At 61.8% G+C, this 56398-nt stretch carries 55 protein-coding genes and 1 pseudogene (1 of these 56 running past the window's edge); 15 read left to right on the top strand and 41 right to left on the bottom strand.

Going from position 1 to position 56398, the window contains the following annotated elements:
* Positions 1-254: 254 nt before the first annotated feature.
* From B5P46_RS23605 to B5P46_RS23595, 3 genes are all read right to left on the bottom strand, one after another.
* The gene (locus tag B5P46_RS23605) at positions 255-2117 is read right to left on the bottom strand and encodes a glycoside hydrolase family 15 protein (protein WP_206735393.1); all 1863 of its coding nucleotides are present in this window, start codon (positions 2115-2117) and stop codon (positions 255-257) included.
* A gap of 175 nt (positions 2118-2292) precedes the next feature.
* On the bottom strand, positions 2293-3321 hold the full coding sequence (locus tag B5P46_RS23600) for an extracellular catalytic domain type 1 short-chain-length polyhydroxyalkanoate depolymerase (protein WP_129420825.1): 1029 nt from the start codon (positions 3319-3321) through the stop codon (positions 2293-2295).
* Positions 3318-3773: an NUDIX hydrolase gene (locus B5P46_RS23595; protein ID WP_129420824.1), complete on the bottom strand. Its 456-nt coding sequence runs from the start codon at positions 3771-3773 to the stop codon at positions 3318-3320. Before B5P46_RS23595 ends, B5P46_RS23600 begins: the two co-directional genes overlap by 4 nt.
* Positions 3774-3913: 140 nt before the next feature.
* Between B5P46_RS23595 and B5P46_RS23590 the strand changes: the two genes are divergently transcribed.
* The 6 genes and pseudogenes from B5P46_RS23590 to B5P46_RS23565 all read left to right on the top strand — a co-directional run bounded on the left by B5P46_RS23590 (position 3914) and on the right by B5P46_RS23565 (position 8959).
* Entirely contained in the window at positions 3914-5365 is a 1452-nt protein-coding gene (locus tag B5P46_RS23590) for a CHAD domain-containing protein (protein WP_245456239.1), read from the top strand.
* Positions 5366-5448: 83 nt separating this feature from the next.
* Positions 5449-5904 carry an NUDIX hydrolase gene (locus tag B5P46_RS23585; protein ID WP_129420823.1) on the top strand — a complete coding sequence of 152 codons (456 nt, stop codon included), beginning with the start codon at positions 5449-5451 and terminating at the stop codon, positions 5902-5904.
* Positions 5867-6229 carry a YqaA family protein gene (locus B5P46_RS23580; protein WP_129420822.1) on the top strand — a complete coding sequence of 121 codons (363 nt, stop codon included), beginning with the start codon at positions 5867-5869 and terminating at the stop codon, positions 6227-6229. Before B5P46_RS23585 ends, B5P46_RS23580 begins: the two co-directional genes overlap by 38 nt.
* Positions 6229-7034: pseudogene (locus B5P46_RS35405) on the top strand (sulfite exporter TauE/SafE family protein). The gene B5P46_RS23580 and the pseudogene B5P46_RS35405 overlap by 1 nt, the downstream one beginning before the upstream one ends.
* A 248-nt stretch (positions 7035-7282) precedes the next feature.
* Entirely contained in the window at positions 7283-8053 is a 771-nt protein-coding gene (locus tag B5P46_RS23570) for an SDR family NAD(P)-dependent oxidoreductase (protein ID WP_129420962.1), read from the top strand.
* Between the two features lie 111 nt (positions 8054-8164).
* Positions 8165-8959 (top strand): potassium channel family protein, encoded by a 795-nt coding sequence (locus B5P46_RS23565; RefSeq protein ID WP_129420821.1) that lies wholly within the window; start codon positions 8165-8167, stop codon positions 8957-8959.
* 220 nt (positions 8960-9179) lie between these two features.
* On the opposite strand, the gene B5P46_RS23560 is transcribed toward B5P46_RS23565, so the two are convergent.
* Entirely contained in the window at positions 9180-9380 is a 201-nt protein-coding gene (locus B5P46_RS23560) for a hypothetical protein (protein ID WP_129420820.1), read from the bottom strand.
* Positions 9381-9401: 21 nt separating this feature from the next.
* On the opposite strand from B5P46_RS23560, the gene B5P46_RS23555 reads away from it, so the two are divergent.
* From B5P46_RS23555 to B5P46_RS23545, 3 genes are all read left to right on the top strand, one after another.
* A complete protein-coding gene (locus tag B5P46_RS23555) occupies positions 9402-10193 on the top strand; it encodes an SDR family NAD(P)-dependent oxidoreductase (protein ID WP_129420819.1) in 792 nt (263 codons plus the stop codon).
* 416 nt (positions 10194-10609) lie between these two features.
* Positions 10610-11545, top strand: a complete 936-nt coding sequence (locus B5P46_RS23550; RefSeq protein WP_129420818.1) for an MBL fold metallo-hydrolase — start codon at positions 10610-10612, stop codon at positions 11543-11545.
* A gap of 221 nt (positions 11546-11766) precedes the next feature.
* Entirely contained in the window at positions 11767-12729 is a 963-nt protein-coding gene (locus B5P46_RS23545) for an AEC family transporter (protein WP_129420817.1), read from the top strand.
* Here B5P46_RS23545 and B5P46_RS23540 read toward each other — a convergent pair.
* From B5P46_RS23540 to cysG, 5 genes are read right to left on the bottom strand one after another with little or no spacing between them, the layout of a single operon-like run.
* Complete coding sequence (locus B5P46_RS23540) at positions 12697-13908, bottom strand: UbiH/UbiF family hydroxylase (protein WP_129420816.1); 1212 nt, start codon at positions 13906-13908, stop codon at positions 12697-12699. The genes B5P46_RS23545 and B5P46_RS23540 overlap by 33 nt on opposite strands.
* Before the next feature lie 38 nt (positions 13909-13946).
* The gene (locus B5P46_RS23535) at positions 13947-14459 is read right to left on the bottom strand and encodes a DUF934 domain-containing protein (protein WP_129420961.1); all 513 of its coding nucleotides are present in this window, start codon (positions 14457-14459) and stop codon (positions 13947-13949) included.
* A gap of 10 nt (positions 14460-14469) precedes the next feature.
* Positions 14470-16140 (bottom strand): nitrite/sulfite reductase, encoded by a 1671-nt coding sequence (locus tag B5P46_RS23530; protein ID WP_129420815.1) that lies wholly within the window; start codon positions 16138-16140, stop codon positions 14470-14472.
* Between the two features lie 8 nt (positions 16141-16148).
* Entirely contained in the window at positions 16149-16463 is a 315-nt protein-coding gene (locus B5P46_RS23525; RefSeq protein WP_011651871.1) for a DUF2849 domain-containing protein, read from the bottom strand.
* 2 nt (positions 16464-16465) lie between these two features.
* The gene (gene cysG / locus B5P46_RS23520) at positions 16466-17902 is read right to left on the bottom strand and encodes a siroheme synthase CysG (RefSeq protein WP_129420960.1); all 1437 of its coding nucleotides are present in this window, start codon (positions 17900-17902) and stop codon (positions 16466-16468) included.
* 268 nt (positions 17903-18170) lie between these two features.
* Between cysG and B5P46_RS23515 the strand changes: the two genes are divergently transcribed.
* Together B5P46_RS23515 and mazG are read left to right on the top strand one after the other, a co-directional pair.
* The gene (locus B5P46_RS23515; protein ID WP_129420814.1) at positions 18171-18758 is read left to right on the top strand and encodes a deaminase; all 588 of its coding nucleotides are present in this window, start codon (positions 18171-18173) and stop codon (positions 18756-18758) included.
* A gap of 21 nt (positions 18759-18779) precedes the next feature.
* The gene (mazG, locus tag B5P46_RS23510) at positions 18780-19625 is read left to right on the top strand and encodes a nucleoside triphosphate pyrophosphohydrolase (protein ID WP_129420813.1); all 846 of its coding nucleotides are present in this window, start codon (positions 18780-18782) and stop codon (positions 19623-19625) included.
* A gap of 219 nt (positions 19626-19844) precedes the next feature.
* Here the strand turns inward: mazG and hflX are convergent, their stop codons facing one another.
* From hflX to dusB, 9 genes are all read right to left on the bottom strand, one after another.
* Positions 19845-21170, bottom strand: a complete 1326-nt coding sequence (gene hflX / locus B5P46_RS23505) for a GTPase HflX (protein WP_129420812.1) — start codon at positions 21168-21170, stop codon at positions 19845-19847.
* Between the two features lie 77 nt (positions 21171-21247).
* Entirely contained in the window at positions 21248-21490 is a 243-nt protein-coding gene (hfq, locus tag B5P46_RS23500; protein ID WP_003539403.1) for an RNA chaperone Hfq, read from the bottom strand.
* Between the two features lie 111 nt (positions 21491-21601).
* Positions 21602-22465 carry a D-amino-acid transaminase gene (locus tag B5P46_RS23495; RefSeq protein WP_129420811.1) on the bottom strand — a complete coding sequence of 288 codons (864 nt, stop codon included), beginning with the start codon at positions 22463-22465 and terminating at the stop codon, positions 21602-21604.
* Positions 22466-22529: 64 nt separating this feature from the next.
* Complete coding sequence (locus B5P46_RS23490; protein WP_129420810.1) at positions 22530-23894, bottom strand: sigma-54-dependent transcriptional regulator; 1365 nt, start codon at positions 23892-23894, stop codon at positions 22530-22532.
* Entirely contained in the window at positions 23884-26151 is a 2268-nt protein-coding gene (locus tag B5P46_RS23485; RefSeq protein ID WP_129420809.1) for a sensor histidine kinase NtrY-like, read from the bottom strand. The genes B5P46_RS23490 and B5P46_RS23485 overlap by 11 nt, the downstream gene beginning before the upstream one ends.
* 232 nt (positions 26152-26383) lie before the next feature.
* Entirely contained in the window at positions 26384-27373 is a 990-nt protein-coding gene (locus tag B5P46_RS23480) for a potassium channel beta subunit family protein (protein ID WP_129420959.1), read from the bottom strand.
* A 605-nt stretch (positions 27374-27978) separates the two neighbouring features.
* Positions 27979-29430 (bottom strand): nitrogen regulation protein NR(I), encoded by a 1452-nt coding sequence (gene ntrC, locus B5P46_RS23470; protein ID WP_003539347.1) that lies wholly within the window; start codon positions 29428-29430, stop codon positions 27979-27981.
* Positions 29427-30581: a two-component system sensor histidine kinase NtrB gene (locus tag B5P46_RS23465; RefSeq protein ID WP_012757341.1), complete on the bottom strand. Its 1155-nt coding sequence runs from the start codon at positions 30579-30581 to the stop codon at positions 29427-29429. Before B5P46_RS23465 ends, ntrC begins: the two co-directional genes overlap by 4 nt.
* A complete protein-coding gene (gene dusB, locus B5P46_RS23460; RefSeq protein ID WP_206735392.1) occupies positions 30578-31594 on the bottom strand; it encodes a tRNA dihydrouridine synthase DusB in 1017 nt (338 codons plus the stop codon). The genes B5P46_RS23465 and dusB overlap by 4 nt, the downstream gene beginning before the upstream one ends.
* A gap of 145 nt (positions 31595-31739) precedes the next feature.
* On the opposite strand from dusB, the gene B5P46_RS23455 reads away from it, so the two are divergent.
* Together B5P46_RS23455 and B5P46_RS23450 are read left to right on the top strand one after the other, a co-directional pair.
* The gene (locus B5P46_RS23455; RefSeq protein WP_129420806.1) at positions 31740-32957 is read left to right on the top strand and encodes a bifunctional 2-C-methyl-D-erythritol 4-phosphate cytidylyltransferase/2-C-methyl-D-erythritol 2,4-cyclodiphosphate synthase; all 1218 of its coding nucleotides are present in this window, start codon (positions 31740-31742) and stop codon (positions 32955-32957) included.
* On the top strand, positions 32954-33457 hold the full coding sequence (locus B5P46_RS23450) for a CinA family protein (protein WP_206735391.1): 504 nt from the start codon (positions 32954-32956) through the stop codon (positions 33455-33457). Before B5P46_RS23455 ends, B5P46_RS23450 begins: the two co-directional genes overlap by 4 nt.
* A 14-nt stretch (positions 33458-33471) precedes the next feature.
* On the opposite strand, the gene B5P46_RS23445 is transcribed toward B5P46_RS23450, so the two are convergent.
* The 17 genes from B5P46_RS23445 to B5P46_RS23365 form a co-directional block, all read right to left on the bottom strand.
* Entirely contained in the window at positions 33472-33924 is a 453-nt protein-coding gene (locus B5P46_RS23445) for a type II toxin-antitoxin system RatA family toxin (RefSeq protein ID WP_129420805.1), read from the bottom strand.
* A gap of 9 nt (positions 33925-33933) precedes the next feature.
* Entirely contained in the window at positions 33934-34530 is a 597-nt protein-coding gene (locus B5P46_RS23440; protein WP_129420804.1) for an AAA family ATPase, read from the bottom strand.
* A 41-nt stretch (positions 34531-34571) separates the two neighbouring features.
* Positions 34572-35120 carry an AAA family ATPase gene (locus B5P46_RS23435; protein ID WP_129420957.1) on the bottom strand — a complete coding sequence of 183 codons (549 nt, stop codon included), beginning with the start codon at positions 35118-35120 and terminating at the stop codon, positions 34572-34574.
* 280 nt (positions 35121-35400) lie between these two features.
* Positions 35401-36372, bottom strand: coding sequence for a lipoyl synthase (lipA, locus tag B5P46_RS23430; protein WP_003559117.1), 972 nt, complete (start codon positions 36370-36372; stop codon positions 35401-35403).
* A gap of 140 nt (positions 36373-36512) precedes the next feature.
* Positions 36513-36761, bottom strand: coding sequence for a GlsB/YeaQ/YmgE family stress response membrane protein (locus tag B5P46_RS23425; protein ID WP_129420803.1), 249 nt, complete (start codon positions 36759-36761; stop codon positions 36513-36515).
* 20 nt (positions 36762-36781) lie between these two features.
* Complete coding sequence (locus tag B5P46_RS23420) at positions 36782-37036, bottom strand: GlsB/YeaQ/YmgE family stress response membrane protein (protein WP_003539329.1); 255 nt, start codon at positions 37034-37036, stop codon at positions 36782-36784.
* 76 nt (positions 37037-37112) lie between these two features.
* Positions 37113-38579, bottom strand: coding sequence for a dihydrolipoyl dehydrogenase (lpdA, locus tag B5P46_RS23415; protein ID WP_129420802.1), 1467 nt, complete (start codon positions 38577-38579; stop codon positions 37113-37115).
* Between the two features lie 16 nt (positions 38580-38595).
* Positions 38596-39177, bottom strand: a complete 582-nt coding sequence (locus B5P46_RS23410; protein WP_129420801.1) for a GNAT family N-acetyltransferase — start codon at positions 39175-39177, stop codon at positions 38596-38598.
* A gap of 2 nt (positions 39178-39179) precedes the next feature.
* Entirely contained in the window at positions 39180-39821 is a 642-nt protein-coding gene (locus B5P46_RS23405) for an SGNH/GDSL hydrolase family protein (protein WP_129420800.1), read from the bottom strand.
* Positions 39822-39840: 19 nt separating this feature from the next.
* Positions 39841-41199, bottom strand: coding sequence for a pyruvate dehydrogenase complex dihydrolipoamide acetyltransferase (locus B5P46_RS23400; RefSeq protein ID WP_129420799.1), 1359 nt, complete (start codon positions 41197-41199; stop codon positions 39841-39843).
* Positions 41199-41501, bottom strand: coding sequence for a hypothetical protein (locus B5P46_RS23395; RefSeq protein ID WP_129420798.1), 303 nt, complete (start codon positions 41499-41501; stop codon positions 41199-41201). The genes B5P46_RS23400 and B5P46_RS23395 overlap by 1 nt, the downstream gene beginning before the upstream one ends.
* 10 nt (positions 41502-41511) lie before the next feature.
* Complete coding sequence (locus tag B5P46_RS23390; RefSeq protein ID WP_129420797.1) at positions 41512-42897, bottom strand: pyruvate dehydrogenase complex E1 component subunit beta; 1386 nt, start codon at positions 42895-42897, stop codon at positions 41512-41514.
* A 15-nt stretch (positions 42898-42912) separates the two neighbouring features.
* The gene (gene pdhA, locus B5P46_RS23385) at positions 42913-43959 is read right to left on the bottom strand and encodes a pyruvate dehydrogenase (acetyl-transferring) E1 component subunit alpha (protein ID WP_129420796.1); all 1047 of its coding nucleotides are present in this window, start codon (positions 43957-43959) and stop codon (positions 42913-42915) included.
* A 145-nt stretch (positions 43960-44104) separates the two neighbouring features.
* The gene (locus B5P46_RS23380) at positions 44105-44425 is read right to left on the bottom strand and encodes an FtsB family cell division protein (RefSeq protein WP_017964158.1); all 321 of its coding nucleotides are present in this window, start codon (positions 44423-44425) and stop codon (positions 44105-44107) included.
* 136 nt (positions 44426-44561) lie between these two features.
* A complete protein-coding gene (gene eno / locus B5P46_RS23375) occupies positions 44562-45836 on the bottom strand; it encodes a phosphopyruvate hydratase (protein ID WP_129420795.1) in 1275 nt (424 codons plus the stop codon).
* A 138-nt stretch (positions 45837-45974) separates the two neighbouring features.
* Positions 45975-46820, bottom strand: coding sequence for a 3-deoxy-8-phosphooctulonate synthase (gene kdsA / locus B5P46_RS23370; protein ID WP_129420794.1), 846 nt, complete (start codon positions 46818-46820; stop codon positions 45975-45977).
* Complete coding sequence (locus B5P46_RS23365) at positions 46817-47713, bottom strand: VOC family protein (RefSeq protein WP_129420793.1); 897 nt, start codon at positions 47711-47713, stop codon at positions 46817-46819. The genes kdsA and B5P46_RS23365 overlap by 4 nt, the downstream gene beginning before the upstream one ends.
* A gap of 197 nt (positions 47714-47910) precedes the next feature.
* Between B5P46_RS23365 and lexA the strand changes: the two genes are divergently transcribed.
* Positions 47911-48630 (top strand): transcriptional repressor LexA, encoded by a 720-nt coding sequence (lexA, locus tag B5P46_RS23360; protein ID WP_129420792.1) that lies wholly within the window; start codon positions 47911-47913, stop codon positions 48628-48630.
* Here the strand turns inward: lexA and B5P46_RS23355 are convergent.
* Positions 48611-51043: a ComEC/Rec2 family competence protein gene (locus tag B5P46_RS23355; protein WP_129420791.1), complete on the bottom strand. Its 2433-nt coding sequence runs from the start codon at positions 51041-51043 to the stop codon at positions 48611-48613. The two genes, lexA and B5P46_RS23355, sit on opposite strands and share 20 nt — an antisense overlap.
* Positions 51044-51335: 292 nt before the next feature.
* On the opposite strand from B5P46_RS23355, the gene gltA reads away from it, so the two are divergent.
* The gene (gltA, locus tag B5P46_RS23350; protein ID WP_003539304.1) at positions 51336-52625 is read left to right on the top strand and encodes a citrate synthase; all 1290 of its coding nucleotides are present in this window, start codon (positions 51336-51338) and stop codon (positions 52623-52625) included.
* A gap of 32 nt (positions 52626-52657) precedes the next feature.
* Here gltA and lpxB read toward each other — a convergent pair whose 3' ends face one another.
* The 5 genes in view from lpxB to lpxD are tightly spaced (at most 3 nt apart) and all read right to left on the bottom strand, a layout consistent with a single transcriptional unit that may run on beyond the window.
* Positions 52658-53827: a lipid-A-disaccharide synthase gene (gene lpxB, locus B5P46_RS23345; RefSeq protein ID WP_129420790.1), complete on the bottom strand. Its 1170-nt coding sequence runs from the start codon at positions 53825-53827 to the stop codon at positions 52658-52660.
* Positions 53824-54705, bottom strand: coding sequence for an LpxI family protein (locus B5P46_RS23340; RefSeq protein WP_129420789.1), 882 nt, complete (start codon positions 54703-54705; stop codon positions 53824-53826). Before B5P46_RS23340 ends, lpxB begins: the two co-directional genes overlap by 4 nt.
* Before the next feature lie 3 nt (positions 54706-54708).
* Positions 54709-55527: an acyl-ACP--UDP-N-acetylglucosamine O-acyltransferase gene (gene lpxA, locus B5P46_RS23335; RefSeq protein ID WP_129420788.1), complete on the bottom strand. Its 819-nt coding sequence runs from the start codon at positions 55525-55527 to the stop codon at positions 54709-54711.
* A complete protein-coding gene (fabZ, locus tag B5P46_RS23330; protein ID WP_038688684.1) occupies positions 55524-55991 on the bottom strand; it encodes a 3-hydroxyacyl-ACP dehydratase FabZ in 468 nt (155 codons plus the stop codon). Before fabZ ends, lpxA begins: the two co-directional genes overlap by 4 nt.
* Positions 55984-56398: the end of a UDP-3-O-(3-hydroxymyristoyl)glucosamine N-acyltransferase gene (gene lpxD / locus B5P46_RS23325; protein WP_129420787.1), read on the bottom strand. Its footprint extends 650 nt past the window's final position; the window shows 415 of its 1065 coding nt (coding positions 651-1065); the start codon falls outside the window, past its right edge — the gene reads right to left on this strand; it ends in the stop codon at positions 55984-55986. Before lpxD ends, fabZ begins: the two co-directional genes overlap by 8 nt.

Genomic DNA, 56398 nt, shown 5'->3' with positions numbered 1-56398 from the left:
CTGCTCTTTAGGATTGCCCCTTTTTGATGGGGCATTATTCTTTTTGGACATGGCCGGTTCCTCCACAACAGTACGAACTGACTGGGGACATTGAAAGTTCCGAGGCAGCCAAACTGCCAACGCCAGCGCATAAAACTTAAGCTGAAATACATTCGGTGGCGCTGGCCGGGCGCGATCCTACTGTCCTCCGAGGAAGTGCTTTGCTACCATCTGAAGGCGGCCCCCACTCGGACGCGGAGCGGTATTCGTCGGCTCTACGGCCGCCATTCCTGGCTATTGCGATCGTCGAGCTCGCGATCTAGGTAGAACGCTGCGCTGATGAGAGCGAGATGAGTAAAGGCTTGCGGGAAATTGCCAGCGAGCTGCGCCTTGGTATCAAACTCCTCGGCATATAACCCGAGATGGTTGGCATAATTCAGAACCGACTCGAAGACCCTGCGAGCCTTCTTGGTGTCCCCCGCTCGTGCGAGACACTCTGCATACCAGAATGAGCAGGCTGAGAAGGCGCCCTCCTCCCCGTCAAGGCCGTCATTACTTCGATATCGGTGCACGACACCGTCGTCCGCTAGTTGGTCGCCGATCGCCGTCAAGGTCGACAGCCACCTCGGGTCCGTGGCACTGACAAACCTCACCAGCGGCATGAGTAGCAGCGAGGCGTCAAGCGTGTCGCCGCCCTTTGTCTGCACAAAGTGCCCCTTCTCCTCGTTCCAGAAGTTTTTCCAAATGTCTTCGTAAATGTCGTTCCTGACGTCATGCCACTTGGAAAAAGGCGCCGCGAGGGATCGCTTGGTCGCGAGACGTATTCCCCGATCTACCGCCACCCAACACATGAGCCTGGAATGGAGGAACTCCTGTGGCTCGCGGCGCATCTCCCAAATCCCGGCGTCAGGATCCTCCCAGTGGTCGCAGACAAACTCCACAACCTTTCGAACCCCCTCCCAGTGATCGTGAGAGATTGCGTGGCCGTATTTGTTGCTCAGATAGATCGAGTCGAGAAGCTCACCGTAGATGTCGAGCTGGAACTGTTCTGCAGCGTTGTTTCCCACCCGGACGGGCGTCGCACCGCCATAGCCGTGCAGGTGCTCGAGGCTGGCCTCATTAGGCACCTCGCCGCCGTCGATCGCATACATGACCTTCAGTCGGCCGCCGGCGTCACATCCCGACGCCCGCTGGCCGATCCAGTCGTTGAATGCCATCGCCTCGTCGCGATAGCCAAGCCTCATCAATGCATACACTGTGAAGGAGGCGTCGCGTATCCAGGTGGCGCGATAGTCCCAGTTGCGGCTGCCACCGGGGGTTTCCGGCAAGCCAAAGGTTGCGGCGGCGACGATCGACCCGTGCTTGCGCGAGGTCATGAGCTTCAACGCCAGTGCAGAGCGATTGACCATTTCGCGCCAGCGTCCGCGATAGGTCGACTGTCTCGCCCAGTTCTGCCAGAAGGCGACCGTCTGATCTTCCATCTCCTCCGTGGTCGCTTCTTCCGCATTGTCGTCACCGTCGTCGAGAATGAAATCGACGCCCTCTCCAGCTTGAAGGGTGATCTCGGCGATAACGCCGCCATCGATCTCGACGAGTGGCACACCAGCCAAGAGTCGTAGAACTTCGCCGTTCGCCTGCCGCCAGATTACAGCGCCCTCTTCCATCTTCGCCGGGAGCTGTCTTCTCGCATATTCGAACCGAGGAGTGCACGACATACGCAACTTCAAACTCCCGCGCGTCACACGAAAGCGCCGTACAACCATGCTCGAGCCGTCGCTACGGCTGTTTTTCACGTACATGAAATCAGTAAGTTCGCCGCTTGCCTTGTCGCCCATCCAACGTGTGAGGAGGACGTTCGTATCCGGAAGATACTGTTGCGTCACGCGGGCGTCGGCAAGCTCCGGAGCGATCCGAAACATGCCACCACGTTCCGGGTCGAGCAGCGCAGCAAAAATTGTCGGACTGTCGAAATCGGGCCAACATAGAAAATCGATCGTGCCGTCGGTAGCGACAAGCGCGATCGTCGCCAAATCGCCGATGACGCCGTGGTTCTCTATCGCGCGCGGAACGACGGCTGCGTCCTCCTGGCTACGTTTTGCGGCAACCTTATCCCCGATGAGCCCGCTGTTTGCATCCATGCTGCGTTCCTCTTGGCTGAGCTTCGGATGAAAAGTCGGGAGCTCGCCACTTCACCGATTTGGCGCTTTGGTTTGAAACGGCAATAGCGAATGAGGTCGCCGGGAGAGGGCCGCAGGTCAATGACCTTGCTTTAACGGGAATAGACAAAATTTGGCCTAGCCACAGCGTTTTCGACTATAGCATAGGTCTCTTCAAGCCCCATAGTCGCAGCAATTCTGCTGGAGCCGAAATCTCTGCCGCAATGACGTAAGGGTCTCCAGATCGTCTCGACTTCGCAGCGTCCCGCATTTTGATTGGAAGCCCGTGCCCCATGTTCCTAACCGAATAAAAGGCCAGCTTCAGACCGTCTGCGGCCCGCCACGACTGCAATCTGCCCCACGGTTTTTCCGCCGCACGTCCGCTGCCTTCGTCGATGCCCTGGACTTCGAGCCACTGTGCTATGCATGCGCTCGCGTTGACCGGGTTCACAGTCCTATCGTCCATGCCCTGCCAGATCGTTACCGCGGGCCACGCCTTGACCTCGGAAGAGATCTTCGTAACAGCTCGGCCCCAGCCGCCGGGCGGCGGCGTCGCGCCCGACTTCATCGCTCGTAGTGCGGACATCGCATCTCGGGCCGATCCGACGGGCATGCCTGCGATGATCGCGGCGCCTGCGAACATTGGGGGATAGTTGGCAACGAGCGCGGCCGTCATCGCTCCGCCAGCAGACAATCCTGCGATAAAGATCCTCGAGCGGTCGATGCGATGTCTTTCGCAAGCATGTTCGATCATCTGCTTGATGGAGAGCATTTCTCCGCGGTCTCTGGCGACGGCGCTTGGGCGGAACCAGTTGAAGCATCGTTGCGAATTATTGGCGCTTCTCTGCTCAGGATAAAGGAGAACGAAGCCGCGTTCTTTTGCGAGTTTGGAGAAGCCAGCGGCACTATCCAGGCTTTCGGGTGTTTGTCGGCAACCATGAAGCGCGACCACAAGTGCCGGGTTTTTCGGCAGCCGCGCTGTCGGCACGAAGGTTTTCATGATCAGGCGGCCGGGATTGCTTCCAAATGCGGTCGTCTCGACCAGAGTCGGTTTCGCGGCACGGGGTGTCGGCGTCGCGCGTTTCGCCTTGTTTCGCGGCGCCTTGAGGGCCTTCTCGATCAGCCTGCTGAATTTCTTCTGGGATTTGAGGACCCGGGCTAGCGATTTGCCGAAACCGACTTTCATACGCCCACGGACTCGAGCTGCGACAACAGCATCCGCAAGCCCGGCTGCGCCGCTTCCCGCAGCGCGGTCTCCAAGGGGAACCACCGTGTCTTTCGGACATCCTTCTCCGGAAACTTGTCCGCGATCCTCGAGACCTTAAGAAGATGGACGGCCACGTGGTATTGGTTGGGACTCGTGTCCTTCCGATAAGAAAACGTACCGAACACGGTCTTGTCGACGACGCCTGCGACCCCGGCCTCCTCGAACGCCTCTCTCAGCGCCGCGGCGCTGCTGACCTCACCACCTTCGACGTGCCCCTTCGGAATGCCCCATCGACCGTTCCGTCGGCTGCCTACAAAAAGGACTTCAACTCCACCGTTTTCGTTCCGACGGTAGCAGAGAGCACCAGCCTGCGCGACATCGCGACCAGACACGGTTTTCGTAAGTTCCGTCTGGGCGTTTTCGTTGAGCATCGTCCGCCTCCGGTTTCGAAGCCCGCGCAAGCTAGCTGGGCAACGTTGAAGAGTCCAGTTTGCTTCATCACGTCGTGACGCGACCGAACTATGACGGGACCTCCAGCGTTGATGAGCGTCCAATCAGAATGGAGCCTGCCTTGCCATCGGAAATCGAAATCAAGCTCGACCTCTCTGACGAACCCCTTGAGCGCCTCCTGGGTTCCGATCTTTTCGGAGATCCTCAGGAGATACTGCAACAATCATCGACCTATTTCGAGACGGATGATCGCCGCCTGTCGCAGGAAGGGTTCTCTCTGCGTATCCGCTCTACCGGCGCTTCCCACGTCCAGACTGTGAAGGCATCCGGACCGGCGAAATCACTGTTTGTCCGTTCAGAATGGGAGACTCCCATTGAAGGCAATGAACCGGTCCTCGACCATACGAGCCCCCTCATAAGCGAGTTCGGACCGGAACTTGAGGTGGAAGCCGCTTTCACCGTGTTCATTGAGCGCCGCGTCTGGAACATCGAGTTGAACGGCTCTCGGCTGGAGGTGGTCGTCGATCGGGGAGACGTAGTGTCTGGCAACAGGCGCTCGCCTGTTCAGGAAATCGAAGTCGAACTGAAGGACGGCGATCCGAAAGACCTGTTCATCTTCATTCGTAAGATCGACGCGATCGCGCCTTTCCGGTTCGGCATTCAGTCCAAGTCAGAACGGGGCCTCGCGCTTCTGGACAGGCAGCAATTCATGTTCAAGGCAGAGCGCCTGAATCTCGAACGAAGCATCAAGGCGTCTGCCGCCTTTCGAGAGATCGCCGCGTCCTGCTTTCGGCAGTTCCGTCTCAACGAAGAGATCCTTCTCCAGCGACGAAATTCGGAAGCCCTTCATCAGGCGCGGGTAGCTCTGCGGCGTCTCCGCTCTGCGTTCTCGCTGTTCAAACCGCTCTTGACGGGCGACGAGCCGAGTAGGCTGCAGGGGGAGCTTCGCTGGCTCGCTGGCATCCTAGGTGAAGCGCGTAATCTCGACGTCCTGCTGATGAAAGCGAAGGACTCCGACCTTCGGGCCAAGCTCAAGGATGCCCGCAACACGGCCTACGGCGACGCTGTCGAGGCGCTGGAATCCGCGAGAGCGCGCGCCCTGATGCTCGATTTCAACGAGTGGCTTCAATGTGACACCGATCGCGCTGGCGGCGGTGGCGCAACTTCCGAGGACGCGTCGGCTTCGCAGTTTGCCGCGAAGGCCCTCGACAAGATGCGTAAGAAGCTGAAAAAGCATGGCAGTGCGCTGGCTGAGACCGACGACGAGCATCGTCACCAGGTTCGCAAGGACGCTAAGAAGCTTCGCTACGCGGCCGAGTTCTTCGGATCGCTGTTCGACGACAAGCGCGGCGCCCGTCGGCACCGGAAATTTATCGCAGCGATGGAGGAGCTGCAGGACCATCTTGGAGCGTTGAACGATCTGGCAACGGGACCGGACGTGCTTGAGCAGCATGGACTGGCCGACCACCCTGCTCGAGATTCTGTCGTTTCCCACGATGACAAGAATGCGTTGATCGGCATGGCGCAGTCCTCAGTCGATGAGGTCATCGACACGAAGCGCTTCTGGCGCTGACATGAGGACGCCACGAACCTTGAGCGAAGGAACCCCGGTCTATCCGCCACGGTCGAGAACGTCGATGAACATGAGCAGACACGATGAATGAGATTGACGTCTATCCGAAGCCGATCCAGCAGTATGGTGCATTGTGTTTCCGAAACACAGCCAAGGGGCCACAGGTGCTTCTCATCACGACGCGGGAGACGAGACGTTGGATGATCCCGAAGGGCTGGCCGATATCAGGTCTGAAGCCGCGCAAGGTGGCAGAACGTGAGGCCTGGGAGGAAGCTGGCGTGATCGGGAGGGCGAAGAAGAAGCCCTTCGGCGAGTTCCTCTATGACAAGCTGATGCAGGACGGAAGTGGAGCGCGACCAGTCGTTGCTGTCTTCCTACTGGAGGTCCGCCGTAGCCGAAAGCGCTTTCCCGAAATGGCGGAGCGAGACTCCGTGTGGCTGACGCCGATTGAGGCCGCGCGCCGCGTAGACGAGCCGGACCTTGAGCGCCTGCTGCTGAAGTTTGGACGGATGTTCGAGCGCGGGGGGCGGCTTCCCTAGCTCGACGGTCGCGGATTATCGATCTCGGGGCGCCGGAAACGTCCTCGGATCCACCGTCAACTGGTTTCTCGGCAGATGGATCGAACGCTTTCGAAGCCGCCGCCGGTTCCCTGTCAAACCCGGCGCGCTGGAACGCGGCCAGCGATGGTACCGCCGATATGGCAAGTGGTCGCTGCTGGCGAGCTGGCTGCCGATCGTCGGCGATCCGATCACCGTCGTCGCCGGCGTGTTGCGCGAGCCGCTCCCGAACTTCGTCCTCCTGGTGGCGATCGCCAAGGCCGGACGCTATATCGTGCTGGCAGCGGCAACCACGGGACTGGCCTGATGCCCCGGCAGCAGATCGTCGAATTCCAGCGCGACATCTATTTGGCCTTCGCCGACCACATCAAGCGTTCGCGCAGGGCGGCGGCTGGCTCGCCTTTCTGGCATTCCTGCCGATGGGAATTGCCTTCGGTGCAGTCCACGCCCTGACGCCCGGTCACAGCAAGTCGGTCCTCGCCACCTATCTCACGGGCTCTTCGATGAAGGCGCACAAGGCGCTGCTGGTGTCGATGGCGCTGTCGTTCACGCATGTGTCCATGGCGGTCCTGATCGCGCTGCTCGCCCTGCCGCTGGTCTCGCATTCCTTCGTCGACGCGGGCTCGGCTCCCGCCCTCCAGGCGCTCAGCCGTGGACTGCTCGGCGTGATCGGCCTGTGGATGCTCGGCAGCGCGCTGTTCCGCCACGCCCACACCCATTCGAGCAGCGAAGGCGTCGTCGTAGGATTCCTTGCCGGTCTCATCCCCTGTCCTCTGACGCTCTTCGTGATGACCTTTGCGATAATCCACCAGGTCGTCGTCACGGGACTGCTCTTCGCGGTGTCGATGATGATCGGCGTCTGCCTGACGCTATCGGCGGTCGCACTTCTGGCGGTCGCCTTCAGGGAGCAACTCGGGCGACTGATGCGCAGCAGACCGCGGCTGCTTGCGGCGGCCTCCAAATCGATCGAGGCCGTCGCCGGAGCGATCCTTCTCGCGGTCGCTGGGTTCGAGCTTTCGAGGTGGGCCGGTCTCGCCTTCCTGTTCGGATGGGTCAGCAATGTGGCGATCTGGTTCCAGCAGACCTTTCCGATCCTGATGCAGATCGGCTAGGCCACCGGTTGCCGATTTTCCAGGCATGTGACAGGTGGTGCGTGGGGTCCTCCGTTTCCTCCCGCGCCGTCGCTCGTCGTGTGCAGGAACCGACGGGCAATCCGGCTTTTTGCGGGGGCCTTTCGAGAAAAGCGTCCCACGTTGCGGGATAGCCCAGTTGTCAAAGGGCACTCCTCCGCACTCGCAGAATATCTGGCATCCGCACGCCGACGCTGCCATAAATGAGCTTCAGCGAGGGAGGCATCATGATGCAGAAGAATGCGCCGGACTTCAGCCTTGAGGGCAAGGTGACCTTAGTGACGGGAGCGAGCCGTGGCATCGGTCGAGCTTGCGCACTTGCCTGTGCCGCAGCAGGTTCCGATATTGTTTTAGGCGTCCGCGATGTCGCAGCGTCGGCGAGCCTGGTTGCCGAACTGGAGGGCACGGGACGAAAAGTTCTGCCCGTTGAATTGGACATTCCCAACAAGGCCCATATCGCACAAGCCGTCGACGCGGCGCTTGCGACGTTCGGCCGGATCGACGTCCTCGTCAACAATGTCGGCGTGGCTCCGGGCAATCTCGCAGAACTCGTCGAGGAGAAGGATCTTGACGAGATACTCGATGTCAACATCAAGGGTACCTTTCTGATGACGCAGGCTGTGGGCCGGCACATGATCAAGCGCAATGGGGGCCGGATCATCAACATCAGCTCACAGGCCGGTACCGTGGCACTGCGCGGCGAGGCAATCTATTGCATGAGTAAGGCGGCAATCAATCACCTCACGCGCTGCCTTGCAGCCGAATGGGCACGCTATGATGTCACCGTAAATACCGTATCGCCAACGTTCATTCACACCGATGGCACAGCACCTTTTCTATCCGATGCCGACAATCGCGAAGCGACGCTCGGTCACATTCCGCTCGGGCGGATCGGTGAAACCGATGATGTGGTGGGTGCCGTAGTCTTCCTTGCATCACCGGCTGCGAGCCTGATCACCGGCGCGAACCTGCTGGTGGACGGTGGATGGTCCGTCGCCTGAGATCGAGGCGCCCCTGCAGGGCAACTCCTGTCCAGACGAGAACAACGATTTGCCGGGCAAGGATCTCTTCGGGCGACTTGCGGACGCCGATGAGGGATCTACATTCACTGGATGAAAATCTTCGAATCCGGCGACGGCTCTCGGCAGAATTCGCTTCGTCAGGTGCTGCGAAGGCTCGATAGGGCCGACGGCAGGCAGGCGGTCGCCCTTCGGCTGATATTTGCTGCCATTGACGTCGCCATTCTCGCCTTCTTCCTGCTCGGCCCGTACCTGCGATCCGGTCCGTCCTATCTGATTATCGACTATGCGATAGCAGTGTGGATCGCCGCCGAGATGGTCGGCCGGGCGGTCGCCGCATTCTCTTTGCGCGAGTGGCTTCGGCGGCCGATGACCTGGATCGACTTCGTGGTGCTGGCCACTCTGTTGCTGCCGGACCTGCTCTTCAATTTCGCTTTCCTGCGGATCATGCGGCTCTGGGCGATCGGCACCAGTCCGCTGCTCAAGGACTTGCTACGCAAGGCCGGCTATTTATACCTTCTCGACGTCGTCCGGGCGGTGATCAATCTCCTTGTGTTCCTCTTCATGGCAACCGGGTTCGTCTATACGTCCTTCTTCTACAACAGGGAGGGAAGCGAAGGATTCGTCGATGCGCTATATTTCACGGTCGCGACGGTGACGACGACGGGATTCGGAGACATCACGCTTCCGGGAACGCTGGGCAAGCTCACTTCCGTTGTGACGATGATCGTCGGCATCTCCCTATTCGTCAGGCTTGCTCAGGCAGTCGTCCGCCCTCACAAAGTGACCTATTCCTGCCACCGATGCGGCCTTCAGCGCCATGACGCGGACGCCGTTCATTGCAAGGCGTGCGGAGAGGTCTTGAACATACCGGACGAGGGATCGTGACCGTCGATCCTGGCTAGACGATACGCTAGGAATTCGCACGCAGTCGTTGTCTAGAGCGGTTCAGCTTTTCACGGAAACGCAGAATCGCTCTAACTTTTTGTTTTTACGCGATTCCGGACGGAAAACCGCTTCGCACTTTTCCTGGAATTGCTCTAAGAGGGCGCCTAAGATCGTATTGGGACAACCAATGAACGTGGAATCTTGCAAGCGAGCCACGTCTTCAGGTTGGAGCGCAGCCCCGCAGATGTTGTTGTGCCAGCTCATTGGTTTGCGCCCCGGCGCACCATTTCAAATCGGGTCCGTCGGATTGCAGCCCGCCCATCCCGGCGAGCACGCCGCCGCCGACATCATCCTGTCGCGAGAGGATTATCCTCATCGTGGGCTGTTGCGAGATCGGTCGCCAGTTCATACGTTCTGTCATCCAACCTCACAGGAGCAGAAGATGCAGATCGACCTCACAGGCAAGACCGCTCTGGTTACCGGATCCACTGAAGGCATTGGATACGCAATCGCCCGCCAGCTCGCGAGGGCGGGTGCGGACGTGGTGGTCAATGGCCGGTCCGAAGAAAAGACCGCGAAGGCCGCCGACCGCCTGAAAGGCGAAGGCGCCAAGGGAAGCGTAACCGCGGCGGCAGCGGATCTCGCGACCGCTGGCGGATGTGACGCTCTTGTCGCCCAAGTTCCTGACGTCGACATCCTCATCAACAACGCGGGCATCTTCCAGCCGCTAGACTTCTTCGATGCGGACGACGAGGTATGGGACCGACACTGGCAGGTGAACGTTATGTCCGCCGTCAGGCTTTCGCGCGCATATCTTCCGGGCATGCAGAAGCTCGATTGGGGCCGCGTCATCTTCATCGCGTCTGAATCCGGCTTTAACATTCCGGTCGAGATGATCCACTACGGTGTCAGCAAGACCGCAGACATCGCGGTTGCCCGCGGCCTTGCCAAGCGCATGGCTGGCACGGGCGTTACCGTGAACTCCGTCCTTCCCGGCCCCACGCTGTCCGAAGGCGTCGAGGCGATGCTCGCCGAGGAACGTGCGAAGACGGGGAAACCGATCGAGGAGGTGGCGGCGGACTTCGTCAAGAAGCACCGCGCCGGTTCGATCATCCAACGCGCCGCGAGCGTCGAGGAAATTGCCAATCTCGTCACCTATCTGGCCTCCCCTTTGGCGTCCGCAACGACCGGGGCTTCGATGCGTGTGGACGGAGGCCTGATCGACACGCTCTGACGGACGCCACCGACCGGCCACTGCACCGTCTTCGTCGGAAGTTGTCTCCGCGATGCGCTGCAGTGGCGGGCTATTTGGCAGCTTTCCGAAGCAGCCTTCGCGCGCCCGCTATGGTCCGTTGGCCCGGCAAGGTGCCTCCCGGCAGCGGAGAAAACGGCATCATGTCCGGCCTCGACTGTCAAAAATGACATTTGTGGCGAGCCCAGTCACAGGCTTGCCGCGTTCGCTGATCTGATCGACTCCGCCCATCAGCACGCCGCCGACAGCAAAAGCGGGGCCTGCACCTATTCCGTGGTATGGCTTGTCCTGTCCCTCGGCCCCACCCGCCCTTATCCCTCGACCCAATCGATCGCAAACACGGCTCCATGTAGCGTCGTCGATGCCGTGTTTAAGGCGGCGGTCAGAAGGAGACGAACATGAACCTTGAGACAAATATGAGCCTGGAAAACACCGCACACACCGGCAGACCTCGGCTCGACGAATTGGTTCCGTCGCGCTACGCGGTGCAGGTCGGCGAGATTGAGGTGCTGGTGGTCAGCGACGGAGTGCTACCGCTCCCGACCGCGATGCTGGGACACAACATCGATCCCGCCGTCCGAGCGGCCTGGCTGAAAGACATGTTCCTCCCAGCGGACGCTTTCGACTGGGCGCTGAACGTGGTCGTGGTACGCAGCGGCGACCAGACCATACTCCTCGACGCCGGGCTGGGGCTCGACCCGGACTTGCACCTGCCGCGGGCCGGGCAGCTGATCAAGCGACTGGAGGCCGCTGGCATCGATCTTGCGTCGGTGACCGACGTGGTCCTGACCCACATGCACATGGACCACATCGGCGGGCTGCTCGTCGACGGAGTGAAGGACCAGCTGCGTCCGGACCTGCGGATCCACGTGGCGGCGGCAGAGGTCAAGTTCTGGGAGGCGCCCGATTTCTCCCGGGTCTCCATGCCGCCGGGCTTCCCGGACGCGCTTCGGGCGACCGCCAAGCGGTTCGCCAAAGAGTATCGCAGCCATCTCAGGCTGTTCGATGATGAGTACGAGGTGGCGCCGGGCGTGGTCGTCCATCGCACCGGCGGCCACACCCCCGGCCACAGCGTGATCCGCCTGGCCTCCGGCGGCGACAGGCTAATGTTTGCCGGCGACGCCGTGTTCGCGGTCGGGTTTGAACATCCGGACTGGTACAACGGCTTCGAACACGACCCCGAGGAGGCGGCTCGCGTTCGGGTCCGTCTGTTGCGGGAACTGGCGGAGACCGGCGAGCAGCTGGTGGCCACTCACCTGCCGTTCCCCTCCGTCGGCCGGGTGGCGGTGGACGGCGACGCCTTTCGTTGGGTGGCGGCCTTCTGGGACTACTGATCGATTGTTGGGGGTCGTAGAGCGTGTGCTCATCGCGTGAATGAGTCCACGCTCTACTGGCTTGTTTTTGAGCAATTCCGAACGCAAAAACCGCTACACACTTTTGCTGGAATTGCTCTTGTTTCTGCGCAATTCCGGACGAAAAACCGCTACACACTTTTGCTGGAATTGCTTAAGTCAGATCCTGACCCGCCGATCATCCCCGCGTACTGGAAGACCTCTTGGCCGATATTGTCAGCCTGCTATTGCCGTTCTTCGGCCTGATCCTGATCGGCTACATCCCCGCCAAGGCGACCAAGCAGCCGGCCGAAGCGCTCGGCTGGCTGAACACCTTCATCATCTATGCCGCCCTGCCCGCTCTGTTCTTCAAGCTCGTCTCGCGCACGCCGATCGAAGAGCTGACGCGCGTCGATTTCATCGTCACCGATATTGCGGCGACCTATGCGGTCTTCATCCTGCTTTTCGTCATCGGCCGCGTCGTGCGCGGCAATTCGCTTGCCGATTGCACCATCCAGTCCTTTGCCGGCGCCTATGGCAATATCGGCTATATGGGGCCGGGCCTGGCGCTGTTGGCGCTCGGCGAAGGCGCAGCCGTACCGGTGGCGCTGATCATCTGCTTCGAGAACGCGCTGCATTTCATCGTGGCGCCGGCGCTGATGGCGGCAGCCGGCGACGACAAGCGTTCGCTCAACCGGCTTGTCGCTGACATCGTGCGGAAGGTTGGGCTGCATCCCTTCATCCTGTCGATGGTGCTGGGCTTTGCGGTGGCTGCCCTGCATCTCGACCCGCCGCTGGCGTTTCAGCGCCTCGTCGACTATCTCGCCCAGGCGGCGGCGCCCTGCGCGCTCTTTGCCATGGGCGTGACGCTGGCGCTGCGGCCTCTGAAGCGGATCCCGGCCGAGATCTCCTATATCGTGCCGGCGAAGCTGATCCTGCATCCGATCGCGGTCTTCGTTGCGCTGACGGCGGTGGGTGGTTTCGAGCCGGTGTGGATCCAGGCGGCCGTGCTGCTCGCCTGCCTGCCGACGGCGACCAACGTCTTCGTCATCGGCCAGCAATATGGCGTTTGGCAGGAGCGCGCCTCGGCGACGATCCTGATCACCACGGTGTTTTCGGTGGTGAGCGTTTCGCTTTGGCTGATCGTGATCCGATCAGGCCTTCTTCCGCTTCAGCTTTTCCCGTAGCGCATCCGGAATATCGCGAAAGCCGCGGCCGGGCTCGATGCCCTCACGCATGACGATATTGCGCAGCGGCGGTATGGCCGAGAGGATATGCAGGCCGGCGGCCCGCAGCATCTGGACGGGCAGGAAATCCGAAAGCAGCGAGCGGTTTAGAATATCGACACTGGCCGTGCGCGTCATGATATCGGCGCGGCGCTTGCGGTCGAAGCTTTCGCCGGCATCGGCCGGCACCGGCAACTCCGCCCTGTCGCACAGGATATCGGCAAGCGCCATGATATCGCGCAGGCTGAGGTTCAGCCCCTGGGCCCCGATCGGTGGGAAGACATGCGCGGCCTCGCCGATCAGCGCGATGCGCCCCTTGCCGAAACGATGCGCCATCATGCCGGAGAGCGGCCAGACCTGGACGCCCTCCTCGACATCAACCTTGCCGAGCATGGACTGCATGCGCGCCTCGACAAGAGCACCGAGCTCGGCAAGCGGCAATTCCGCGCGGCTCGCCGCCTCAGCGGGATCCTGCACCCAGACGAGGCTGGAGCGGCTGCCCGGCAGCGGCACCTGGGTGAAGGGGCCGTGTTTGGTGTGAAATTCGGTCGAGATATTCTGGTGCGGCAGGGAATGGGCGAAATTCAGCACCATGGCCGATTGCGGATAGGACCAGTTGCGCACTGTAATGCCGGATGTCTCGCGCAGCTTCGAGCCGCGGCCATCGGCGCCGACGGCAAAATCTGCAGAGAGCGTCTCGCCGCCGGCAAGCGTGATCGAGACGGCTTCAGCCGATATTTCGATCGATTCGGCCATATCGGTGAAACGGGTGATATTGCCCTCGCCGGCGGCCGCTTCTTCCAAAATGCCGGTCAGCGCCTTGTTGGGGAAATTATAGCCGAAGGCATCAAGGCCGACCTCGGCCGCGCGGAAGGTGGTGGTCGGCGCGCGCAGCAGCCTATCGGTGCCGTCGACGATGCGCATGCTGGCGAGAGGAGCGGCTGCGGGGCGGAGTTTTTCCCAGAGCGCCAGGCGGTCGAGGAAGCGGATCGATTGATCCATCAGCGCCGTGGTGCGCCGGTCCTCCTTGGGAGCAACAGGGGCCACCAGCGCCACGCTGCGGCCGCCGCGCGCCAGCGCGATTGCGGCGATCATGCCAGCGAGACCGCCACCAACCACCGCCACTTCGAATGTCTTCATGCTACCGTTCCGCCATCGTAAATAGGCGGACTGGCCGCTTATGCGGCCGGCTTCGCCTGACGGCGCCAACTATAGCCCTTGCCAGCGTCGGCGTCACGCACCGCCGGCTGATAATGATGGGGAATGGCGGGAAGGCGGTTTTCGGAAAGCCGCTTCAGCGCCGTGGCGTTGGTGACGGCAAAGCTGTCGATGCCGACGCGCAGCATCAGCGGCACCTGATCGATCAGCACGTCGCCGACGGCGCGCAGCTCGTTGGTGTAGCCGAGGCGCTGGCGCAGCAGCGAGGCATGGCTGAAGGCGCGGCCGTCGTTGAAAGCCGGAAAGGCGACGGCGACGATTTCGAGGCGATAGAGATAGGGCTCCAGCCGGCGCACGTCGTCGGCCGGCTTGATCAGCACGCCGAGGCCGACATCGTTGCTTTCGTCGGCCCTGGCGATCAGTTCGTCGAGGCCGAGCAGCGGCTTCTGCTCCTCGGTCGCCTTCACCTCGTCGGACTCGATCACCCAGGGATCGTTTTCGACAAAACCGGTTTCTCTCCAGATCTTCGTCATCATCCCCTCCTTATGCCGCTTCGGCGGCCGAGCCGTAGAGCGCAGTCTTGAACGGCTGCGGTCCGACACGGCGATAGGCGGCGAGGAAGTTCTCGGATTGATCGAGGCGCAGGCCGAGATAGGTGTCGACGATCGTCTCGATCGCGTCGGTCACCCGGTCCGGCTCGAAGCCGCGGCCGATGATCTCACCGATCGAGGTATGTTCGTCACCGGAGCCGCCGAGCGTGATCTGGTAGAGTTCGGCGCCCTTCTTCTCCACACCGAGCAGGCCGATATGGCCGACATGGTGATGGCCGCAGGCATTGATGCAGCCGGAGATCTTGATCTTCAGCTCGCCAATCTCGGCCTGGCGTTCGGCATTGCCGAAGCGGCGGGAGATTTCCTGCGCCAGCGGAATGGAGCGCGCATTGGCGAGCGCGCAGTAGTCCAACCCGGGACAGGCAATGATGTCGGTGATCAGGCCGGCATTGGCTTCGGCGAGATTGATGGCGACGAGGCCGCGATAGACGGCTTCGAGATCGGCAAGCGCCACATGCGGCAGGATCAGGTTCTGCTCATGGCTGACGCGGATTTCGTCGAAGGCATATTCCTCGGCAAGATCGGCGATCGCATCCATCTGTGCATCCGAGGCGTCGCCCGGAATGCCGCCGATCGGCTTCAACGAGATCGTCACCATGCCGTAATCGGGGTTCTTGTGCGGCTGCACGTTCTGCTGGACCCAGCGGGAGAAACCGGAATCGGCCTTCTTCCAGCGGGCGAGGTTTTCCCAGCCTTCGGCGCGTTCGGGCAGTGCCGGCGGCGCGAAATAGGCAGCGATCGACTGCACGTCCTTTTCCGGCAGCTTGAGCTCGGTATCCTTCAGCGCGGCGAATTCAGCCTCCACCTGGCGCGTCAGCTCCTCGGTGCCGGTTTCGTGCACCAGGATCTTGATGCGGGCCTTGTACTTGTTGTCGCGGCGGCCGTGCAGATTGTACACGCGCACGATTGCCGTGGTGTAGGAGAGCAGGTCTTCCTCGGGCAGGAAGTCGCGGATCAGCTTGGCGATCATTGGCGTACGGCCCTGGCCGCCGCCGACATAGACGGCAAAGCCGATCTCGCCCTTGTCGTTCGTCTTCACGTGCAGGCCGATATCATGGACCTGGATTGCGGCGCGGTCACGCTCGGCGCCGGTGACGGCGATCTTGAACTTGCGCGGCAGGAAGGAGAATTCCGGGTGGACCGACGACCACTGGCGCAGGATTTCGGCGTAAGGACGTGGATCGGCGATCTCATCGGCGGCGGCACCGGCGAAGTGATCGGCCGTGACGTTTCTGATGCAGTTGCCCGAGGTCTGCAGCGCATGCATCTCGACGCTGGCAAGGTCGGCCAGCGCATCGGGAATATCGGACAGTTTCGGCCAGTTGAACTGCAGGTTCTGGCGCGTGGTGAAGTGGCCATAACCGCGGTCATAGGTGCGGGCGATATGGGCGAGCATGCGCAGCTGGCGCGAGCTCAGCGTGCCGTACGGAATGGCGATGCGCAGCATGTAGGCGTGGAGCTGCAGGTAGACGCCGTTCATCAGGCGCAGCGGCTTGAACGCATCCTCGGCCAACTCACCGGAAAGCCGGCGCTGGACCTGATCGCGAAACTGCTCGACGCGCTCGGTAACAAAGGCATGGTCAAATTCGTCGTAACGGTACATCGTCTTCCTCAGACTGCAATGAATTCGGGATCGGCAGGAGCGTAGCCCGGGGCATATTCCATGGTCGGGCCTTGCGCGCGGATGCGCTCGCGAAGGCGAAGCGGCCAGAGAATGCCGTTGGTTTCCTGAACGTCGACGACGGCGACGTCAACGACCTCGTTGTCGGCATAGGATTTCTTGCCGATCGCCTCCAGCGCCGCAACGGCCTCGGCATGACGGGCAACGAGCGCCTCCTGCAGCGAGGTGGACCACTTGCCGTTCGCATCCAGCCAGACGGCAATGCCGTCCGTCAGCCGGTTGGCGGTCAGAACCTTGTCACCCATATTCAGCTCCTTGCAAGTTCCTCGAGCCGGGCATTTGCGCGCACCAGGGGCTCGGACAGTTCGAAATTGGCGCCGGCGACCGCATCGCCGATAATGACCATGACAGGCCCGGTCAACTCGTCGCGGTGCTGCAGATCAGGCAGATCGGCGAGCGTGCCATGCAGCAGGCGGCGCTCAGCGCGGCTGGCATTTTCGATGACGGCAACGGTGGTCTCAGACGGAATGCCCGCCTGCATCAGCCGCTCGGCAACGGAGGCGGCGACCGTGCGGCCCATATAGACGGCGATCGTCGCGCCGGAAACGGCAAGGCTTGCCCAATCGGGCAGCACGTCGCCGGTGAGATCATGGCCAGTGGTGAAGACCAGCGAGGAGGCGACGCCGCGCAGTGTCAGCGGCAGCTCGAAATCGGCAGCGGCGGCGAAGGCCGAGGTGATACCAGGCACGACCTCATAGGTGACGCCGGCAGCGCGCAGTGCCGCCATCTCTTCCCCTGCCCGGCCATAGACCAGGGGATCGCCGGATTTCAGACGGACGACACGCTTGCCCTGGCGGCCGAGATCGACCAGCAGGTCGTTGATCTCTTCCTGGGACTTCGAGTGGCAGCCCTTGCGCTTGCCGACGGAAAGCCGCTCGGCATCACGGCGGCCCATATCGACGATCGCCTGCGGCACCAGCGCATCATAGACGATGACATCGGCCTCCATCATCACGCGCTGGGCGCGCAGCGTCAGCAGATCCTCGGCACCCGGGCCGGCGCCAACGAGCCAGACATGGCCGGCAACCCGATCCATGGAATGCAGCAGCCGGTCGGCGGCATGCTGGGCCTGCGGCAGGTTGCCGTTGGCGACCGCATCGGCAACGGGGCCGGAGAAGAAGCGGCGCCAGAAGACGCGGCGAGAGACGCCTCTGGGAACCAGTTGTTCGACGGCCTTGCGGTAGCTCGTTGCCAGCCCGGCAAGGCGGCCGAGCGAGGGCGAAAGCAGCTGGTCGATCTGCGCGCGGATCATCTGCGCCAGAACCGGCCCTGCCCCTTCGGTGCCGATCGCAACGGCGACGGGCGCGCGGTTGACCAGCGCCGGCGTGAAGAAATCGCAGTAATCGGGCTGATCGACGGCATTGGCCGGAATTCTGGCGGCACGCGCAGCGTCGACGATGCTGCGGTCATCAGCTTCATTGCCGGTTGCGGCGAAGACGAGTACTGAACCCTCGACCTGTTCGGCGGAGAAGGCAGCGCGCACGGTCTCGATACGGTTGGCGATCAGGAAAGCATGGTAATCGGCTTCCGGCCGGTCGGCATAGGCAATGATGCGCGCCCGCGTGTTGAGCAGCAACCGCACCTTGGCGAAAGCTTCGTCGCCATTGCCGAAGACAGCCGTCTTCTGGCCTTCCACGCGAAAGAAGGCGGGAAATACCGAAAGCTGTTCAGTCTTGGGAGGCATCATCAATCCACTTCGAGGTTGCCGGAATATGCCCTTGATCGACAAGGGATTGAAGGAACAGAAATTCGAAAGCCCAAGCAAGCGGGTATTCTTTTGCTCGTGCCGACAGTGATTTGAGAAAAGTCACCCGTGCGGCCAAAAAGCCGCATATTCCCAGCCCGCTTGCTGCAGTGCAGTATAAAGCCTGTGACAAAAGACGTCCACTGGTGCTTGACGCATTTCGCTCGCGCCGCCAAGGCGATAGACTGAGGAAAACTGGAGGGCCCACATGCCTGATAAGACCATTGCCTCCCGCCTGCTTTCGGTCATGGAAGACGATATCCTGCCGCTGACGGAGCGTGGCGTTTCGCTTGGCAATAAGGTGTTCGGTGCGGCGATCTTAAGGAAATCCGATCTTTCGCTTGTCGTCGCCGAGACAAATAACGAGCTGGAGAACCCGCTCTGGCACGGCGAGGTTCATACGCTGAAGCGTTTCTACGAGCTTGGCGACAAGCCGCCGACCAAGGATCTGATCTTCCTGTCGACGCACGAACCCTGCACCATGTGCATGTCGGCGATCACCTGGGCCGGCTTCGACAATTTCTACTATTTTTTCAGCCATGAGGATTCTCGCGACGCCTTCGCCATTCCGCACGACCTGAAGATCCTGAAGGAGGTCTTCGGGCTTGAACCCGGCGGCTATCGCAGGCAAAACGCCTTCTGGAACAGCTTTGCCATCGCCGATCTCGTCGAGACCGAGGAGGCTCAGCTGAAGACCGCACTGAAGACGCAGACCGCCCGCATCAAGGCGCGCTACGACGCGCTGTCGACCAGCTACCAGTCGTCGAAGAGCGCCAACGACATTCCACTAAACTGAAGCCCGTTGACCTGAGGCAACATGCAACCTTCCAAAGACATTTCGCGGCTGATCGAGATCATGGCGGCGCTGCGCCATCCCGAAACCGGCTGCCCCTGGGACATCGAACAGAACTTCGAGACGATCAAGCCCTATACGATCGAGGAGGCCTATGAGGTCTCCGACGCGATCGAGCGCGGCGATATGGACGACCTCTGCGACGAGTTGGGCGATCTGCTGCTGCAGGTGGTCTTTCACGCGCGCATGGCCGAGGAGGCCGGCGAATTTTCCTTCGGCGACGTGGTCAACGCCATCACCGCCAAGATGATCCGTCGCCACCCGCACGTCTTTGCCCGCTCGGCGGCGGATACGCCGGACGCGGTGAAGAGACAATGGGACGAGATCAAGCAGGCAGAGAAACGCGAGCGCGCCGAGCGGCGATCACGGCGCGGCATCACCGAGGACTTCAATAGCGGCTTCCTCGGTTCCGTGCAGCGTAGCTTCCCGGCTCTGACGGAAGCCCTGAAGCTGCAGGAACGCGCCGCCAAGGTCGGCTTCGACTGGTCAGCACCCGAGCCGATCCTCGATAAGATCGAGGAGGAGATCGGCGAATTGCGGGCAGCCCTTCGCGAAGGAGATCAGGCAAAGGTCAGCGACGAACTCGGCGACCTGATCTTCGCGGTCGTCAATATCGGCCGGCACGTCAAGGCCGATCCGGAACAAGCAGTGCGCGGGACAAATACGAAATTCCGGCGTCGGTTCAGCCATATAGAACAGGTTCTTGAAGCAGAAGGTGATACGCTGGAAGCTGCGACGCTGGAGCGGATGGAGGAAATTTGGCAGGCGGCGAAGGCGATTGAGCGGGCCGTGACATCGGGCGCTGAGTGAGCGGAACGTTGCCACATCTCCCTTCTCCCCAACGGGGAGAAGATGCGGGCAGGCAGATGAGGGGGTGAGCGACGACAGGAGCGAATGCGCTGAGCGCAAGCGAAGGGCATGAAGGGCGTGCCGTGTGGCCCCCTCATCCGACGCTTCGGGCCACCGACCGGGGTCGAGCCACGGGTCTCGACCCGTCCTTCGGACCCCCGCTGGGGAGAAGGGAGCGCCTTACCGCTCCCAATCTTCCTTTGAAGGCTTCTGTCCGTTGCCGATGCGGCGTTCGAGTTCGGTTGCCTCGGTTTCGGAGAGGCGCAGATCGAGGGTGATCGTGCCGTCCTCATTATCCTCGCGGCTGTCGACGATCGCGTGATCGTAAAGCCAGGGTAGCAGCGCCAACTTGTCGACCGGAAGGCGGATCGTTGCCACGGTCATCACGCCTGACAGTCTGCGGCTGATCTCTTCCATCAGCGTGTCGACGCCCTCGCCGCTGACGGCGGAAACCGCGACCACGTTGCTGGCGCCGACCGATTTCTGCACCATGGTGTCGTGCACCTCGGGCTCCAGCCGATCGATCTTGTTCCAGACCTCGATCAGCCGCTTCTGCGCTTCGGCCTCGTCGATGCCGAGGTCGTTGAGGATGCGCATCACGTCGGAGCTCTGCGCCTGGTTGTCGGCATCGGACATGTCGCGGACATGCAGGATGAGATCGGCTTCCAGCACCTCTTCGAGCGTTGCCCGGAAGGCGGCGACCAGATGGGTTGGAAGATCGGAGATGAAGCCGACGGTGTCGGACAGGATGACGGTGCGGCCGTGCGGCAGCTTCATGCGCCGAAGCGTCGGGTCGAGCGTGGCAAACAGCATGTCCTCGGCCAGCACGCCGGCGCCGGTGATGCGGTTGAACAGCGTCGACTTGCCGGCATTGGTATAACCGACCAGCGCCACGATCGGGTGCGGCACCTTGCGGCGCTTGGCACGGTGGAGCTGGCGGGTGCGCACGACCTGCTCCAGCTCGCGTTCGAGCTTGATGATGCGGTCCTGCAGCATCCGCCGGTCGGCTTCGATCTGGGTTTCGCCGGGGCCGCCCATGAAGCCGCCACCGCCGCGCTGGCGTTCAAGGTGGGTCCAGCTTCGGACCAGGCGACCCTTCTGATAATTGAGATGGGCGAGATCGACCTGCAGCGTGCCTTCCTTGGTGGAGGCGCGGCGGCCGAAGATTTCGAGGATGAGGCCCGTCCGGTCGATGACCTTGGCGTTCCATTCTTTTTCGAGGTTGCGCTGCTGCACCGGCGTCAACGGATGATCGACGATGACGAGACCGGAATCGCGCTCGTCGAGCAGCGCCTTGATCTCCTCGATCTTGCCGGTGCCGAGCAGTGTGGCCGGTCTCGGCTCATTGACCGGGACGATCGAGCCATTGACGACATCGAGGTCGATCGCCTGGGCAAGGCCGGTCGCCTCTTCGAGACGGCTTTCCGGCGTGCGGGTCGAGGCCGATTCACTCTGGCCGCCGCGACTGCGCGATTTCAGAACCGGCACGACGACAGTCGCGCGCATGTCGTCCCTGTGCTTGGCGGCCTCAGGGATGATCGAATCGTTCTTGGTATCGCGTGTCGAAATGACGGCTGATCCTGTTAGGACGCTGCTTCTTCGCTCTCGAACATCTGCATGGGCTGGCCCGGCATGATCGTCGAGATCGCATGCTTATACACGAGCTGCGAATGGCCGTCACGGCGAAGAAGAACACAGAAATTGTCAAAAGACGTAACAACGCCCGTGAGTTTCACGCCGTTGATCAGAAAGATTGTCAGGGAAATCTTTTGCTTGCGAACAGTATTGAGAAATAAGTCCTGAAGATTCTGAGAACGTTCCGCCATCGCGCCGCTTCTTTCTTTATTGCCGACCTGATCTGGCCGGTAGAATATCAATCAACCTCACCATGCGAAGACCGGTGGCATCCTCATCCACCTGTCCAGCAAATCTTGGTATCAAATCGCAATCTTTTCCGCAACGTCGAAAAAGGCCTCGCGGACTTTCTGCGAGACGCTGCCCGGATGGCCGTTGGCAATGGGCTGGCCATCGACGGAAACGACCGGAAAACAAATGCTTGTGGCTGCAGTGAGGAAGACCTCGCGGGCTGCGAGCATCTCCGAAACGGAGAAATTCCGCTCCGCGATACTCAACCCCAGCTTGGCTCCGACATCCATCAGAGTGGTGCGGGTAATGCCGCGCAGGATGCCGTGTTCGGCCGGTCGCGTCACCAGGGTTCCGTCCGGATCGACGATCCAGACATTGGTCGCCGCCCCTTCCTTTACCATGCCGTCGCCGTCGACATAGATCGCTTCCTGGGCGCCGGCCTCCTTGGCCTGCTGGCGGGCCATGGCATTCGGCAGCAGGCCGACGGACTTGATGTCGACGCGGTCCCAGCGATTGTCGACAAGGGTGATCGCCTTGATGCCGTTGGCGTTCTTGGCGGCGATGATCCTGGCATCGGTGCTCTTGGCGGTAATCACCAGCGAGGGCGGCGTACCCTCGGCCGGAAAGACATGATCGCGGCGGGCGACGCCGCGCGTCACCTGCATATAGAAAAGCCCGTTGCGGACATGGTTGCGACGCAGCGTCTCGCGAATGATCTGCGTCAGCGCCGCCCGGCCCATCGGCCAGGCGATGCGCAACTCACCAAGCGAACGGTCGAGACGGTTCAGATGGCGCGTGAGGTCGACGATATAGCCGTGGCGCACTTCGCAGACCTCGTAGACGCCATCGGCAAACTGGTAGCCGCGATCCTCGATATGCACGCTGGCATCGGAATGCTTGACGTAACGGCCATTCACATAGGCAATTCTCGGCATGGGAAACCTGGTCTTCCGGGAAGCAATATAGGACGCGGCGCGGCGGCGGCCGCGCCGGATACACTCAGACGCCGAGCGACTTCAGCTTGCGGTGTAGCGCCGAACGCTCCATGCCGACGAATTCCGCGGTGCGCGAGATGTTGCCGCCGAAGCGGTTGATCTGTGCGATCAGATAATCCTTCTCGAACATCTCGCGGGCTTCGCGCAGCGGCAGCGTCATGATGTGATAGTCGTTCTTGGCGGACACCTTCGGCAGCATGTCGCCGAGATCGGTCGGCAGCATGTCGGCGGTGATCGGCGCATCCGGCCCGTCGGTGCGGGCAAGGATCATCAGCCGCTCGATATTGTTGCGCAGCTGGCGGATGTTGCCGGGCCAATCATGCGCCTGCAGCACCGCCATGGCGTCGTCGCCGATGCGGCGCGGACGGATGCCGGCCTGCTCTGATATCTGGCGCATCAGCTGATCGACGAGGAAGGGAATGTCCTCTCGCCGTTCGGCAAGTGCGGGCACACGCACCGGCACGACGGCAAGGCGATGATAGAGATCCTCGCGGAACCATCCTTCGGCGATGCGACTTTCGAGATTATAGGCGGTCGAGGAGATGATGCGGACATCGACCTTGACGCGCTTGGAACCGCCGACCCGCTCGAACTGCTGATCGACCAGCACGCGCAGGATCTTGTTCTGCGTCTCACGCGGCATTTCGCCGACTTCGTCGAGATAGAGGATGCCGCGATGGGCTTCCTCGAGCGCGCCGATCTTGCGCGCCTGGCCGGGCGTGCCCTCGGTGCCGAACAGCGCCACCTCCATGCGTTCAGGCGTGATGTTGGCGGCGTTGATCGCAACGAAGGGGCCGTTGGCGCGGGCCGACTTCTTGTGGATCATCCGCGCCACCAGCTCCTTGCCGGAGCCGGAGGCGCCGAGGATCATGATGCGGCTGTTGGTCGGCGAGATCTTCTCGATCGTCTGGCGCAGCTGCGAAACGGCGACCGAGGTGCCGATCAGCTCCAGCGCGTCGCCGGTGCGGCGCTTCAGATCTGAAACCTCGCGCTTCAGCTTGGAATTCTCCAGCGCGCGTTCGGCGATCAGGATCAGCCGGTCGGCCTTGAAGGGCTTCTCGATGAAATCGAAGGCGCCGCGCTTGATCGCCGAGACGGCGGTCTCGATGTTGCCGTGGCCGGAAATCATCACGACGGGCAATTCCGGATGGCGGGTCTTGATCTCGTCGAGCAGCGACAGGCCATCGAGCTTGCTGCCCTGCATCCAGATATCGAGGAAGATCAGCCGCGGCACGCGATCGGAAATCGCCGCCAGTGCGCTGTCGCTGTCATGGGCCGTGCGCGTCTCGTGTCCCTCGTCCGAGAGAATGCCGGAAACGATCTCGCGAATATCGTGCTCATCGTCGACGACGAGAATATCAGAGGCCATAAACGCTTTCCTTGTCATTAGATGCGGGAGCAGCAGGCGTTGGATCAAGGCGTGGCAGATGCACGCGGATCATGGCCCCTCTTCCCCGGTCAAAATCGGCGGGCGCATCATGCAGCTCGAGCTGCCCGCCATGTTCCTCGATGATCTTCTTGACGATGGCGAGGCCGAGGCCGGTGCCCTTCTCGCGCATCGTCATATAGGGTTCCAGAATGCTGTGGCGGTTCTCCACCGGCAGGCCGCGGCCATTGTCGATCACGTCGACGGTGAAGCGGTCGCGGCCGGTATCGAGTGCGGCGCGGACGAGAATCTTGCGTTCGTCCCGCTCATCGCTCGGCACGGCCTCGATCGATTCGACGGCATTCTTGATGAGATTTCCGAAGGCCTGGCCGAGCATGCGGCTGTCGAACAGGCCCTCCAGCGGCTGGTCGCCGAAATCCTGCTCGAAGGTGACGTGATGGTTGCCCATCTCGCGCAGGAAGATCGCGTCGCGCAGGATATTGCGCAGATCGCTCGGCTCCTTGGTCGGCTTCGGCATGCGAGCGAAGGCGGAGAATTCGTCGACCATGCGGCCGATATCGCCGACCTGGCGGATGATCGTATCGGTGCATTGGTCGAAGACGGTCCGGTCGTTCGGGTCGATCTGCTTGCCGTAACGCCGCTGGATGCGCTCAGCGGAAAGCTGGATCGGGGTCAGCGGGTTCTTGATCTCATGGGCGATGCGCCTTGCCACGTCGCCCCAGGCGGTCGAGCGCTGGGCGATGACGAGATCGGTGATGTCGTCGAGCGTGATCACGTAAGATTCGCTCATGTCGCGCACTTCCTCGCGGGTGACCTGCACGCTCAGCGTCCTCACAGTGCCGCCACGCACCAACGCGATCTGCTTGCGGAAATCGCCGCGATGACGCGACGCCGCCTCGGTCAGCACGTGATCGACCTCAGGCGCGATGTCGACCAGCTGCTTGCCGAGCATCTCGTCGGCCGACAGCGACATCAGCGTCTCGGCCGAACTGTTGACGATGGCGATGCGGCGATCCTGCTCGACGCCGATGACGGCGGCGGTGACGCCCGACAGCACCGCTTCGATGAAGCGGCGGCGGTCATCGACCTCGTCCTTGGCTTCCAGGATCTCGTCGCGCTGGGTGCGGATTTCCGAAATCATCTTGTTGAAGGTGCGCGAGAGATTGGCTACGTCGCCATCGACCGCATGCACCGGCACGACGATATCCATATTGCCCGATGCGACGCTGTCGGCGGCGGTGATCAGCAGGCGGATCGGCCGGACGATGCGGTCGGCGACGGCGATCGCGGTCCAGATCGCCGCCAGGAGCACGATCAGCGCGAAGCCGATATAGAGCACGGCGAAGGCGACCTGCAGCGAGAAGCGGTTGGCCTCCATCGAGCGGTATTCGGTGGCGTTCTCCTCCATCATGCGCATGGCGCCCATGACCTTGGGATCGACGGCGCGCACGGTATAGAGGAAGGTGCCCTGGATGGCATCAAGCTTGATGATGGCGCCGACGAGATTGGTGACGCCGGGCGGGATCAGCGTCGGCTGGCCGGCGGCCGCCTTTTCCAATGCGTCCTGCGGAATGGCCGGCAGCGGCTTTTCGGTGGCGATATCGGCCTGGACGATCACTGAGCCGTCGCGCTCGACGAGGAAGGCGCCGAGCAGGCCGCGGCCCCTCGCCTGGCGGGTCATCAGATCGGAAAAGCCCGTCCTGTCGAGGCTGTAGAGCGCGCGGTTGCGCTCCAGGTCGTTGGCCATGGAGACCGTCTGCCCCTGCAGGTAGCTGGCATTCTCCATCATGTAGGCTTGGCCGATATTGCGCGACGAGCTGACGATCGACTGGGTGCGCAAGGCAAACCAGCGGTCAAGACCGGCATTCAGCGTGATACTGGCGAAGATGGCGACGAGGATCGCCGGCGTGATCGCCACGATCGAAAAGAGCACGACGATGCGGATGTGCAGGCGGGCTGCCGCGCGGCCACGAGTGCGGGCTTTCAGCAGCCTTGCCACCTCGCGGCCGATCAAGGCGAGCAGCGTCAGGACAAAGAAGGAATTGACGATCACCGAGGTGATGACGACATGCGACGTCGGGGCGATCGGCGTCAGGCCGAGCAGCACGAAAAGCGTGACCGTAGCGCAGAGAAGCGCGCCGCCGGCGAGTACGAGGCCGGGCACGGCAAAAAGGGCGCGGCGGTCGGTTACCGTCGTCACCGTCTCGCCCGCCGCCGGCGATACCCCATCCTGCGTCATTCGGCCTCTCTTCAGACGGCACCCGCCGCCCTCGCCATCCGATCGAAACCAAGCAAACGCCGGCTTAAAAAAGCCAGCGCTACAACGACTCGATCGGGAGCGAATGTCCAAAACCCTTGCGTGACCTTTAAGCAACGCATTGTGGCGAAAATGCAACGCGTATCGCCTCGTTGTCAAGCCGTGCTTCCCTCGACGGGCCTTAATCTGACCCGTCGAGAGAGGTTTGGGTCCTCTAGAAGCGACGTGGTCCTTCGGGTTTGTTGCCAACGATCGTGTCGATCCGGTCCAGCACGTCAGACGTCATCTTCTCTCGGTGTGAGAGGGCCGCGAGATTGTCCTGCAGCTGGCTGGCGCGCGAGGCTCCAAGAATGACGGTCGAGACGTTGCGGTTGGCGAGGCACCACAAAAGGGCGAGATGCGTGATCGATATGCTGATCTCGTCCGCGAGCTTTGCAAGCTCGCCGACTTGTTTGAGCTGGGCGCGGCCGGCATCGCTGGACCACTTTTCCTTCAGCCATTCGTAGCCCGGCAGGTTCATACGGCTGTCGGCCGGCACACCGTCATTGTACTTGCCGGTCAGGACGCCCGAGGCGAGCGGCGACCAGATCGTGGTGCCGAGGCCGATCAGATCATAGAGCGGCAGATAGTCGGACTCGACCTTCTGGCGTTCGAAGATGTTGTACTGCGGCTGCTCCATCGTCGGCGGCGTGATGCGCAAGTCCCGGGCAACGGCATAAGCTTCCGTCAATTGCTGCGCGGACCATTCCGACGTGCCCCAGTAGAGCACCTTGCCTTGGGCGACGAGATCGTGCATCGCCCGGACCGTTTCCTCGATCGGCGTGTCGATATCCGGGCGGTGGCAGAAATAAAGGTCGAGGTAGTCGACCTGAAGCCGCTTGAGCGCTGCGTGGCAGGCATCGGTCACATGCTTGCGCGACAGGCCGCGCTGCGTCGGCTTCTGGCCTCCCCAGAAGACCTTGCTGGAGACAACAAAGCTGTCACGGCTCCAGCCAAGCCTGCTGAGCGCCTCGCCCATCACGATCTCGGATTTGCCGCTCTCGTATCCTTCGGCATTGTCGAAGAAGTTCACCCCGTTGTCATAGGCAAGCTTCATGAGGTCGACGGCGTCGCCTCCATTGACCTGCTTGCCGAACGTCACCCATGAGCCGAAGGAGAACTCGCTCACCTTCAAGCCCGACTTTCCCAAACGTCGATATTCCATCATGCAACTCCCGCAAATTATGAATATATGCCGGCCTGTCACCGGGTCGGCCTCGCCGATCGATCGACGACCGATTCGCGTAATCTATGGCATGAGCAACGATATGCGAGGCTCAGCCCGCCAAGTTGACCAAAACACGATGTCGCAGTCCCGTCAGCCCCGACGGTAAAGAAAAGGGCGCTCCACGACATCAGTCGGAGCGCCCCGTGGCATGCGATCGACGACGTTTGCGGCGGAGGTCGACAGCAGCAACGGCAGAATGACGAGATTCGGAACGGATAGGCAACATGCGATTGGAATCTGCGACGCTATCGACCGCCGATTGATCCTGTCGTCCACCGGATATCCACAGCTTATCCACAGGCACGGCGACGATGATCGCAGCAACTTCAATGACATTCGCCTGGCGGCAAAACACTCCTCACAAATGCTTATGTGACTGTCGAATGACACCGCGTCTTTGTTTGTCTGCTTGGATATAAACCGTGGCGTGGCTCAGATAGTCTCACCTCTCCTCCCGACCGTGGCGGCGGACGCCGGGAGGGGTGGGCGGTGGGCAAACATGAGGGCCCGCCGCCTTCTTTTCATCGCGCCCCCGAACAGGCTCAGGCGGTGCGGGAACTCCTGTAGACCGAAACCCCAAGTTCCCTGATCTTCTTGCGCAAGGTGTTGCGGTTGAGACCGAGAAGATCGGCCGCCTTGATCTGGTTGCCGCGCGTCGCCGTCAGTGCGGCGAGGATCAGCGGATATTCCATTTCGGTCAGCACACGGTCATAGAGGCCGGGTGGCGGCAGATTGTCCCCGAAGCCTGCGAAATAGCTACGCATGTTCTCCTCGACGGCTTGCGCGATTGTCATCGAGCCGCTGCGCATCGGCCCCTTGTCGATCGGGCTGTCGGGCACGTCGGAACGCAGTTCCGCATCGATGATCTCGCGGGTGATCACATCCTGCGGATAGAGCGCCATCAAACGGCGGATGAGGTTTTCCAACTCGCGGACATTGCCCGGCCAGGCATAGGCCTTCATCAGTTCGAGGGCTTCCTGATCGAAGCGCTTGGAGCCGAGACCTTCCTTTTCCGCCTGCTGGATGAAATGGCGCACCAGATCGGGAATGTCCTCGGCGCGATCACGCAGCGGCGGCAGGCGCAGGGGCACGACATTGAGGCGGTAATAGAGATCCTCGCGGAACAGGCCCTGGTTGATCGCCTGCTTCAGGTCCTTGTTGGTGGCGGCAACGATGCGCACATCGGTGCGGATCGGCGTGCGGCCGCCGACGGTGGTGTATTCGCCCTGCTGCAGGACGCGTAAGAGCCGTGTCTGGGCGTCCATCGGCATGTCACCGATCTCGTCGAGGAAGAGCGTGCCGCCTTCAGCCTGCTCGAAGCGGCCGGTCGAGCGCGTCTGCGCGCCGGTGAAGGCGCCCTTCTCGTGGCCGAAGAGCTCGGATTCGATCAGGTCGCGCGGGATCGCCGCCATGTTGATTGCGACGAACGGGCCGTTGCGGCGCTTGCCGTAATCATGCAGCGCGCGGGCGACGAGTTCCTTGCCGGTGCCGGATTCGCCGGTGATCATCAGCGTCAGGTCCGTCTGCATCAGGCGGGCGAGCACGCGGTAGATTTCCTGCATCGCCGCCGACCGGCCGACGAGCGGCATGCCGTCCTGCATGTCGTCTTCGAGTTTGGCGGGCTTGCGCTTCGGCTCGGCCAGCGCACGGCCGATGATGCCGATCAGCTCGGTGAGATCGAAGGGCTTCGGCAGATAGTCGTAGGCGCCCTTTTCCGAGGCCTTGATGGCGGTCATGAAGGTGTTCTGGGCGCTCATGACGAGGACCGGCAGGTCGGGCCGCGCCTTCTTGATGCGCGGCAGCAGATCGAAGGCGTTCTCGTCGGGCATCACCACATCGGTGACGACCAGATCGCCCTCGCCTGCCGAAATCCAGCGCCAGAGGGTAGCGGCGTTGGAGGTGATGCGAACGTCATAACCGGCGCGGCTCAAAGCCTGGTTGAGCACGGTCCGGATGGCCGCATCATCATCTGCAACGAGGATCGTGGCTGTCATCGAGAAGGTCCTGTCGAGCTTGCTATAGAGGCGTCTTCAAGCGAGGCGTCCTTCGACGCCGGCATGAGAACGCGGAATGTCGTGCGGCTGTTCTGGCTGTCGCATTCGATGATGCCGCCGTGATCGCCGATGATCTTGGCGACCAGCGCCAGGCCGAGGCCGCTGCCGTTCGGCTTGGTGGTGATGAAGGGATCGAAGAGATGCGGCAACAGATCGAGGGGAACGCCGGGGCCGTTATCGTGGACGCAGAATTCCAGCGGCAGCGAGATCTTTTCGCGTGTGCCGGCGACCGAAAGACGGATGCCGGGGCGATAGGCCGTCGTCAGCATGATTTCGCCGTCCGGCCGATCGCCGACCGCTTCGGCGGCGTTCTTCACCAGATTGAGGAAGACCTGGACGAGCTGGTCGCGATTGGCATAGACGGCCGGCAGCGACGGGTCGTAACTCTCGGTGACGCGGATGTTGCGGGCAAAACCCGCCTTGGCGACCGCCTTCACATGATCGAGCACCGAATGGATGTTGACCGGCATGCGGTCGACAGGTCGTTCGTCGGAAAAAACTTCCATCCGGTCGACCAGCGAGACGATGCGATCGGTCTCGTCGCAGATCAGCCGGGTCAGCGCCCGATCGTCGTCGTCCGCAGATTGTTCGAGCAGCTGGGCGGCGCCGCGGATGCCGGAGAGCGGGTTCTTGATCTCATGCGCCAGCATCGAGGCAAGGCCGGTCACCGAGCGGGCGGCGGCGCGATGCGTCAGCTGTCGGTCGATCTTGTCGGCCATCGACCGTTCCTGAAAGACGATGACGACGGCGCCGGGCTCGCTGAGCACCGGGGCGACGTAGAGATCGACGAGCTTATCCTGGCCGAGCCGAGGCGAACTCAGGTCGACGCGATATTCGTTGACCGGCGCCTTGCGTTCGCGCACCTGGTCGATCAGGGCGAGCAGCGGGCTGCCGAAGGGAATGAAGGTCGAAATCCGGTAGCGCGCCAGATGCGAGGCGCTGGCGCCGAAGAAGGCCTCCGCCTCCCAATTGGCGAAAACGACGAAGCCGGATTCGTCGACCATGATGACGGGGTTCTGGATGGCGTTCAGCACGGCCATGGCGACGGTCCCGCCGGCGTGATCGGACGGAGATGTCATATCCTTCGTCATGCCGCCTCCCGGCTGTCGACAATATTCGCAGCCAGCGCATCGTAAAGGCGCGCGGCCACCTCGCGCGGGTCGCGCGAGGTCATGATCTCCGCCTTTTCAGCGCCTGACAGATCAGGCGCGAAACGCTGGAGATACCAGCCAAGGTGCTTGCGGGCGTGGCGGATCGCCACCGCTTCGCCGTAGAAATCCAGCATCATCCGGTAATGCTCGACGGCAATCTCGGCGATCTCCAGGGATTGCGGTGCGGGCGCACCTGATATGACGCCGGCATGCCACGGCCTGCCCTGGCAGCCCCTGCCGATCATGACGGCATCGGCGCCGGAGCGGCGCAGTATTTCCTGTGCATCGCCTGCGGTTTCGACATCGCCATTGGCGATCAGCGGAATGGAGATCACCTCGCGGACCGCGCGGATCGCATCCCAATCGGCGCGACCTTCATAGAATTGCATGCGGGTGCGCCCATGAATGGTCACAAGCTGGATGCCGGCCGCCTCGGCGCGGCGCGCAATGTCAGGCGCGTTGATCGAATTCTCATCCCAGCCAAGGCGCATCTTCAGCGTCACGGGAATGTCGACGGCCTTGACCGTCGCCTCGATGAGACCGAGCGCATGATCGGGGTCGCGCATCAGCGCCGAACCCGAATAACCGCCGATCACTTTCTTTGCCGGACAGCCCATGTTGATGTCGATGATATCGGCGCCGTGATCGGCGGCGATCTTGGCCGCCTCCGCCATCCAGTGCGCCTCGCGTCCGGCAAGCTGCACCATATGCGGCCGGAAGCCCGCAGCGCTCAGCCGCGACCAGGATTCGGCCGTGTCGTTGACCAGTTCGCGGCTTGCCACCATCTCAGTGACGACGAGGCCGGCGCCGAAGCGCCAGGCAAGCTCGCGGAAGGGCATATCCGTGACGCCGGACATCGGCGCCAGTACAACGCGGTTCCGCACGGACACGGGTCCGATTTGGAAAGGCGCTGCGAGATCCTTGGAAATCAAATGATTATCTTTCGGGCACACAATAGAACTGCATTATTTTTAGCCACTATTCCCTGGCTTGCCAAGGGGGCTGGGATCGGAATTGATATTTTTCGGGCAGATGCTGGAAAAGGCCAAAGCAAGACGTTAGAGCACTCGGGTCAATTCCGCATAATTTAAGGGATTTATGCTGCAAATGCCTTCTAAGCAACCGATATCGGCTGGAATTGTCATCGTTGCCGCCGGCCGCGGCGAGCGCGCAGGATCATCCAAGGAAGGCCCCAAGCAGTATCGCATGATCGGCGGCAAGCCAGTTATCGTGCATACGCTTGAAAACTTCATGACATGGGAAGCGGCAACTGAGATCGTCGTCGTCATCCATCCCGATGACGAGGCGCTGTTTGCGAGAGCCTTCCGCCATATCATCTCGGCAACGCCGATCGAAACGGTGCATGGCGGCGCCACAAGGCAGCAATCCGTGCTTGCCGGCCTCAGATACCTCAAGGACAAGCAAATCAGCCATGTGCTGATCCATGATGCGGTGCGGCCGTTCTTCGACCATCATCTCCTGGACCGCATCGCCGAGAGCCTTGACGCTGGCGCGCAGGCGGTCCTGCCGGCGATCCCGGTCACCGATACGTTGAAACGCGCCGACAATGCCGGCACAGTGCTGACGACGGTTTCACGCGAGCATCTCTACGCGGCGCAGACGCCGCAATCCTTCGCCTTCGAAACGATCCTCGAGGCGCATGAGAAGGCGGCCGCAAGCGGACGAAGCGATTTCACCGACGACGCCTCGATCGCCGAATGGCTGGGCATTCCGGTGACGATCGTCGAGGGCACGGCCGACAACGTCAAGCTGACGGTCAAGGACGATATCGCCATGGCCGACGACAAGCTGTCTGCTTCGCTGCTTCCAGACGTGCGCACCGGCAACGGCTACGACGTGCACCAGCTCGTAGCGGGCGATGGCGTGACGCTCTGCGGCGTGTTCATTCCGCACGACCAGAAGCTGAAAGGTCACTCGGATGCCGACGTCGCGCTGCATGCGTTGACGGACGCGCTGCTCGCCACCTGCGGCGCCGGCGATATCGGCGATCATTTCCCGCCGTCCGACCCGCAATGGAAGGGGGCGGCCTCGCGGATCTTCATCGAGCATGCCGCCCGGATCGTGCGCGAGCACGGCGGCACGATCATGAATGCCGACGTCTCGCTGATCGCCGAGGCACCGAAGGTCGGCCCGCATCGCGACGCCATGCGGGCAAAACTGTCGGATTATCTCGGCATCGATATCGAGCGCTGTTCGGTCAAGGCGACGACCAACGAGACGATCGGTTTCGTCGGCCGGCGCGAAGGCATCGCGGCGATCGCGACTGCCACCGTCGTCTATCGCGGGAGGAAATGATGAGCCTTTTTCCCGACGATGTCCTGTCAGTGGCGGAGACGATCATCCGTGACTTTACGGCCGCAGGGCTGATGATCTCGACCGCCGAATCCTGCACCGGCGGGCTGATCGCCGGGGCGCTGACGGAGATTTCGGGTTCGTCCGCCGTCGTCGACCGCGGCTTCGTCACCTATACGAATACCGCAAAGATGGAGATGCTCGGCGTGCAGGCGGAAACGCTGCTGCGCTTCGGGGCAGTCTCCGAGGAAACCGCGCGGCAGATGGTGCATGGCGCCCTCTTTCGCTCGCGCGCCGAGATCGCCGTCGCCGTCACCGGTATTGCCGGCCCCGGCGGCGGATCGGCGGAAAAACCGGTCGGCCTTGTGCATCTCGCCGCCAAATCGCGCGACGGCACGCTCATCCATCGGAAAATGCTCTATGGCGATATCGGCCGCAGCGAGGTCCGGCTGGCGACGATCAGGACGGCGCTGGAGATGGTGCGCTCGCTCTATGCGGCCTGACGCGGGTTCGCTCATCAGACCGGCGTGTAGATCCTGTTTGCCCTGGTCTCGAAAGCTTCGGTGAACATGCGGAAGGCGCGGTCGAACATCGAGCCCATCAGCGCGCCCAGGATGCGGCTCTTGAACTCGTAGTCTATGAAGAAATCGACTGTGCAGCCGCCGGACGGGATCTCGGCAAAGTGCCAGCGATTGTCGAGATATTTGAACGGGCCATCGATATATTTGACCTCGATGACGTGCTCGGCTCGGTTCAGCAGCACCTGCGTCGTGAAGGTCTCCCGGATCGCCTTGTAGCCGACCGTCATGTCGGCGACGAGCAGGATCTTGCCGTCGCGCTCCTTGCGGCTCCTGATGGCGAGCGCTTCGCAGAGCGGCAGGAATTCCGGATAACGCTCGACATCGGCGACGAGATCGAACATCTGCTCGGGCGTGTGCGGGACGGGACGGTGCGTTTCGAATTGCGGCATAAGCGGCAATTAATCGGGCCGGCCGAGAAGATCAAGAAGCTCGCGCATCTGGCGACGGGATTTTAGCTGAAGGACCGGCACGTTGGGGCCATATGCGGCGATGCCCGCGACGAGGCGCGGCGCAAATTTCTCCTCGAAGGTCCAGATGAAGCGGAGGAATTCCAAATCGACCTTCTCGATACAGCCCGGCGCCATTTCGGGGCGAGTGCGGCCGATCCATTTCGCCCACCGGCTGATTGCGCCCCAGATGCAGACAAGCCGCGGCATGCGGACCCAGACGACGAAATCGGTGCGCGGCAGCCGGATGTCCAAGGAGGACGGGTTCGTGCCGTCCATGATCCAACGTTCTTCGAGGATCCGGCTGGCGATGATATTTCTCTGCTCGACCCTGTCGCGCACCGCCCAGCCGGGAAGCCAGAAAACATCGCAGTCGAGCGAAATGTAGGAAAGCCCGAAGCGCTTGGCGATCTTCAGCGACAGCGTGGATTTACCGCCGCCCGAGCAACCCATGACGAGGATGCGGTGGGCTGTGCGGATATGCTCCGCAGCCTGTTTAAGATCGGTGATCTGTTGACGCGGCGGCAGGTCTGCTCTCTGATCCATCATGCAACTCCCTCGAGCCAGACATGCGTTTCGCCGGCACGATCTTAAGCGCCAAGAGCGGCGAACCGGTTAGCTGCTTTGCGCGATCTTATGATGACGGTGGAATTGACAAGCCCGTGATCGCGAAGTGCTGCCTCGATCAGAGGTGCGGCATCGCGCTCGAAATTCCAGATATAGGCAAGCGCGTCCAGCGAGAGGCGTTCGGGGCAGCCGGCAGGTAGTTCGGGGCGGTTGCGCCCAAAATAACGGAACGCTCTGGAGAGGGCGCCGTAGAGGCATGCATATCTGGACGGCCGAAGCCAGATGACGGCGTCTGCGCGCGGCAGGCGAAGATGGAAGGAACTGAGGCCGGTTCCATCCATGATCCAGCGTTCTTCCGCCACGGCCTTCGCGATCAGGCGGTCGATCTCGTCGCGCGGTCTCTTTCGCCAGCCCGGGAGCCAGTAGAAGTCGCGGTCCATGGAAATGTAGTCAAGGTCGAGCGCTTGCGAGAGCCGCTTTGCGAGCGTGCTTTTGCCGCTGCCGGGGCAGCCGATCACCAGGATACGGTCGGCTTCGGCCAACGCCGATTTCAAACCGAATTTGACCTTCATCATCGCCCTCAAGATGCGACACCTCGGCCGAGGAGATCGGCGAGGCCGGCCCCTCATCCGGCTGCCGCCACCTTCTCCCCGCTTGCGGGGCGAAGGGGATAGGCCGCAACCTCTCGGTTCCCCACCAACCTCTCGCAGGGCACGTCCCCTCGCCCCGTTTACGGGGAGAGGGTTAGGGGCAGCCATTGGCGCGAACCAGGCAGCTGTGGCACAAGCTCGAGCAGCCGAAAGCATGGTTTGGTCGACTTTATCAGCAGTGTGATAAAGCAAGCGCGAAATCTTACTCGGCTGCCATCAACAGCTTCTTCTCGCGCGCCGCTCTCAGCCGCGCGAAGTCGTCGCCGGCATGGTGCGAGGAGCGGGTCAGGGGGCTGGAGGCGACCATCAGGAAGCCCTTGCTGTAGGCGACGGTCTCGTAGGACTTGAACTCGTCGGGGGTGACGAAGCTTTCGACCTTGTGGTGCTTGCGGGTCGGCTGCAGGTATTGGCCGATCGTCAGGAAGTCGACATCGGCGGTGCGCAGATCGTCCATCAGCTGCAGGACTTCGTTTCGCTCTTCGCCGAGACCGACCATGATGCCCGATTTGGTGAACATGGTGGGATCGAGTTCCTTCACCCGCTGCAGCAGGCGGACGGAATGGAAGTAGCGGGCGCCAGGGCGAACCGTCAGATAGTTGCCAGGCACCGTTTCCATATTGTGGTTGAAGACGTCGGGCTTGGCGGCGACGACGCGTTCCAGCGCACCGGGTTTCTTCAGAAAGTCGGGCGTCAGGATCTCGATCGTCGTCATCGGCGAGGCGGCGCGGATTGCCCAGATTACCTTTTCGAAGTGTTCGGCGCCGCCGTCCTCCAGGTCGTCACGGTCGACCGAGGTGATGACGACGTGGCTGAGGCCCATCTCCTTGACCGCCTTGGCGACATTCTCTGGCTCGGCCATGTCGAGCGCATTTGGCTTGCCGGTGGCGACGTTGCAGAAGGCGCAGGCGCGGGTACAGATCTCGCCCATGATCATGAAGGTCGCGTGCTTCTTGTCCCAGCACTCGCCGATATTCGGGCAGCCGGCCTCCTCGCAGACGGTGACGAGTTTGTGCTCCTTCACGATCGCGCGCGTCTCGGCATAACCCTTGGAGGTCGGCGCCTTGACGCGAATCCAGTCCGGCTTGCGCATGACTTCGGTATCGGGCCGATGCGCCTTCTCCGGATGCCGCACGCGCTTGGCGTCGGGATTGATCGTATCGAGGATGGTCACCATTGCAGTTTCAGCTTTCTACCGCCCCTATGCGGCACATCATCTAAAGCGCATCGCGTCAAACCGGATTCATGCGACACTCTTTAAGTCTTTGTTTTATGCAAGTCGTTATCCCAAAACCGCGCACTTTTGGGCGACATGCATTAGCGCCGCACCAGCCGCGCAAGGAATATCAACAAGCAGGCGCCGAGGAAACCCGTCACGAAATAGCCGAGCCGCCCGCCGACCACCGCGAGATGAAACTGCGCGAGGATGGCGCTGGCGACGACCGAGCCGACGATGCCGAGCACGATATTCAGGAAAATCCCGTATCGCGCTTCCATCAGCTTGCCGGCGAGCCAGCCCGCAAGCCCGCCGATGATGATTGCCGAAATCCAGCCGACGCTTTCCATGCCCTGCCCTCAGTTGCTCTTCAAGCGACCGCTCTCGCGATCAGAACCACGATAATGGCGCCGACGGTGGCGTGGATGATCTGCACGACCAGCGCGTTTTCAATGCCCAGCGAAATGCCGAGCGCGCTGAACAGATAGCCGCCGACGAAGGCGCCGATGATGCCGCTCAGCAGGCACCTTATCAGCCCGCCGCCACCGACGACCAGGCTTGCGAGGAAGCCTGCAACCAGGCCGATCAGCAAAAACACCAGCAACGCCTGCGTCTCCATAGACATGATGATTTCCTTTCGTTTTTTCCACCCCAGGGGGATAACTTTGCCACCCTGGGATAGAGGGCGGCGGGGGAGATTATCAAGCGTTCAGGACGCGGCCGTAAGCATCGAGCACCGCTTCCTTCATCGTTTCGGACACAGTCGGATGCGGGAAGATCGTGTGCATCAGCTCTTCCTCGGTCGTTTCGAGGTTCATCGCGACGACGAAGCCCTGGATGAGCTCGGTGACTTCGGCGCCGACCATATGGGCGCCGAGGAGCTCGCCGGTCTTCTTGTCGAAGATCACCTTCACCATGCCCTGGTCTTCGCCGAGCGCAATCGCCTTGCCGTTCGCCGCGAAGGAGAAGCGGCCGACGCGGATGTCGCGGCCCTGCTCCTTGGCCTTCGCTTCGGTGATGCCGACGGAGGCGACCTGCGGATTGCAATAGGTGCAGCCCGGGACCTTGCCCTTGTCGGTCGGATGGACATTCGGCAGGCCGGCGATCTTTTCGACGCAAACCACGCCCTCATGCTCTGCCTTATGCGCCAGCATCGGCGGACCGGCGACATCGCCGATCGCATAGATGCCGGCGACATTGGTCTTGCCGTAACCGTCGATGACGACGCAGCCGCGGTCGGTCTTGATGCCGAGCGCCTCGAGACCGAGGTTTTCGATATTGCCCTGAACGCCGACGGCCGAAATCAGTCGGTCGGCAGTGATCTGCTGCACCTTGCCATCGGCCGTCTCGACATGAGCGGTGACGCTGTCGGCGGCCTTCTCGACCTTCGAGACCTTGGCGCTGGTGAAGATCTTGAGGCCGCGCTTTTCAAGCTGCTTGCGGGCGATCGCGGTTATCTCGGCATCCTCGACCGGCATGATGGTCGGCATGACTTCGACGACCGTCACGTCGACGCCCATCGAGCGATAGAAGCTGGCGAATTCGATGCCGATCGCGCCCGAGCCCATGACGATCAGCGACTTCGGCAGCGCATCCGGCTTCAGCGCCTCGAAATAGGTCCAGATCAGCTTGCCATCTGGCTCGATGCCGGGCAGCGCGCGCGGGCGGGCGCCGGTGGCGATGATGATGTGTTTGGCGGAATAGGTGCCCTCGCCGCTCTTGACGTTTTTCGGCAACGGATGCTGCGGCTCGACGACCGGCTTCGACGGCTTGCCGACGACGATCTCGCCGGGCTGAGCTCCAGCCGAAGCCTTGGTGATCTTCGCTTCGCCCCAGATGATGTCGATCTTGTTCTTCTTCATCAGGAAGCCGACGCCGGCATTCAGGCGGGCGGAGACGGCGCGCGAGCGGCCGACGACGGCCTTGGCATCCGGCTTGACCGTGCCTTCGAGAACGAGGCCGTAATCCTTGAAGTGATTGGCGTGGTCGAGCACCTCGGCCGAGCGCAGCAGCGCCTTGGTCGGGATGCAGCCCCAGTTCAGGCAGATGCCGCCCATATGCTCGCGCTCGACGATCGCGGTCTTGAGGCCGAGCTGGCTGGCACGGATGGCAGCGACATAGCCGCCGGGACCCGAACCGATGATGATGACGTCGTAGGATTCAGCCATGTGTTTCCTGCCTTTGTTACGCTGCGCCGCGGGTCATGAGCACCCACGCGTGTCTCTTGCTGTTGTCGAAGAGCGGCACGGCATCGGCGCGCGCAGCCTCCAGGAATCCGTTTCTTTCATAAAGCGACAAAGCCGCTTCGTTATCACTTGCGGTAATGAGACTGACGGGGCGGCGATCGGCCCTTTCGATCTGATCGTCCAGCAGCCTGCGTCCGATGCCGATGCCGCGCAGATGGCGATAGACGCCGAGACTGCCGATGAACCAGCTTCCGACCACCGTTTTCTGCAAGGCGAGCATCGGTGCGGTCGCCGGAATCGTCGCTTCGATATCGCCTATGCCCTCACCCAGCGCATGGCCAATCGCCACACCCGCGACCTCGCCATAGGCCTCGGCAATGACCGCATCCCGCCAGCCGCCGACAGCCTCCTCCTCGCTCATCTTCAGCCGGCCCCGCTCCAGCGGCGTGTCGCTCACGCCGTTTTCCACACCGGCAAACCAGAGCCAGGAGGCAAAACCGCGCGATGCGATATCCGCCAGAATCGCCAGCTCCGAGGCATCCCGCAGTGAGGCCTGCCGGAGGGCGATGAAGGAGGTCATGGTCAGATCCCCAGCATTATCCGCACGATCGATTCCAGCCCGCGTCCGAGCGCACGCGTATTCTCCGCATCGAGGTGAATACCGTCGATCGGTGTGGTCTTGGCGACCGAATTGCCGTCGAAGAAGCCACAACCGAGTTCGTCGGCAAGATCACGATAAAGCGTGGCAAACTTTGCCGATTCCTCGATGCCGCCGGGAAACGATGCGGCGAAGGGCACATTGCCCGTCGCGCGGATCGCCGGGGGCGCCACGATCAGAATCTCCGGTCCATCGAATTCGAAGGGCCAGGCGTGATTGCGGATCAGCCGCACGAGCCGGCTGATGCCCTGGCATGCGGCAAAGGCCGAGCCTGCAACGACCGGCTTCATGTCATTGGTGCCGAGCAGAAGGATGACGAGGTCGAGCGGCGCATGCGTCTGCAGGATCGTCGGCAGGATGCGCGCACCGTTGCGGTCGCAATCGGCGAGATGGTCGTCGAAAGCGGTGGTGCGACCGTTCAGGCCTTCGGCGATGACACGGGCCTCACCGCCGAGCGCTGCCTGAAGCACGCTCGGCCAGCGATTCTTGTAATCATGACGGCCGATCGTCTCAGCGTCATAACCCCAGGTCAGCGAGTCACCATAGCAAAGAACGGTCTTGGTCATTTCCGCCTCCGCGCCGCTATCAGACAAGCATGCCCATCGGGTTCTCGATGTAGCCCTTGAAGGCCTGGAGCAGCTCGGCGCCGAGCGCGCCATCGACGCAGCGATGGTCGGTCGAGAGCGTGACTGACATCACGGTGGCAATCACCATTTCGCCCTTCTTGACGACGACCCGCTGTTCGCCGGCGCCGACCGCGAGGATCGTTGCATGCGGCGGGTTAACGACGGCTGCGAAGTTCTTCACGCCCATCATGCCCATGTTTGAGACCGAACTGGTGCCACCCTGATATTCCTCAGGCTTCAGCTTGCGGTCCTTGGCCCGCTTGCCGAGATCGCGCATCTCGTTGGAGATCGTCGACAGGGTCTTTTCCTCGGCCTTGCGGATGATCGGGGTGATCAGGCCGCCTGGGATCGAGACAGCAACGCCGACATCGGCGTGCTTGTGCTTGACCATGTTGCTGTCGGTCCAGGAGACATTGGCATCCGGAACGTCGCGCAGCGCCAGCGCCATGGCCTTGATGACCATGTCGTTGACCGAAAGTTTGTAGGCCGGAGCGTTGTCCTTCCGCGGAGCCGCATCGTTCAGCTGGGCGCGCAGCGCCAGCAACGCATCGAGCTCGCAATCGACGCTGACGTAGAAATGCGGGATCGTCTGCTTGGATTCGACCAGGCGCCTGGCAATCGTCTTACGCATACCGTCATGCGGCACGAGTTCGTAGGAGCCCGGTTCGAAGAGCTTGAGCACGGCTTCTTCGGACGCGCCTTTCGGCGCGGCGGCCGGAGCCGGCGCGGCGGAGGCTTGCGGAGCGGAAGCAGCCGCAGGGGCTGCGGCCTTGGCGCCACCACCGGCAACGGCGGCTTCGATGTCGCTCTTGACGACGCGGCCATGCGGGCCGGAGCCTGCGACAGCCGAAAGGTCGATACCGGCTTCCTTGGCCAACCTGCGGGCAAGCGGCGAAGAGAAGGTGCGGTTGCCATCAGCCGAAACCGATGCGGGCGCAGCGGTGGTGACAGGTGCTGCAGCCGGAGTGGACTGCGTCGAAGCCGGTGCAGCCTCGGCCTTCGGCGCAGCTGCGCCGTCTGCCTTAGGTGCCGGAGCGGCGGAACCCGCACCGCTTGCCGCAGCGGAGACATCCTCGCCATCGGCGGCGAGAACCGCGATCAGCGCATTGACCTTGACGCCTTCGGTGCCGGCGGCAACGACGAGCTTGGCGACCGTGCCTTCATCGACGGCTTCGACTTCCATCGTCGCCTTGTCGGTCTCGATCTCGGCGATCACATCGCCAGACTTGACCTTGTCGCCTTCCTTGACCAGCCATTTGGAAAGATTGCCTTCTTCCATGGTCGGAGAGAGGGCAGGCATCGTTATATTGATCGGCATCAGCGGCCCTCCCTGAGCGAATTGGCAACGGCGAGTTCAAGCTGCCGCCCGCCAATCGACTTTCCAATTGTGCGTGCCAATATTAAATTGAACGCGAAAAAACCTGCGATCACACCGCTAATAGCGCCGCCCCATTGAAGAAACGGAACCATCGTCTCCCGCGGTATGCCGGCAAATCCACCCGCGAATCCGAAAACGAACCCAAAAGCTGCGCCGGCAACAAAACCGCAGATGACACTGAGTAAAATCGACTTCCAGTAGATCGACCAGGCAATGCGCCTGACATCTTTCATCACGGCCATCGCCCGCCCCTTATTTGTAGCAAACAGCCTTCACCGCATCGACCACTTCGCCGACGTTCGGAAGGGCGAGTTTTTCGAGATTGGCGGCGTAAGGCATCGGCACGTCCTTGCCTGCGATCGTCAGGATCGGCGCATCGAGATAGTCGAAGGCCTGCTGCATGACGCGGGTGGCGATTTCGGTGCCGACCGACGACTGCGGATAACCTTCCTCGACGGTGACCAGGCGGCCGGTCTTCTTCACCGATTCGATGACGGTCGGCAGGTCCATCGGGCGGATGGTGCGAAGGTCGATCAGTTCGACGTCGATGCCGATCTTCTCGAGTTCGGCGACAGCCTTGGTCGCATAGCTCATGCCGATGCCGAAGGAGACCACGGTGACGTCCTTGCCCTGACGATGGATGCGGGCCTTGCCGATCGGGAGAACGAAATTGTCGAGCTTCGGCACATCGAAGTGCTGGCCGTAGAGAATTTCGTTTTCGAGGAAAATGACCGGGTTCGGATCGCGGATCGCAGCCTTCAGCAAGCCCTTGGCGTCGGATGCCGTATAGGGCATGACGACCTTCAGGCCGGGAATGGCGCTATACCAGGCAGCATAATCCTGGCTGTGCTGGGCGCCGACGCGGGCAGCCGCACCATTCGGGCCGCGGAAGACGATCGGAGCGCCCATCTGGCCGCCGGACATATAGAGCGTCTTGGCGGCGGAGTTGATGATCTGGTCGATCGCCTGCATGGCGAAGTTGAAGGTCATGAATTCGACGATCGGGCGAAGGCCGGCCATTGCGGCGCCGACGCCGACGCCGGCAAAGCCGTGCTCGGTGATCGGCGTATCGACGACGCGGCGTGGGCCGAATTCCTGCAGCAGCCCCTGCGTGACCTTGTAGGCACCCTGATATTCGGCGACTTCCTCGCCCATGACGAAGACGTTTTCGTCGGCGCGCATTTCTTCGGCCATGGCGTCGCGGAGCGCTTCGCGCACGGTCGTCGACACCATTTCGGTGCCGGCCGGGATTTCGGGGTCGTTCGGAACGACGGCCTTCGGCTCGGCCGGAAGCGGTGCGGAGGCAGAACCGGTGTTGGTCGGCTTCTCTTCCTGGGCAACTTCCGGAGCTGGCGCGGCGGCCGGCTTGGCGGCGGAAAGATCCGCGGCCGATTCGCCGTCCTGCAGCAGCACGGCGATCTTGGTGTTGACCTTGACGCCTTCGGTGCCGGCATCGACGAGCAGCTTGCCGATGACGCCTTCGTCGACGGCTTCGACTTCCATCGTCGCCTTGTCTGTTTCGATTTCGGCGATCACATCGCCTGAGGTGACCTTGTCACCTTCCTGCTTCAGCCATTTGGACAGTGTGCCTTCTTCCATGGTCGGAGAGAGGGCGGGCATGAGGATATCGATAGGCATGGGTTCCCTCCCCGATTAGAGCAGAATGTCGGTATAGAGCTCGGATGCATCCGGCTCCGGATCGGCCTGGGCGAAGTCGGCGCTGTCGGCGACGATGTCGCGGACATCCTTGTCGATCGCCTTCAGATCGTCTTCGGAAGCCCAGCCCTTTTCGACGAGGCGTGCCTTCACCTGTTCGATCGGATCCTGCTCGGAGCGCATCTTCTGCACTTCCTCTTTGGAGCGATACTTCGCCGGGTCGGACATCGAGTGACCGCGATAACGATAGGTCAGCATTTCGAGGATGATCGGGCCTTTGCCAGAGCGGCAATGTTCGAGCGCCTCGTCGGCCGCCGCCTTGACGGCGCGAACGTCCATGCCGTCGACCTGAATGCCCGGGATGCCGAAGCCGGATCCGCGAAGCGAGTAGTTCGACTGCGCGGTGGCGCGGGCGGTCGAGGTACCCATGGCGTAACGGTTGTTCTCGACGATATAGACGATCGGCAGCTTCCAGAGAGCAGCCATGTTGAAGCTCTCGTAGACCTGGCCCTGGTTGGCAGCGCCGTCGCCGAAATAGGCGATGGAGACATTGTCGTTGCCGCGGTAGCGGTTTGCAAAGGCAAGACCCGTTCCGAGCGAGACCTGGGCGCCGACGATGCCGTGACCGCCGTAGAAATGCTTCTCTTTCGAGAACATGTGCATCGAGCCGCCCTTGCCGTGGGAATAGCCGCTGCGGCGCCCGGTCAACTCGGCCATGACGCCGCGCGCTTCCATGCCGGTTGCCAGCATATGGCCGTGGTCGCGATAGGCGGTGATGACCTGGTCGCCTTCCTTCTGCGCCATCTGCATGCCGACGACGACAGCTTCCTGACCGATATAGAGGTGGCAAAAGCCGCCGATGAAGCCCATGCCGTAAAGCTGGCCAGCCTTCTCCTCGAAGCGGCGGATCAGCAGCATCTCGCGATAGGCCTTGAGCTCTTCATCGCGATCGAAGTCGGCTACCGGGCCTCCATTCGATGCTTTGGCTGCCGGTTTTGCTGCAGTTTTGCGGCTGGAAACGGTCGCGGTCTTTCGCGGCGCCATTCAACCCTCCCTATGGGTTTGTCGTTTCTTGGTGGCGCGTACCATAGGGAAGAAATATGACCACAGCAATGCCATAATTGCATGGCTCGTATTCGGTGCTAAATTATTGGAAAAACAATGAAAATTCCAATTAACTTGTTTCCGGTTAATTGGAATAATGGTTGAATACGACGATCTCGTCGGCGCGCGACATGTTGAGCTGATAACGCGCTTTTTCGTCCAACATATCCTTGTCGAGCGAGCCGTCACTCAAGAGCGCGACCTGGTTTTCCAGATGTTCGCGCTTCGCCTTCAAGACCGCAAGCTCTTTTTCACGCGCGACACGCTGATGCTCGAACGTCTCCGTCGCGCGCAGGCCGTAATCGCCATGAATGCAATGATAACCGAAATAGGAGAGGAAGGCGACCGTCATGGCCGGAATGACGAAGCGACCGATCTTTCTCTTCTTATGATGCTTTGTCCACATACACGCATGCTCTTGAACGCATTACCAATTCGTTCAATCTAACGCGCAGAGATTAACCGTTCGTTGACTCTAAAAAACGGGCAACAAAAAACCCGCGCCGGGAAGGCGCGGGTCAAGCATTGAAAATCAGATCCGATCAGCCGCGAATGATCGAGCGGCCAGCATACTGGGCCTGCGGGCCGAGGCCTTCTTCGATACGGATCAGCTGGTTGTACTTGGCAAGACGGTCGGAACGTGACAGCGAGCCGGTCTTGATCTGACCGCAGTTGGTGGCGACCGCGAGATCGGCGATGGTCGAATCTTCGGTCTCGCCGGAGCGGTGGGACATGACGGCGGTATAGGCCGCCTTGTGCGCCGTGTTGACGGCATCGAGCGTCTCCGTCAGCGTGCCAATCTGGTTGACCTTGACGAGGATCGAGTTGGCGACGCCCATACGGATGCCGTCGCGAAGGCGGGCGGAGTTGGTGACGAAGAGATCGTCGCCGACGAGCTGGGTCTTCTTGCCGGCCAGGTCGGTCAGCGTCTTCCAGCCGTCCCAGTCGTCTTCGGCCATGCCGTCCTCGATCGAGATGATCGGATACTTGGCGGCGAGCTCGGCCAGATATTCGGCCATGGCGCCCGATTCCAGCGTGCGGCCTTCACCTTCGAGAACGTATTTGCCGTCCTTGAAGAATTCCGTCGAGGCGCAGTCGAGGCCGAGGCACATGTCGTCGCCGGGCTTGTAGCCGGCTTTCTCGATCGACTTCATGATGAAGTCGAGGGCCTCAGGCGCGCTCTTCAGGCCCGGTGCGAAACCACCTTCGTCGCCGACATTGGTGTTGTGGCCCTGCGCGGCAAGTTCCTTGCGCAGCGTGTGGAAGACTTCCGAACCCATGCGCACGGCTTCGGCGATCGAATCGGCGCCGACCGGCAGGATCATGAATTCCTGGAAATCGATCGGGTTGTCGGCATGGGCACCACCATTGATGATGTTCATCATCGGCACCGGCAGCAGGCAGGCGGAAGCGCCGCCGACATAACGATAGAGCGGCAGGCCGGACGCCTGGGCGGCAGCCTTGGCGACGGCGAGCGATACGCCGAGGATGGCGTTGGCGCCGAGGCGCGACTTGTTCGGCGTGCCGTCGAGCTCGATCATGATGTTGTCGATCTGGATCTGATTTTCGGCGTCGATGCCGCCGATCGCGTCGAAGATCTCGGTGTTGGCGGCTTCGACCGCCTTTTCGACGCCCTTGCCGAGGTAGCGCTTGCCGCCGTCACGCAGTTCGACCGCCTCATGCGCGCCCGTCGAGGCCCCCGAGGGAACGGCCGCGCGGCCCATGCTGCCATCTTCGAGATAGACATCGACTTCGACGGTGGGGTTGCCACGGCTATCGAGAATCTCGCGGGCGATGATATCGGTGATTGCAGTCATGGGTTCTTCCTGCTCGGTGGGTGATAAGTCGGTTCGAAACCTGTCTTAGTCGAAGACGTGCAAATTACAATGCTGCAATTTCCAGCCTTCGAACCAGCTTTCCCGGCCTATAGCACGATCATGTCAGACTGTTGAACGTCAAGCCTTGGCGACCGCATCGAAGGCAAGCAGCTTTTCAAGCAGGCGCGGCATGTCCTTGAGATAGACCATGTTCGGGCCGTCGGAAGGTGCATTGTCAGGGTCCTGGTGGGTTTCGACGAAGACGCCGGCAATACCGGCAGCCACCGCTGCGCGCGCCAGGGTTTCCACGAATTCCCGCTGACCGCCGGAGGATTCGCCCTGCCCGCCTGGCTGCGCCACGGAATGGGTCGCATCGAAGATAACGGGCGCACCCATCGCCGCCATGATCGGCAGCGAGCGCATGTCGGAAACCAGCGTATTGTAGCCGAATGAGGCGCCGCGCTCGCACAGCAGCACATTCGGATTGCCGCTGGCATTGAGCTTCTTCAGGACGTTCTTCATATCCCAGGGGGCGAGGAACTGGCCTTTCTTGACATTGACGACGCGGCCGGTCCTGGCGGCGGCGATAAGAAGGTCGGTCTGGCGGCAGAGGAAGGCCGGGATTTGCAGGACATCGACGATCTTTGCCACCTCCGCGCATTGCTCGGCGGTATGAACGTCGGTCAGGACGGGAAAACCGAATTCCTTCTTGAGGTCGGCAAAGACCTCCATGCCCTTTTCGATGCCGATACCGCGTTCGGCCGAAAGCGAGGTCCGGTTCGCTTTGTCGAAGGAGCTCTTGTAGACGAGGCCGATGCCGAGCTTTCCGCAAAGCTCTTTCAGCGTGCCGGCAACCATGAAGGCGTGGTCGCGGCTCTCCATCTGGCAGGGACCGGCAATCAGCGACAGGCGGCCGGTATTGGAAAAGGTGACCTGGCCTTGGCCTTCGCCGATCCTGACTTCGGAATTCGTATCAGTGCTCATCGTGTTTCCTCGAAGGCGAAGAGCGTGCCCTGCCCGGGCGCGGACTTCACCAGAATGCGATTGTTCTTGCGCGTGTATGTCACCCCGTTAGCAGCCAAATGCGCTTCTGTCACGGCAAGATCGGCGACAGTGAAGAGGATTGCTCGGCCGCGCAGACCCCGATCGGCGGATGAGCCGGCGATGTCGAAATAGGCCTCCAGCCCCTCCGGCGTCATCAGGCTGATTTTCGTATTCGATGCCGCGATATTGACGCCGAAACCGGTTTTCTCGACTGCCGATTGCGCCACGGCAAGGCTGACGAAGGCAGCAAACGCGGTCGGTTCCGGCGCGCAAAGCGCGATCTCGGTTATGGCGGTTACGCCATTGGCATGTGTCTCCAGCGCGGCGCGGTCGGCCGGCAGCGGATTGACGCGCTCGACGGTGAAGAGCAGGAGATCAGGCGCGCGCAGGTCGCCGGCAAAAGCCAGCTTGAAGCCGGCAATCGTCTCGGAACCGTCCGGCATCGTCATCGGCCGGGTGAACTGCAGCATCTCGCCGGCGCTCGATCCGTTGCCGACGAAATTCTGATGATCGATGCCGGCATCCTTGCTGCCGAAAGCCAGCCCCGAAAGCCCCTCCTCGCCACAGCGGAAGCGGAAGGCCTGGTTGCGGGCAGTGAAGACATTGCCTTGCCGCGCCGATGCCTCGCTCTCCTCGATGCTCGCAATCCCGAGCGGTTCCAGATAGGTCTTGTCGGCAAAAAAGACGCAGGCATTCTCCGTTCCGAAGGGATGGCGTGCATCGGCGGCGACGGTGAAGCCGAGCTTGCCGAGCCTCTCGCGCGCCAGATCGATATTGACGATCGGCAGCACGATATGATCCAGCGGGTGCGGTTTGGCGGAATGCTCGTTCATGTGTCCCTCCTGGAAACGTCGAAAGATGTGCGACAGCGCCACCCTCAATGCAAGACTTGCGTCCCAATCCGGCGAATGAAAATAAAAATCGCAACGAGTTGGCGCCAAGTTTTACGGAAATTTAGCTACTTGCGGAACACATATGGAACATATAGTGTCTGTTCTGGATTTGTTTCAATCACGAGGTCACAACGTCGATGCTCACGCGCAAACAACAGGAGCTTCTCCTTTTCATTCATGAGCGCATGAAGGAATCCGGCGTTCCGCCATCTTTCGACGAGATGAAGGATGCCCTGGACCTCGCCTCGAAGTCCGGGATTCATCGCTTGATTACGGCGCTCGAGGAGCGTGGCTTCATTCGCCGCCTACCGAACCGCGCCCGCGCGCTCGAGGTCATCAAGCTTCCGGAGGCCTACAGCCCCAGCATCCAGCCGCGGCGCGGCTTTTCGCCGAGCGTCATCGAGGGCAGCCTCGGCAAACCTCAGCCGGTCGCCGCCCCTGCTCCCGCAAAACCCGTCGCCGACAACGGCAACTCGGTCTCCGTGCCGGTCATGGGCCGAATCGCTGCCGGTGTTCCGATTTCGGCGATCCAGAACAACACCCATGACATCGTCGTTCCGGCCGACATGCTCGGTTCCGGTGAACATTATGCGCTGGAGGTCAAAGGCGATTCGATGATCGATGCCGGCATCTTCGACGGCGACACCGTGATCATCCGCAACAGCAGCACCGCAAGTCCCGGCGATATCGTCGTTGCTCTCGTCGACGACGAAGAAGCGACACTGAAGCGCTTCCGCCGCAAGGGCGCCTCGATCGCACTGGAGGCCGCCAACCCGGCTTACGAGACCCGGATTTTCGGGCCGGACCGTGTCAAGGTTCAGGGCAAACTCGTCGGTCTCATTCGCCGCTATCACTGACATTGGCCAGGCCGGATTCGGTAAAACTGTTGCTGCGCCAGTCATAGGCGCGATGGCGCATCCATGGCCGCGATAATGCATCGAATGCGGTTGCGACCTCCAGGCCGGCGTCCGTGAAGCGCAACTCAATGGAACCGGTCCTGCGCAGCGTCTCACCGGTGAAGAGCGTCGCACCTGAGCGGCAGCTGTTGAAGCGAAGGCGGACCGACGTCACGACGATATCGGCGGCGTCGCATGCCGGGCCGAGATAGGCGGCATTCTCGATGACGGCCACGATATGACCATTGCCAAGCCTTGATGTGCACCAGGCCTTCTTGACGCAGGAAAAGCGGTTTGCGTCACCGTCCGCTGCGGCGGCGCGCATCGCGGTCCTCGCTTCGTTCTGCTGATCGCGGGAAAGCCTGACGCGGCGGTCCTCTCCCTCCGGCGGGATAGCAGGACCGTCCAGCATCTTCGGCGGATCATGCTTCGGCAGGACCAGGGCTCTCTGCCACTGGTCGAATATGAAATCCGGCGGTTTTTCACGGTTGGAAGCCATTGCTGCCGTTTCGACCACCGCCACGAGACTGCCATCCTCCGAAATCACCAGATCCGGCGGCCGAGGAACCGGCAGAAGCAACAGGATGAGCGTCGAGACCGCGATGATCGATGCGCCGACATGGCGCAACCGCGTGCGGAGCAAGGTCAGCAACAAAAAGCCTGCCACGGCGACCGCGAAATACCAAGCGGGCAAGCGGCCGACGTCGATATTGCCATCCCAGCCGGACACCGTCTTTGCGACCGCGATCACCAGATCGAGGCCGAATCCGACGACCTTCCAGGGCAAGACGTCCAAGCCGAAAGGCATGAGCAGCATCGCCAGCAAGCCGGCCGGCATGATGATGAAGGAGATGATCGGCATCGTCGCGAGGTTTGCCGGCAAGCCATAGGAGGTCAGACGATGAAAATGCTCGATCGCAAACAGCGCGGTGGAAAAACCGCCGATCAGCGAGGTCAGGAAGACGCCGCCGAAGAAGCCCGCAACGGTAACGAAGGGCCTGATGATCGGCAGCTTCAGGAAAGCGTTTTCGCGGACCCGCCGATCCTTCCACAGCTGATAGCCCGAGACCAGCGCCAATGTCGCGGCAAAAGACATCTGGAAGCTCGGACCCAAGACCTCGGACGGCGAAATGACAATGATGACGAGCGCGGAGAGAGCGACATTGCGAAGGCTGATCGACGGCCGGTCGAAGAAGACGGCAATCAACATGATGGCCATCATGATGAATGCGCGTTCGGCAGAAACCGCAAAGCCGGAGATCAGGAAATAGGCGGTGACGGCGATGAGCGCGCCGGCGGCGGCGATCTTCTTCGTCGGATAGGCCTCAGCGATGCCGGGAAAGAGGCTGAGCAGCATCCGCAAGCCAACGAAGAAGATGCCGGCCGACAGCGCCATGTTGAGACCGGAGATGGCGATGATATGAGCCAGACCGGACTGGCGCAGCGCCTCCGTCGTCGCATCCGAGATGGCGCGCCGCTCGTCCGTCACCAGAGCAGCGGCAAAAGCGCCGGTGTCGCCGGGCAGGATCGACCTTATGCGGTCGCCAATGCCGCTGCGGAGACGATAGAGCCCTTCGAGCAGCGTTTCCGCCGTCGATCTTGCAGCCTGGGGACCTGCCTGCGCATCGACCTTCGTCGGTGCACCGTAGAAGAAACCGTTGGCGCCGATGCCGTCGAAATAGGCACTGAAGGAGAAGTCGTTGAGCTCGGGAAGCGCTGGGCCCGCCGGCGGCGTCAGCCGCGCCCTGCCAGTGATGATATCGCCGATCTCGAAGGCCGCGTCCGCGCCGCGGGCGATTGCGGTGATGCGTTCCGGCGGCCGCTTCACCTGTGGCGCCTCAGTGCCGGTGACGGCAAGAATGTAGCGCCACCGCCCGCGACCGTCGCCTTCGCGCCGCTCGACGCGGCCGGTCACCGTTGTCGTCACGGCGGAATCGAGGATCACGGTGGAAGCCCGCCAGCTCTCGAACTGCGCGGTGACCATTCCGCAGGCCACGAGCGAAAGCGCCAGCAGCGCTGCCCGCAATACCGCCCGGCTGCGGCTGGTAATGAGAACCGCCAAGGTCAACACCAACAGGCAGAGCAGTGATGCTACGAGCGGAAAATCCGATGCCGCGAGAAACCAGACGGCTGACCCGGCGCCGAGGAAGACCGGCGAGAACAGCAGCAGGCGGCCATGGTCCGCCTCCTCGCCCAGCATGCGCATGCCGGCACGCAGCAAGTGCGAGGCTGCGGCCGGCAGCCGGTGGCGCAATGGTGTCGCCGACTGCGTCCTTGTCGGTCGCGTCACCACGACAGGCGGAGAAAAACCGGAGGAGTCGGCAAGGCCTTCGCCTGCTTCCGGCCGCAATTCGACTGTCGTCAACTCCTGCATGAACCGCCCAAGCCCAAACCCGCGAAGACGGCCAGAATGCAACCTCCATTCAAATCCGGCAAGAATAATCGATTGAAATGTGAGGGAAAATCGCGAGAGCCAAAAGGCCAGTCGAATCATCAGCTTCCGATATGCGTGCGGCTCATCGCTGCAGTGCCTAAAAGATGATACCGCAATGCACAAAATGCCGTCACGGTAACTTGGCATTAGCGTCGCGATCATATAGCTATCGGTGAGGACGCTTAACCCCTATGGCGCTTTTATGGCGCCACCGCCATTTCGGAGGATCAGCATGACGGATCAAAGCGCTACAATAAAAATCGGTGACAAGTCTGTCGACCTTGCCGTCAAAAGCGGCACGATCGGCCCGAGCGTCATCGATATCGGTGCTCTCTACAAGAACACGGCTTCCTTCACGTACGATCCGGGTTTTACCTCGACCGCATCCTGTGAATCGAAAATCACCTACATCGACGGCGACGAAGGTGTCCTGCTGCATCGCGGCTACCCGATCGAGCAGCTCGCCGAGCACGGCGACTTCCTCGAGGTCTGCTACCTCCTGCTTTACGGCGAACTGCCGACCACCGTGCAGAAGAAGGATTTTGATTACCGCGTCACGCACCACACCATGGTGCACGAGCAGATGAGCCGCTTCTTCACCGGCTTCCGCCGCGATGCGCATCCGATGGCCGTCATGTGCGGCTGCGTCGGCGCGCTGTCGGCCTTCTATCACGACTCCACCGACATCACCGATCCGCACCAGCGCATGGTCGCCAGCCTGCGCATGATCGCCAAGATGCCGACGCTTGCCGCCATGGCCTACAAGTACCATATCGGCCAGCCCTTCGTTTATCCGAAGAACGACCTCGACTACGCCTCGAACTTCCTGCGCATGTGCTTTGCCGTGCCTTGCGAGGAATACGTGGTCAATCCGGTGCTTGCCCGCGCCATGGACCGCATCTTCATCCTGCACGCCGATCATGAGCAGAACGCCTCGACCTCGACCGTCCGCCTCGCCGGTTCGTCGGGCGCCAATCCGTTCGCCTGCATCGCCGCCGGCATTGCCTGCCTCTGGGGGCCCGCTCACGGCGGCGCTAACGAAGCAGCCCTCAACATGCTGAACGAAATCGGCACGGTCGACCGCATTCCGGAATATGTCGCCCGCGCCAAGGACAAGAATGATCCGTTCCGCCTGATGGGCTTCGGTCACCGCGTCTACAAGAACTACGATCCGCGCGCCAAGATCATGCAGAAGACGACGCATGAAGTGCTCGGCGAACTCGGCATCAAGGACGATCCGTTGCTCGAAGTGGCGATGGAGCTGGAGCGTATCGCGCTCACCGACGAATATTTCATCGAGAAGAAGCTCTATCCGAATATCGACTTCTATTCCGGCATCACGTTGAAGGCGCTGGGCTTCCCCACAACCATGTTCACGGTGCTCTTCGCGCTCGCCCGCACCGTCGGCTGGATCGCGCAGTGGAACGAGATGATCGAGGATCCGGAACAGCGCATCGGCCGGCCGCGTCAGCTCTATGTCGGCGAACCGAAGCGCGACTACATTCCGGTTTCGAAGCGCTGATCGCTTCAGAACGAACTCAAAAGAAAACCCGGTCAGAAACGACCGGGTTTTTTCTTTTTCAGCACGTCGAGAAGGATCTCGGCAGCGTGTTCGCCGGGCGGCTTTTCGGTCTGCATGCGCTGCCAGATGAGATCGTAGCCTTCCTTCATCGCCTTCAGCTGATAGGTGTCGGCCGACAGCCTTTCCATCCAGCGCGCGAGGCTTGCGCCGCGAACGACGTCGTTCAGATATTCCGGGACGACCGCGTAATCGGCGATCAGGTTCGGCAGCGCGCCGGTCCAGGTCTTGATACCCGATGTCAGCATGCGCATGATCCAGTCGACCTTGTAGGCGGAGACGACGGGAACATCTGCAAGCGCCAGTTCAAGAATAACGGTTCCGGATGCCGCCATGGCTGCATCGGCCTCGGCAAAGGCTTTCCATTTTGCTTCTGCGCCGACGACGATCTCCGGCTTTACCCCCCACCCCGCCGTCATCTCGCGGATAAGCGCCTCCTTGTGCGTCACCGTCGGCAGAACGAAGCGTGTCGGCCCGTTGCGGGTGACGAGTTCGTTCGTTGCCACCTCGAAATAGGGCAGAAGTTTCTGGATCTCGGAGGAGCGTGAGCCGGGAAGAAGCAGGATCGTGCCGTTGCCGGGTCGCCTTCCCACGCGCAGGCGACGTGTCTCCAGCAGAGCGGGGTCAGCGACCAGACGATGCCCGACATAGGTTGTCGCCGGGCCATTGAGGCGTTGCATCGTTGCCGGCTCGAAGGGCAGGACGGCGAGCACATGATCGACATAGGCGAGCATGCGCGTGGCGCGATATTCCTTCCAGGCCCAGACGCTCGGACAGACATAATTGACAACGGGCAGATCGGGGAGCGCGGTGCGGACCCGCTTGGCGACGCGATGGGTGAAATCCGGGCTGTCGATAATCAGGAGAATGTCGGGCCTTGCGGCAATGATGGCAGCCGTCGTCTGGCGGATCAGCGCGTAGAGTTTCGGCAGCCGGCTCAGCACCTGGGTGATGCCCATGATCGACAGCTCGGAGAAATCGAACAGGGATCTCAAGCCTTCGGCCTGCAGCCCCTCGCCGCCGACGCCGACGAGTTCCACCGGCCCGCCGTGAACCCGCTTCAGTGCGGCGATAAGATCGGCACCGAGCAGGTCACCGGACACCTCGCCGGCAATGACGGCGATTTTCAGCGGCGCCCCGTTCATTCGAGCCCCCATGCCGGCAGGCCGCGATCGATGCCGCAGACGAAAAGCCCGGCCTCATCGGCGGCTTTGATGACGGCGGCGCGATCGAGCACCAGCGAGCGGCCGGCCTCGACGGCGACGCCGGCAAGGCCGGCTTTCCTCGCGTTCATGACCGTGGAAACGCCGATCGCCGGCAAGTCGGCGCGGATATCCTGCTGCGGCTTGCAGAGCTTGACCAGCGCGCCGCGGCGACGCGGCGAAATGCGTCCGGCGGCTCTGAGACCCGTGACACGGTCCAGCATCTCATCCGTGCCCTCCAGACCCTCGAGCGCGACGACGCGCCCGCCGATGCTGACAGCACCCTGCCCGACGTCGAGCCGGCCCAGCATGTCGGCGGCCTCGGCCGCCCGGCTGATATCGCGCCGGTCTTCCTCGCCGGGTGCTGCAGCGCCAAGCGGGCCGACGGAGGCAAGAAGGTCGGGGGCGATTTCATGGGCGCCGACGACGCGGCGGCCGTTTCCCTCGATCAGCCGGATCACCATCTGCAGCACCGTGTCGTCGCCACCGGACAGCAGCGTACGGATGGCGGCCGGCACCTTCATCAGAATGCGCAGCGTCGGGCGCACCTCACGCCATTCCGGCCGACGGCGCACGCTGCCCGACATCACCACACGGCCGATGCCATAACGGTTGAGCAGCCCATCGAGGGCTGCGAAATCGCCGATAGCGATGACGGCATGGTCATAACCTTCCCAGCGCCGGTCGCTTTCATCTTTCAGTGCGACGATGACGGGATTTTCACCCGCCGCGCGCGCAGCTTCGGCGACATAGGAAGGCAGAAGACCGCCGCCGGCAATGATCGCCAGCCGGCCCGCAGCGGTGTCGCCGGAAAAAGTCACGGACTAGCCCTTCTGTCCCCGGGTCGGCGAGGACAAGGCGCGGTCGCTGTCGGCGGCGATGAAATCGAGGATGTGGACCACCTGCTCGCAATCGGCATATTCTTCGCGGATGGCGGCGGCGTTTTCACGGACGGAGCCTGTTCCTTCGAAGATCGACTTGTAGGCGCGACGCACCCTGTGAATGACGGCGCGGTCGACGCCGGCGCGCGTCATGCCGACGACGTTGAGGCCGCTCAGCAGCCCGGGATTGCCGTTCAGCATGCCGTAGGGAATGACGTCGTAACTCACTGCCGAGAGCCCGCCGACGAAGGCCTGACGGCCGACGCGGGTGAACTGGTGAACGGCCGAGCCGCCGCCCAGGATGACGCGATCTTCGATGACGACATGGCCGGCGAGCATGACGTTGTTCGACATGATCACGTGGTTGCCGACCCGGCAGTCATGCGCGACATGGGAATTGGCAAGGAAAAGGTTGTTGTCGCCGACGATCGTCTGACCGCCGAAATCGGCCGTGCCGGTGTTCATCGTCACGCCTTCGCGGATCGTGCAGTTGGCGCCGACCGTCAACGTCGTCTCCTCGCCGCCGTGGTGCACGCTCTGCGGATCGCCGCCGACGACGGCCATCGGGAAGATGCGCGTGCCCTTGCCGATCATTGTGCGGCCGGTGACGACCGCATGCGCTAGGAGCTCGACATTCGCATGCAGGACGACATGCGAGCCGACATAGCAGAACGGACCGACTTTGACGCCCTCACCGATGGTCGCCCCGTCTTCGACGACGGCCATCGGATGAATATGGGCGCTTTCGGCGATATTGCTCATGCCTGATCCTTACGAACGATCATCGCGCCGATATCGGCCTCGGCGACAAGCGCGCCGTCGACTTTGGCGTCACAATGGAACTTCCAGATATTGCCGCGCTGCTTATGCTTCTTCACGTGGAACTCGACACGGTCGCCGGGCACGACGGGCTTGCGGAAGCGCGCATTCTCAATGGTCATGAAGTAGACGAGATTTCCCGGCTGGCCTTCCTTCTTGGCACAGATCGCGCCCGCCGTCTGAGCCATGCCCTCGATCAGCAGGACCCCCGGCATGATCGGAGATTCCGGAAAATGGCCGGTGAAATGCGGCTCGTTCACCGTGACGTTCTTGATGCCGATCGCCGAGTTGTCACCATCGATCTCGATGATCTTATCGACCATCAGAAACGGGTAACGATGCGGCAGCAGCTTCATGATCTCAATGATGTCAGCCGAAGAAAGCGTTGTCGTGGCTTCCTCAGTCATTTTGCTTGCCTCCAGGTTTCCGCCCGTGCGATCTGGTCTTCGACACCAGTTGCGCAGCATCTCTCAAATAGTCTTTTAGCGGACGCGCAGGTATACCGCCATATTGTCCGCCGGCGGCAAGATCGGTCATGATACCGCTTTTGGCAGCGATCTGCACGCCGTCGCCGATCGTCACATGCCCCTTGATGCCGACCTGGCCGCCGATCTGCACGCCATTGCCGATCTTCGTGCTGCCGGCGATGCCGACCTGCGCGACGATGGCGCAATGGCGGCCGATCTGAACGTTGTGGCCGATCTGTACCTGGTTGTCGATCTTGGTGCCTTCGCCGATCACCGTATCGTCCATGGCACCACGATCGATCGTGGTGTTGGCGCCGATCTCGACATTATCCTGGATGATCACCCGG

It is taken from the genome of Rhizobium leguminosarum (genome assembly GCF_004123835.1).
In the GTDB taxonomy this organism is placed as follows: domain Bacteria; phylum Pseudomonadota; class Alphaproteobacteria; order Rhizobiales; family Rhizobiaceae; genus Rhizobium; species Rhizobium leguminosarum_M.
The sequence above is the reverse complement of the archived record's forward strand: the minus strand, read 5'-3'. Positions and strand labels throughout refer to the sequence as shown.

Bases quoted from the DNA above. Each gene is read 5' to 3' on its own strand.
- B5P46_RS23605 (WP_206735393.1), bottom strand. From the start codon at position 2,117: ATGGATGCAAACAGCGGGCTCATCGGGGATAAGGTTGCCGCAAAACGT.
- B5P46_RS23600 (WP_129420825.1), bottom strand. From the start codon at position 3,321: ATGAAAGTCGGTTTCGGCAAATCGCTAGCCCGGGTCCTCAAATCCCAG.
- B5P46_RS23595 (WP_129420824.1), bottom strand. From the start codon at position 3,773: ATGCTCAACGAAAACGCCCAGACGGAACTTACGAAAACCGTGTCTGGT.
- B5P46_RS23585 (WP_129420823.1), top strand. From the start codon at position 5,449: ATGAATGAGATTGACGTCTATCCGAAGCCGATCCAGCAGTATGGTGCA.
- B5P46_RS23570 (WP_129420962.1), top strand. From the start codon at position 7,283: ATGCAGAAGAATGCGCCGGACTTCAGCCTTGAGGGCAAGGTGACCTTA.
- B5P46_RS23565 (WP_129420821.1), top strand. From the start codon at position 8,165: ATGAAAATCTTCGAATCCGGCGACGGCTCTCGGCAGAATTCGCTTCGT.
- B5P46_RS23560 (WP_129420820.1), bottom strand. From the start codon at position 9,380: ATGACAGAACGTATGAACTGGCGACCGATCTCGCAACAGCCCACGATG.
- B5P46_RS23555 (WP_129420819.1), top strand. From the start codon at position 9,402: ATGCAGATCGACCTCACAGGCAAGACCGCTCTGGTTACCGGATCCACT.
- B5P46_RS23550 (WP_129420818.1), top strand. From the start codon at position 10,610: ATGAACCTTGAGACAAATATGAGCCTGGAAAACACCGCACACACCGGC.
- B5P46_RS23540 (WP_129420816.1), bottom strand. From the start codon at position 13,908: ATGAAGACATTCGAAGTGGCGGTGGTTGGTGGCGGTCTCGCTGGCATG.
- B5P46_RS23535 (WP_129420961.1), bottom strand. From the start codon at position 14,459: ATGACGAAGATCTGGAGAGAAACCGGTTTTGTCGAAAACGATCCCTGG.
- B5P46_RS23530 (WP_129420815.1), bottom strand. From the start codon at position 16,140: ATGTACCGTTACGACGAATTTGACCATGCCTTTGTTACCGAGCGCGTC.
- B5P46_RS23525 (WP_011651871.1), bottom strand. From the start codon at position 16,463: ATGGGTGACAAGGTTCTGACCGCCAACCGGCTGACGGACGGCATTGCC.
- cysG (WP_129420960.1), bottom strand. From the start codon at position 17,902: ATGCCTCCCAAGACTGAACAGCTTTCGGTATTTCCCGCCTTCTTTCGC.
- B5P46_RS23515 (WP_129420814.1), top strand. From the start codon at position 18,171: ATGCCTGATAAGACCATTGCCTCCCGCCTGCTTTCGGTCATGGAAGAC.
- mazG (WP_129420813.1), top strand. From the start codon at position 18,780: ATGCAACCTTCCAAAGACATTTCGCGGCTGATCGAGATCATGGCGGCG.
- hflX (WP_129420812.1), bottom strand. From the start codon at position 21,170: ATGCGCGCGACTGTCGTCGTGCCGGTTCTGAAATCGCGCAGTCGCGGC.
- hfq (WP_003539403.1), bottom strand. From the start codon at position 21,490: ATGGCGGAACGTTCTCAGAATCTTCAGGACTTATTTCTCAATACTGTT.
- B5P46_RS23495 (WP_129420811.1), bottom strand. From the start codon at position 22,465: ATGCCGAGAATTGCCTATGTGAATGGCCGTTACGTCAAGCATTCCGAT.
- B5P46_RS23490 (WP_129420810.1), bottom strand. From the start codon at position 23,894: ATGGCCTCTGATATTCTCGTCGTCGACGATGAGCACGATATTCGCGAG.
- B5P46_RS23485 (WP_129420809.1), bottom strand. From the start codon at position 26,151: ATGACGCAGGATGGGGTATCGCCGGCGGCGGGCGAGACGGTGACGACG.
- B5P46_RS23480 (WP_129420959.1), bottom strand. From the start codon at position 27,373: ATGGAATATCGACGTTTGGGAAAGTCGGGCTTGAAGGTGAGCGAGTTC.
- ntrC (WP_003539347.1), bottom strand. From the start codon at position 29,430: ATGACAGCCACGATCCTCGTTGCAGATGATGATGCGGCCATCCGGACC.
- B5P46_RS23465 (WP_012757341.1), bottom strand. From the start codon at position 30,581: ATGACGAAGGATATGACATCTCCGTCCGATCACGCCGGCGGGACCGTC.
- B5P46_RS23455 (WP_129420806.1), top strand. From the start codon at position 31,740: ATGCTGCAAATGCCTTCTAAGCAACCGATATCGGCTGGAATTGTCATC.
- B5P46_RS23450 (WP_206735391.1), top strand. From the start codon at position 32,954: ATGATGAGCCTTTTTCCCGACGATGTCCTGTCAGTGGCGGAGACGATC.
- B5P46_RS23445 (WP_129420805.1), bottom strand. From the start codon at position 33,924: ATGCCGCAATTCGAAACGCACCGTCCCGTCCCGCACACGCCCGAGCAG.
- B5P46_RS23440 (WP_129420804.1), bottom strand. From the start codon at position 34,530: ATGATGGATCAGAGAGCAGACCTGCCGCCGCGTCAACAGATCACCGAT.
- B5P46_RS23435 (WP_129420957.1), bottom strand. From the start codon at position 35,120: ATGAAGGTCAAATTCGGTTTGAAATCGGCGTTGGCCGAAGCCGACCGT.
- lipA (WP_003559117.1), bottom strand. From the start codon at position 36,372: ATGGTGACCATCCTCGATACGATCAATCCCGACGCCAAGCGCGTGCGG.
- B5P46_RS23425 (WP_129420803.1), bottom strand. From the start codon at position 36,761: ATGGAAAGCGTCGGCTGGATTTCGGCAATCATCATCGGCGGGCTTGCG.
- B5P46_RS23420 (WP_003539329.1), bottom strand. From the start codon at position 37,036: ATGTCTATGGAGACGCAGGCGTTGCTGGTGTTTTTGCTGATCGGCCTG.
- lpdA (WP_129420802.1), bottom strand. From the start codon at position 38,579: ATGGCTGAATCCTACGACGTCATCATCATCGGTTCGGGTCCCGGCGGC.
- B5P46_RS23410 (WP_129420801.1), bottom strand. From the start codon at position 39,177: ATGACCTCCTTCATCGCCCTCCGGCAGGCCTCACTGCGGGATGCCTCG.
- B5P46_RS23405 (WP_129420800.1), bottom strand. From the start codon at position 39,821: ATGACCAAGACCGTTCTTTGCTATGGTGACTCGCTGACCTGGGGTTAT.
- B5P46_RS23400 (WP_129420799.1), bottom strand. From the start codon at position 41,199: ATGCCGATCAATATAACGATGCCTGCCCTCTCTCCGACCATGGAAGAA.
- B5P46_RS23395 (WP_129420798.1), bottom strand. From the start codon at position 41,501: ATGGCCGTGATGAAAGATGTCAGGCGCATTGCCTGGTCGATCTACTGG.
- B5P46_RS23390 (WP_129420797.1), bottom strand. From the start codon at position 42,897: ATGCCTATCGATATCCTCATGCCCGCCCTCTCTCCGACCATGGAAGAA.
- pdhA (WP_129420796.1), bottom strand. From the start codon at position 43,959: ATGGCGCCGCGAAAGACCGCGACCGTTTCCAGCCGCAAAACTGCAGCA.
- B5P46_RS23380 (WP_017964158.1), bottom strand. From the start codon at position 44,425: ATGTGGACAAAGCATCATAAGAAGAGAAAGATCGGTCGCTTCGTCATT.
- eno (WP_129420795.1), bottom strand. From the start codon at position 45,836: ATGACTGCAATCACCGATATCATCGCCCGCGAGATTCTCGATAGCCGT.
- kdsA (WP_129420794.1), bottom strand. From the start codon at position 46,820: ATGAGCACTGATACGAATTCCGAAGTCAGGATCGGCGAAGGCCAAGGC.
- B5P46_RS23365 (WP_129420793.1), bottom strand. From the start codon at position 47,713: ATGAACGAGCATTCCGCCAAACCGCACCCGCTGGATCATATCGTGCTG.
- lexA (WP_129420792.1), top strand. From the start codon at position 47,911: ATGCTCACGCGCAAACAACAGGAGCTTCTCCTTTTCATTCATGAGCGC.
- B5P46_RS23355 (WP_129420791.1), bottom strand. From the start codon at position 51,043: ATGCAGGAGTTGACGACAGTCGAATTGCGGCCGGAAGCAGGCGAAGGC.
- gltA (WP_003539304.1), top strand. From the start codon at position 51,336: ATGACGGATCAAAGCGCTACAATAAAAATCGGTGACAAGTCTGTCGAC.
- lpxB (WP_129420790.1), bottom strand. From the start codon at position 53,827: ATGAACGGGGCGCCGCTGAAAATCGCCGTCATTGCCGGCGAGGTGTCC.
- lpxA (WP_129420788.1), bottom strand. From the start codon at position 55,527: ATGAGCAATATCGCCGAAAGCGCCCATATTCATCCGATGGCCGTCGTC.
- fabZ (WP_038688684.1), bottom strand. From the start codon at position 55,991: ATGACTGAGGAAGCCACGACAACGCTTTCTTCGGCTGACATCATTGAG.